The organism is Alistipes sp. DJF_B185 (assembly GCF_964250025.1).
In the GTDB taxonomy this organism is placed as follows: domain Bacteria; phylum Bacteroidota; class Bacteroidia; order Bacteroidales; family Rikenellaceae; genus Alistipes; species Alistipes finegoldii.
Genome location: NZ_CAXUDY010000003.1, coordinates 197,083 through 253,798 on the forward strand (window position 1 = coordinate 197,083; position 56,716 = coordinate 253,798).

Genomic DNA, 56,716 nt, shown 5'->3' on the forward strand with positions numbered 1-56,716 from the left:
CCGTGCGTAACAACTACCTTGTAGAGCACGCCGCACTGCTGGTCGCGTGGTACGACGGTTCCCCCGGCGGCACACACTACACCGTTCGCCGCGCTTTGGGCCGGGGTCTCGAATTCATCAATCTCCATCCGCATCCCGCCGCACTCCGGCAGGCCGAACCTACGCTGTTCTGATACTCTCCCGACCCGCGGAGGAAACGCACTGTACGGCGGCGGTGTTCCGGCCTGTACTTTCTGCTGTCACCGTTCGACTTTTCTGCCCTCGCTGTCCGGCCTTTTGCCGTTGCCTTCTTCCTTTATGCTGCCTAGCCCTCCCCGGCCTTTTCTTTCAGCGCCGCTCAGCCTTCCCGCAGTTGCTGCCCGTACTCTCGCCGTCGGCATACGCTTTCCCGATGGTCTTGCCCGCATTGCCTTCCGCTTCCTTTAATAAAAAAGGACGGCACTTTCGGTGCCGTCCTTATCCGTTTTCGCAGTATCCGCGCAGTTATTCCAACTCGATGCCTTTCAGCAGGCTTTCGATCCGCAGGCGGGTTTCCCGCTTGCCGTAATCCTTTTTCTCGTACCTGAATGTCGCCGTAACGAGCGATCCTTCGTAAAGCATGTCGTAAACGGCATAAACCAACTCCGGATTCTCCGTTATGTATCCTTCGCTGCACAACATTTCGCGGCCGCCGATCTCGGTGCGCTGCGTCGGCGCGATGAATCCGCCCGTGTAGAAAGCCGAATCGCGTTGCGCGCAGTGGTCCGAAATCTCATCGACGGACGTGATCTCTTCCGGAATCATATCCACGACCTTGCCCAGACTGTAACCTATCCGGTCGTTGTAGGTGTCGAAACCGTAGTAGGCGTAGGTTTCGTCCGTTTCGGGCTGCACGGTTTCTTCGAGCAGGGTGTATCCGGCGGGAATCTTCGCCTTGATTCCCTGCGCACCCGTGTAGATTTGTTCGGTATCCACCACCTGCATCTCTTCGCCGCCGGCCAGCCGCACCGACAACTGTCCCAGATAGAGCAGTGCCGCGAGCGAACATGCCGCCAGCGCCGCCGTGCGCCAGAATGCCGTGAAACGTCCCTCCTGATGCTGGATTTTCAGGATGACAACGAGACCTTTGATCGCCTGAATCGCGCCCCAGATAATGGCGCCCGTTGCGACTACGTACCGGCCCCCGGCTGTCGCGAAATAGTAGGATAAGAAACTGAAAGCCAGTCCGCCGACGCACCAAAGCGCTCCTGCAAGCAGGTTCTTCTTTGCTTCGGCCATCTTCTGCGACCGGTTGCCGTCCGCAGAGTTTTCCGCCGTAACCTGTGCGGCAGCCTCTTCCGGCATCGGTTCGAACACATCGTTTTTGTTTTCCGGTGTCTCCATGGATAAAGGTATTTTTAAGGGTTAGGGATCTAATGCGGCAAAGATACGGGTATTTTTCCTTTTCCGTCTGAAAAACGTTGGAAAATCACCGCCCTCAACCGTCCCGGCCCTTCTGCCGTCTCCGCTCGGTTTTCCTGCGATCACCGTCCGTTCTTTTGTCGTTGCCGTCTTCCTCCATTCCTCCTTCTTTGACTTCTCTGCCGTCGCCGGCGGGTCTTGCTGTCATCGCCGTCCGTCCTTTTGTCGTTGCCGTCTTCCTCCATTTCTCCCTCCTCGGCCTTTCTGTCATCATCGCCGGGCTTTCTTCCGTCGCCGCTCCGGTCCTTCCGCCGCTGTCCCGGTACTTCTGCCCTCAACCGTCCGGCCTTTCCGTCCTTGCCGCCAGCTCTCTTTCCCGGCCTGCATGAAAAATCCCCGGAAGCCGCGCTTCCGGGGATTTGCTGAAATCCTGTTTCGGAAAGGATTATTTCCAGTTGAGGATCTTGTGGAAATCGTACTCCTCCGGATTGGGGACATACTGCTTGGCAGCCTCGTAATCCGCGGGCGTGATGGCGTTGAGGATGGTCTCCACCACCGACGAGAACTTGTCCGACTTGATGTCCACCAGACGGGGCGGAATCTTGCCCGTCGTGGGATCCTGCAGGTCCTTGAGGTAGAGCGGACTTACGTTGCCTTCCGAATCCACGTAAACCATGCAGCCGGTCTTGCCTTCGGCGAAGAGCTTGTGCACGCCGATACCCAGCTCCGAGCAGTACGTCAGGTCGTATGCGATCGGGGTCTGGCAGCGGATCTCGTAACCCAGCTCCACGGGGCGGCTCTTGACCTTGATGCCCAGCTCCTTCACCTTCTTCTCGATCATCTCGTTGAAGATGTGCGCCTTCGATACCTTGCCCAGTTCGGGGTGTCCGTGCTCGTCATAGGTGAAGTGGATGCCGCTCTTGCGGATCTCCTCGTCGCTCAGCGCGTGGAATACGCCTTCCGAGATAACGGCAGCTCCGTAGTCCATGCCCATGATCTTGCGTTTGATGATCGACGAAATCACGAGGTTCACGATCTTCTCGACGGTGATTTCCGTCTTGTCGAACATTTCGGGAATGACGATCATCGGGTAGTGGCAAGCCTCGCCGATGCCGAATGCCAAGTGGCCGGCGCTGCGGCCCATGGCAGCCAGTACGAACCAGTTGCCGCTCGTGCGGGCGTCTACATAGACGGCGCGGGCGATGACGGCGCCCTTGTCCTTGGCCGACTCGTAACCGAACGTCGGCGTGCCTTTCGGCAGGGGCAGGTCGTTGTCGATGGTCTTCGGGACGTGGATGTTGGCGATGGGGTATTTCTTGGCCTCCAAGAACTTGGCGATGCGGTTCGCGGTCGAAGCCGTGTCGTCGCCGCCGACCGTCACGAGCAGTTTGATGTTGTTGTCGGTGAAGAACTTGAGGTTGAAGTTGTTTTCGAAATCCGAATCCTTGGGTTTGAAACGGCTCATCTGCAGGAACGAACCTCCCTGATTGAAGATACCGTCGGCCATGGGATAGTCGATGTCCACGGTTCGGGGCGAGGGGTTGAACAGTCCCGTGTAGCCTTCGTGCAGGCCGATTACGCGGTAACCTTTGCGGAGGAAGGTCTTTGCGACGCTGCCCACGACGGTATTCATACCGGGTGCGGGTCCGCCGCCAGTCAGAATTGCGATTGCTTCTTTCATGGTTGTGTTTGGGTTTTTATGTTTGAACCTGAATTAACCTAAAATTGACGCCCAAAAGTACGATTATTTTTTCAAACGGGCAAAAAAATGGACCTTCTGTTGTGTACTGTAATTTTATTTAGTATATTGTTTGATAATTGAAGCATATGCTTTGATAATACTTAATTTACTTTAAAAAAAAATGTTGTTATGGGAGAACTTTCATTATTCCGAAAAGGTTTGTTTGTAGCTCTTGTAGTTGTTGGCGGAGGATTGTTTGTGAGTAGTTGTAATAAGGAGGAGCTGATTTCTGACCGAACAGATCAAAATGAAACACTTGAAACTAGATCATCTTCGGAGTATCATTGGCGGTGTTCAAATCCGACATGTGGCATGCTGAATTCATCATGGCAAACCAAATGTATTTCCTGTAATCATGACTACAGTGAAACTCATGGTATTTTGATATCTGACTTTATTAAAGTTGCTAAATCATATATAAAAATTGGGTCGTATGGAGGAGGAACACTTCCGGAAAAAAAGATTGAGCTGCCGGACGGATCGTTCCTTTTGTCTGAACCTGAAAAGTGGTATGAGACTTCCTGTGCTTTGAAGTACTATAATAACCTTAAAAACTCATCGACTTACAGATTGACTCCGGGCTATGCCGAGGGAGTTGATTTCGCGTGGTTTCGTACGACGCATGTTCTTTTTCCGAAATACCATGATAAAAACAAAGTAGAACAATTGTATGACAGATTCATTTTAAGTGAAGGACGAAATCTGACAGGGTTCAAAGGTCAAGGCATAAAGGATGGAAGCAAGGCCGCAGTAGAAGCCTTCGTGACTTGTCGATAATGCTTTTTCGTTTAAATAGTTCAAAAATATCGAGTTGTATTTTAACAAACTAATCTTAACGTTATGAAGACTATACTGAGAATCCTGCCTGTACTTCTGCTGATTGCCGGTTTGTCGGGCTGTTCGGCGCAAAAGCCGGCGGTCGGTACGGGCCATAGGGGCGCCGGTCCGGACGCGCTGTCCGGGGGCGGGCCGGAAGCCTTGTACGGGCAGGCGCTGAAGGCGTTGGACGAGCGTCGGTTCGTGATCGAGGCCGCTGAGTTTTATTTGCCGAAAGGCGGGTCACCGGTTAAATCGCCTTCGGGCAGTTATATTTCCATGCAGGGAAATAAGGGCATTATCTGTTTTTCCCGGAATGTTTTCCCCTGCGAAACGTGGAAACGGCTGAATATAGAGGACGATACCGCCGAAATAACGGAAATGGAGCCTAAGAAAAACGGGGACCGGCAGTTTTTCATTAAGATCGTAGGTCCTCAGAAAGGTGAGGAGCGGGAGATAATTCTGACGTTGTACAGGAATACGAACAAATGCTTTGCGCGGGTTAATTATTATCGGAGCAGCCACCTCTTCGATTTTATCGGCTATGTCTATCCCGCCGGAGAGTGACGTGTGCTTTCTGGGCGGCGACTGCGGGTTATGCCCGCAGAGGAGAGGGCGGCAGCGGGGCGTGTCCGCAGACCGTTGTCGGTTTCGGCGGTGTTTCTCCCCGACGACTCCGCCGCATGAAAAAACGGTGTTCGGACACGATCCGAACACCGTTGAATACATAAAATTCAGTACTGATGAATATGCTGAGTTTCTGTTGCTCTTATTCCCTGAATTTAGAGAACGCCGTGGGGCTTACTCAATTACCGTAACGTTCACAGCCTGATCGCCTTTGGCGCCGCTGCCGACTTCGAATTCGACTGCCTGACCTTCGTTGAGCGACTTGAATCCGTCCGTTACGATACCGGAGAAGTGAACGAAAATCTCTTTGCCGTTCTCTCCCGTAATGAATCCGTAGCCTTTTTTGCTATCGAACCATTTTACCTTACCTGTCATAAAAATTGAAAATTAAATAGTTTGTACAGGGCAAAGTAAAGTAAAAATCACTGGCTTTCAAAACTTTTTGGCATGTTTTTTTCAGGTTCGGTCGAAATTTTTTTATCTTTGCTCTGTAACAATGACCTTAATGACGATGCGATATGAATAAAAAACTGAAACTCGCTCTGGCTGCGCTGCTTGGCTTTTCGACTGCCTGCTCGACGGTCAAAAACGCTCCGGCGAAGGGTGCAGAGGAACAGAAGCAGGAGACCGGATCGCAGGAGATTCAGGACTCGGTGAAGGTGCCGCCCCGCATTGTCGTCATGTACGGCGTGCGTCCTCCGGGACAGGCCGGACCTGCTACGGGCGTGCATATTCCCGATGCGAAGGTGCAGTCCGCCGAACCGGAGGAGCTGGATCCCGTTGCGGAGAAACCGACCGAGGATACGCCCGTCATGGACACGAAGAAGGGCGCCAAGGCTCCTGAGAAATAATCCATGGCGCGCCGCCGTCCGGGCCTGCGCAAACGGCTGGCCCTCAATATCTTTTCCGATCTCTACGCTTCGACGGTCGCCGAGCACCGGCTCACGACGCTCTTCTGGGAGTGTACGCTGCGCTGCAACCTTTCGTGCCGTCACTGCGGCAGCGACTGCCGCGTGGACCCCGGTGTGCCCGACATGCCGCTCGAAGACTTCCTGAAGGTGCTCGACGAGGAGATCACGCCCCATGTCGATCCCTCCGAGGTGCTGATTATCTTTTCGGGCGGCGAGGTGCTGGTGCGCGACGATCTGGAGCGTGCCGGAGCCGAAGTCACCCGCCGCGGCTATGCGTGGGGCATGGTCACCAACGGCATGGCCCTGACCGAAGCGCGCTTGCGAAGCCTGCTCGACGCCGGACTGCGCAGCGTTTCGGTCAGTCTCGACGGCTTCGAACGCGAACACAACCATATCCGCGGCAATTCCCGCAGTTACGACCGCGCGCTGGCGGCCCTGCGCATGATCGTCCGCGAACCCTCGCTGACCTACGACATGGTGACCTGCGTCACGGGCGCCATGGTGCCGCAGCTCGAAGCGTTCCGCGACATGCTGATTGCCGAGGGCGTTGCACATTGGCGGCTCTTTTCGATTTTCCCCATGGGCCGGGCCAAGAACGATCCGTCGCTGCGCATGACCGACGCGCAGTTCCGCGAAATGCTGGAATTTATCCGCCGCACCCGCAAGGAGGGCAGGATCGGGACCAGCTATGCCTGCGAAGGCTTCCTTGGGGACTACGAGACCGAAGTCCGCGATTACTTCTACCAATGCGCCGCCGGAGTCTCGGTGGCTTCGATCCGTGTCGACGGCGCCATTTCGGGCTGCACGTCGATCCGTGCCAACTTCCATCAGGGCAACATCTACCGGGATAAATTCTGGGACGTGTGGCAAAACCGCTTCGAACCCTTCCGCAACCGCGATTGGGCGCGGCGCGGCGCATGCGCCGACTGCAAGATGTTCCGCTACTGTCTGGGCGGCGGCATGCACCTCCACGGCGACGACGGCGAACTGCTGTACTGCCACTACCACCGACTGTAGATACACCGTATCGGAATTATCATCCTGATATGCTGCTGCGAATCGTTACACGCTCTTTGCCCCACATCTGTCGTGAAAGGCGCTCAAAGCCTGCTTTGGGTTCCGGTTTTTGCCGACTAACTGCACTGCGGCAACACTTCCGGCGGCGGATAGCCGCTTATTGTCTTCGCGTGAATCTGAAATTAAGCCGTTCGGGGCGATGATTTCACGAACCGCCTGCAAGACCGATTTTGGGACAAAAGTTTGCCGGAAAGAAAAAAGCCGCTATCTTTGCATCCCGGAATCGTGACGGTTCCCCCGGCCGGAAGAGTCCGGGATTGACACGAAAAGCCCTGCGGGGCCGATGTAAGGCCAATCACGGGTTGCAGGGCCGGGAACGACGGGGTGTAGCGCAGTCCGGTTAGCGCACCTGCTTTGGGAGCAGGGGGTCGTGGGTTCGAATCCCGCCACCCCGACATGAAGAAAGTTGCTGTGAATTAATATTTGCAGTGACTTTTTTTTTGTTTGGGTATAGTACTGAAACAACGCCGTTTTCAGGCAAATTTCACACAAAAACGGCAATCGGACACCAAGCGCGGTCTGGGGCCGGAAGTTACAGTCTGTCGGAAGTCGTGCGAGGAAACGGGAAGCAGGTACGATCGGATCGGAAAGGGCCTAAGCAGGGCGGAAGATAAAAGAAGCGCATAATTTTGCGGAAATAATTTTGTCTTTTCAGATTTTCGACTTATCTTTGTGCGCTCTTAAAATGATAAGGGTCCCAAATGTTCGGGGTGTAGCGCAGTCCGGTTAGCGCGCCAGCTTCGGGAGTTGGAGGTCGCTGGTTCGAATCCAGTCTCCCCGACAAATTGTAAAAGGTTTAGAATGAGGAATCTCATTTTAAACCTTTTCTGCATATATCCCGCTCTTTATCGGCCGGGGGCCCGTTTTCGCTCTCTATTCGGCCGGAATATACGCATCGGCTCCGGCCACAGGCGGAGTTGCTTCGCCTGTCGAACCGGCTGCTTCCGCAGCTTTTTCCGAAGACTCCGTCCCGTGCGACCGCAATGGGATTTGTGTCCGTCGCCGTATCCGTTGCCTTGCCGGTTCCCGCCGCTTCTCTGCCGGGGCGGATGCGGCCATGTGTCGAATCCGCCTGAACATTCCCGGCGATATCCTGCATCCGTCACGGCATCCGATTCCGTATTCAGTTCTGTATCCGCCCCGGCATCCTACTCTGTATCTGTTCCTGCATGCGTTCCTGCATTCGTCTCGGTATCCGATTCCGTATTTGTCCTTGCATCTGTCTCGGCCTCCGTCCCCGCATCTGTACCAGCCCCTGCGTCAGTTCCTGCTCCCGCGTTGCCGTCGTCCGCTTCGACCTCCACGGTCTCGCCGTCCACTTCGAGGGCGATCGTGTAACGGTCGCGGCCCGCGTAATTCGGCAACGCCAGCGAATCCATCGTCTGCACCCGGAACGCCGGAGCCGTCGCGCCGTGCGTGGACTGCATGTAGTCGGTCAGCGCCTTGTTGCGTGCGGCCATCATGCGGGCCAACTGTCCGGCGGCTTTTTCGCGGTAGAGCGCCAGCGCCTTGTCGTCGGCCGAAAGTCCCTGCGGCGAAATTCCCCGCTGGGCGAGCAGCGAATCGGCAAAGGCCATGATCGCCGGAGTGCGGATGTCGGTCTGCTGGATCTTTTCGTATTCGAGCATCGACATCGGCTGGCGGCCGGTCGTGTCGGCGCTCTTCAGATGCTCGGCATAGGCCATCCGGAGCGCGCCGGCCGCCTGCCGGGGCAGGGCGCGGCGCATGTTGACGCGCTGCGTCAGGACGATGTGCATTTCGGGCTTGTCCTGCAACGCCTGCGCGATCTTGTCCAGCGAAGCGTACTGCTCCGACGTGAAGACGTATTGCAGCGGGTCGATATTGATGTATTCGAGGTTCTCCTTGTTGCCCGACAGGAACGAGAAGGGCGCCGTCACGACTTTCAGCAGTACGTTGCCGATCGCCTTCAGCACGATCTTGCGGTAGGAGAACTCCGGCGAATCGAGACTCCCCTTGACCGGAAGGTCCATCTTCACATGGCCTTTCTTGTCTTTCAGGACGTATAGCCCCTGTTTGAGCGGAATATTCATCTCGGCCTTGATCTCCCTGCGTTTTTTGTCCACCTTCGGTTCGAACATGTCGAGGTGGTTGGTGCCGTCGAGGTAGCGGTTGCGGATTACGTTCTGGCTGCGGAACGTGAGGTTGCCCTTGGTCAGCGGATAGGCCGTGTAATGTTCGCAGTAGGGACCGAAGTCGCGCAGGTCGAGGTTGGTGAGCCAAAGCGTGATGTTCTGGTTGTCCATGTCGTCGAGCGTCCCTTCCCAGCGCAGCTTCGCCGAGCCGGTCTTCTGCATCCGCGCATCGACGGTCATGCTGTTGCGCTTCGATGGGGCGAAATCGCGGCTGCGCATGCGGATTTCCGAGACGGTATATTCGAACGGGCGGTGCATCGTCAGGTCGCGCACCGTGACGCGGCCGTTCGTGATTTCGAGGTCGGCGATCCGGAGCGTCGGACTCGGCGTCGCGCTTCCCGCAGTGTCGGACGTCGTGATTTCAGCCGCCGGGGCGGGATTCGCAGCAGTCGGGGCAGGCACGGCAGACGTCGTGATTTCAGCTGCCGGAGCGGGGGCTGCTTCCGGAGCGGGATTCGTTGCCGCAGAGGCGGAAACGGTGGTCGGCGAAGCGGTTTCTGCCGCCGGGGATTTCATCAGAGCGGCGAGATTATTACCTTCGGGCGTCATTTCGAACAGCGCCGAGAGTCCCGAAACGTAGATGCGGTCGAAGACGAAGCGCATTTTGCCCAGATCGCCCTCGGCGAGTTTTACGCCCAGCGTATCGACGCCCGCCACGGGCCGCTGCTGCCGGTCGCGCAGGGCGAAGCCCGCCAGCGAAGCCGTACCCTCGGTCGTGAGCGAAAGCAGATGTTGCGTATTGCCGCGCAGGCGGCTGTCGGCCGACAGGCGGCCGTCCACGGCCGTGACGTCGAGCGACTGCCGGAAATAGGGCAGCGTGCCCGCCAACGCGAAGTCCTGCAGGCGTATCCCGATGTCGAATTCCGAGCTTTCGATGTTGTAGCCCACGTCGGTCGAGAGCGAACCGCCCTCGGCGAAGTTGAGCACGGCCCCGACGTCGGTTTTCTCGCCGGAGAAATAGACGCCCGGAATGTGCAGGTTTATGTCGTTCATGCCCCACTCGGCATCGAGCGCGAGGTCCTTGTAAAAGACCCTGCCGTTGCGGATCGAGATGTCGTAAATCCCGATTTCCCACGGTTTCGACGGCTTTTCGGGCGTTGCGGCGACGGCTGTCGTGTCGCCCGCGAAGCGGGCTGTGATGTCATCGAAACTGAAGGCGTTGCCCCGCTGGTAGATCTTCACGTCGGGACCTGCGAACGAGATTTTTTTCACGAGCACACGGTTTCCCAGCAGCGGCCATAGCCGCATGCGCATCTCGAAGCTGTCCAGTCGGAAAAACGTCGTCGAATCTTCGCTTCCGCCGATGCGGAGTCCTTCGATGCGCAGGCGTCCGGTGAAAATGTTCATCCGCAGCCGCTCCATGCGGATCGAGCGGCCGATCAGTTCGCGGTCGTGTTTCTCGATGTAGTTCTTGGCTACGGGCGAAACGGCGATCGCAGCTATGACGATCAGCACGGCCAAGACGGCCGCGGCGATCAGCGTAATTTTAATCCATTTCTTCAGGGTTCGTTCTGTTTGTGGTCAGTGCGGCATCCGGGAAATCCTCCGCAGCCGCCTTGTGTCGTATCGTTTTTTTCCGGTCTGCGGTTTATTCCCGCTATTCCGGGTTCCGCGGATCTTCCGCGAAGCCTTTCATCTTACGTCCGGGCGTTCGGAAGCCGACCCGAACGCTGTCGGAGAGCTGTTAGCATGTTGTCGGACCGCTGTCAGACCGTTGTCGGAATGCCGCCCGAATACTGTCTGAACGCTGTCAGAATGTTGCCGGCCCCCTGTCGTATGCTTCCGGGCGGCTTCGGAACCTCCGCCTGAATCCGGCCGTGGGTTTTGCGATCGCGTTCGGGAATTCGCGTCGGAACTCCGGTTGTGGGTTTTGCGGTCCGCATTCCGGAATTTGCAATAGAAATTCCGGCCGTGCGGTTTCTGTCAACGGTTATTGCCGCGTGCGGTTTCGGCCCTGCGGTTCGGCTCCGCGGCCCCTCCCTGCGATCCCTCAGCGCGTTATCTCCTCGAACAGATGCCCGAAATCCTCTCCCGGCGCGGGCATGTAGACGGCGAAGCCCAGCGCCTGCGCGGCGTCAACGTTCTTCCGGCCGTCGTCGATGAAGAGCGTTTCGGAGGGGATCACGCCGCTGTCGGCGATCACCTTGCGGAAAATCGCCTCCGAAGGCTTCAGCTCGTGCAGTTCGTACGAAAGGTATATCTTGTCGAAATAGTCGTCCATCGTATGCCCGTCGGCCTTAAACGCACCGCGGATGGCGACCATCGCCGCCGGGTTGTTGTTCGAAAGCACATAGGTGCGGACGCCCGCCTCGCGCAGACGCATGATCTGCCGCAGTTTGGCGACCGGAATCCCCACCAGAAATGCGCTGTACGCCGCCGCGATTTCGGAATCGGTCACTTCGGGCCGCCTGTCCAGCCGGCGCATCTCGTCGCAGGCTTCGCGGAACGAAATGTCGCCCCGCTCCAGCCGGCCGATCATCTCGGCGGGATAGTAGGGATTGATAAGGTCGGCGACACGGGGCATGCCCAGTGCGCGGAACGCGGCGGTGCAGCGCTCGATGTCGAGGTCCACGAGGACGCCGCCGAGGTCGAATATTACGTTTTTGATCTCATTCATAAGCTGTTGTGATTTTTGTTCTTGCACGGCCTGCCGTTACGGCCGCCGTTTTGCCGGCCGTTGCATCTGCTATTCCGCCAGCCGCTCGGCTGCCGATCGTGGCAGACTGCGGGCCGTGTTATTTCTGGAATCGCATCGTGAACCTGCGGATCGGCCGCAGCACCCACATCGGCAACGCTTTGCAAAGGGGAATCCACGCCCGGTTCCACCAGTCGGGCACAATGCAGCGGCGGCCCCGCCACAAAGCCAGCAATCCCCGCCGCGCGCAGTTGTCGGGCGTGATAAGCACGCCGAGCCGTTTGCCGATGCGCTGCCAGCGGGGCGTCAGCCCGTAGAGGTCGGTCGCCACGCCTGCCGGACAGACCGCCGTGACGCGGATGCCGCGGTCGCGCACCTCCTTGGCGAAAGCCACCGAGAACGACCGCATGTAAGCCTTCGACGCGCTGTACAGCGCCAGTCCCGGAAACGGCATCCACAACGAGTAGGAGGACATGTTGAGAATGTGCCCCCGCACCCCGCGGCGAACCATGTCGGCGGCGTAGAGACGGCATAGCTGCGAGACGGTCAGGTCGTGCAGCAGGATGATGCGTTCGATACGCTCGGCGGGCGTCGTCAGGATGTCGCAGAACGAGAAGATGCCCGCGTTGTTTATCACCACGTCGATTTCGATCCCTTCGGCCGCTGTCCGGTCGTGCAACTCCTGTGCTGCCCCGACCCGCGCGAGGTCCATCGGCATGACCCGGACTTCGGGAAAGGATGCGGAAGCGTTCGCCCCCGCCGCACGGCGTATCTCTCCGGCCACGGCTTCGAGCGGCGCGGCGTTGTTGCCGACGATCACCAGCCGGTAGCCCAGCGCCGCCAGCCGCAGGGCGTAACAGCGTCCGATGCCCGATCCGGCTCCCGTCACCAGCGCCCATGCGCTTCCCGGCCGGACTTCGCCGCGCTTCATCCGCCGGGAATGCCGTGCCGTCTCCTGCCCGGTGCGGATGCCCGGTGCCGTTCCCGTCGTCTCTTGCACGGTGCCGGTGTCCGGCGCGCCTTCGCCGGGCGTATGTCCCGATTGCTTGTCCATCGGGTTTGTGTCGTTCTTATGTTCCATGTTTACGGCAGTTTTGCCAGCTCTTCGCGGATTTTGCGCGGCAGGTCGCCGCAGTGCTTGCAGCACTTCATGTCCACCGAGTACATGCGCGCGATGCAGTAGTTGCGGTGGTCGCACTCGCTGCGGGTCGCGGCGTCGCCCTCCCGAAGCTTGTTGACGAACGCAGGGTCGTTGACCAGCGCCCGCGCCATCTGCACCAGTTCGAATCCCGCGTCCAGCGCTCTGTCAATGCCTTCGCGGCTCACCAGCCCGCCCACATAGACCAGCGGGCACTTCAGCTCGGCGCGGAACTTCTTGGCGTCCTCCAGAAAATAGCACTCCTCGAACGGGAACTGCCGGATCATCCACGGCCCGCACCAGCGGATGAAGTAACGCAGCCACAGCGGCGAGTAGTAGCTCATCGTGTAGATCGGAATCAGCCCCCGCATCACGGCCATCGGGGCCTTCGACACGAATCCGCCCGACAGCACGATGCCGTCCACACCGAAACGCTCGATCTCGCGGGCGATTTCGAGACTTTCGGGGATTTCGATGCCGCCCTTGAATCCGTCGTACATGTTATGCTTCACCAGCACGGCCGTCCCGGTCTGCGCCGCGGCCTCCATGACCTCCTCCAGACACATCCGCATGAAACGCATGCGGTTTTCGAGCGATCCGCCGTACTCGTCGCGGCGGCGGTTGGTGTAGGGCGAAAGGAACTGCGAAATCAGGTAGCCGTGCCCGGCGTGTACCTCCACCGAGTCGAATCCCGCGTCGTGGGCCGTATGGACGGCCCGCCCGAAGTCGCGGGCCACCTGCTCGATCTCGCCGGCCCGCATACCCCGGACCGGCGTGTAGGCGTAGAGGTTGAAGCCCGTGGACGCGCCGATCGGAATCTGCCCCGCCGTGGTCAGGTGGGTCATGTTGCCGCAGTGGCCGATCTGAATTCCCGCCGCCGCGCCTTCGCGGTGCACGGCGTCGGTGATGTCGCGCAACCCCGGCACGATTTCGGGCCGCAGCCACAGCTGCTTGTCGAACGAAAGCCCGCTGCGGCAGACCGCCGCATAGGCCAGCGTGGTCATGCCCACGCCGCCGCGGGCCACCGATACGTGGTACTCCTTCAACTGCTGCGTCGGGCCGAAATGGCGGCCCATCGACTCGAACGCCGCCGAGCGTATCGTGCGGTTGCGCAGCGTTACGGGGCCTAACTTATAGGGGGTGAAAAGCGATGACATGATAGGGTCAGTAAATGAAAGGTATGATTTTTTTGCGTCCGAGCGACGTGAATTCGTCGCCGAACTCCTTGGCGTAGCGTTTGTTGAGCGATGCGGCGCGGGGCGCGAGGTTGGCGAAGGTCCACCACGCGAACACCGCTCCGGCCCACGACCACGAAGCCACGGCGAAGCCCGTCCATTCGAGCAGTTCGCCGAAGTAGTTGGCCGACGAGACGTAGCGGAACATGCCGCCGCGCGGAATGTAGTGGCGCGTGTCGCCCGGCCGGCGCAGGTTGCGGATGATGTGGTCCGAATGGAGATTCACGGCCATTCCCGCGAGGAACATCGCCCCGCCGATATAAATATAAGGTTGCGCGAACCAGTCGGCGTAGTAGCCTTCGGGCGAGACGTAGAAGATCCACCCGCCCTGCATCAGGGCGTTGAGCGTGTTGAAGCACATGCCCATCACGACGATGCCGAGCGGCATTTTCGACGCGCCGCGCATGAGCAGCGGAAAGATGAACGCCCGTTGCAGGTAGTGGGCCTGAAAGAGCGCGAAGAGCGTCAGCGGCCCGGCTTCCCACGTCCTTTCGGAGAGCAGCCACAGCACGCACATCGCCACGAATACGGGCGACTCCATCAGCACCCAGCCGATCTTGTTGGGCACGGGCGGCCCGTATTTGGGGTTGAAGAGATAGCCGTATCCGGCTTCAAAAAAATGCAGGGCAGCGAAGACCACCAAGGCCAGCAGCGCCATGACGATCAGGAATATATCGAATGTTTGGGCCATATCGGAACGGTTTCGGTAAAACGACATAAAGATAATAAAACTTTCCCGCTCCGACAAGTCCCCGAAAGGGCCGTTTTTGTTCTTTTTGACAGTTGGGAAACGGGTTTCCTCCTGCTTTTTTTTGCACTCTTTTCGCGGCCCATGACGGCTCTGCCTTCTCACCTGCCGGTTTTCTCGTTTTTCGGCGGTTCTCTTTTTTTCTCCGGTGGCCTTTTTTGTCCCGTTGCTGTTTCCTCCTCTTCCCACCAGCAAACTTTCTTTTTCTTCTGCGGTTCTCTTTTTTTTCTCCGATGGCCTTTTTTGTCCCGTTGCTGTTTCCTCCTCTTCCCGCCAGCAAACTTTCTTTTTTCTTCGGCGGTTCTCTTTTCCCCTCCGGCGGCCTTTCTCGTTCCGTTGTTGTTTCCTCCTCTTCCCGCCAGCAAACTTTCTTTTTCTTCGGCGGTTCTCTTTTTCTCTCTGCAGTCTTTCTTGTCCCGCAACGGTTTTCCTTGGTGTTTTTCAGGGTAGGGGGGGCTGCATTTCGCCCGCCTCTTTTTCGCGGCTTGAAATATTGCAAGAGGCCTGATAAAAAAGGCGGCCGCCGCTGTATGCGGAAGCCGCCTGTCAAGTTCCCGTGGCGCCCGGAAAGTGTGCGTGTCGCGGTCGTGCCCGCCGATCCCCCGAAATCGGACCGAAGCCGGAAGTGTGCTCTTTCGACCGCCGTGACGGGACGCAGAATCGTGAAAACGAGTTGCCTGCGAGAAAGCGCTGCCTCAGGGCACACGAAAGTTTGATGTGGTAGCCGAAACCCTGGTCTTGCCTGCCGCGGAATGGGCTGGATCGACCTTTTCCGCAATCTCTGCGACGGACTCCGGGGCGTGTCGGCGCACCGGGACAAAAACCCCTGCCGAAGCAGGGGCGCCGGAAGCGACGGCCAGCCGGCGGCGTCCCGCCGTTGACTGGACCTCAATAAATGGGAGTCTTTCCGCCTTCCGGCTGTAATGTCGGTCCGGAAACCGGCCGGAAGTCCGGGGCGAACCCCCGACCGCCGGTCCGAATCCCCGATTCTAGTGCGTGAATACCTTGCCTTTCTGGTGTTCCATGTTGTCGTACTTGATGCGCGACGTAGTGGGGTATTCGAGCTGTTCGAACTCTGCGACGGCGTTGCGGATGTCGCCCATCAGCATGTCGGCCATGTCGCGCGACATGCCCTGACGTACCACGATGCGCATCACGACCACGTTCTCGATGTTCTTGGGCATGGTGTATGCGGGAACCATCCATCCGCTCTGCTGCAGTTTGGCCTTCTTGTCGTATTCGGGATCCATCATCCAGATGAAGAGCGGATTGACGACCTCCTTCGAGTAGTTCTTGAAGCACTTCATCGTGCCGATCTGCTGGTGGCAGTACTTGGCGACGTCCATCGAGTTCTGCTGAATCTCCTTGTAGCCCTCGAATCCCAGCCGGATGAAATTGTAGTACTGTCCCAGAATCTGCGCCGCGGGACGCGAGAAGTTCAGACCCACCTGCGTGATGTTGGCTCCGAGGTAATTGACCGAGAACGACATTTCGTCGGGCAGGTATTTCTTGTCCTTCCAGACCACCCAGCCCAGACCCGGATATACCAGACCGTATTTGTGGCCCGACGTGGAGATCGACAGCACCCATTTGAGGCGGAAGTCCCATTTCTTTTCGGGTTTGAGGAACGGCAGGATGAAACCGCCCGACGCGGCGTCCACGTGGATCGGAATCTCATACCCCGTCTTGGCGTTGTACTCGTCGAGCGCCTTGTCCAGCCCCTCGATGTCGTCGTCCAGACCCGTCCACGTCACACCGGCTATGGGCACGATGCAGATGGTGTTTTCATCGCACATCTCCAGCGCCTGCTTGGGATCGAGCGTGATGTGATCCAGCGTCAGGGGCACGGTGCGCAGTTCGATCTGCCACAGCTGGCAGAATTTCTCCCATACGACCTGAAATCCGGCGCTCATCACCAGATTCGGCTTGTCGAAGGGTTTGCCTGCGGCCTTGCGGCGGTTGCGCCAGCGCAGCCATGCGGCCACGCCGCCCAGCATGCAGGCTTCCGACGAACCGATGCCCAGCGCTCCGGTCTTCCACTCGGCCTTTTCGGGGGTGTTCCACAGATTGGCGACGATATTCAGACAGCGGCCGCACATCACCGCGACACGCGGATACTCCGTCTCGTCGATATAGTTGACGTTGATCGCCTCGTTCATCAGGCGCGTGGCGTAATCATCCATGTAGGTCGTCACGAACGTCGCCAGATTGAGCCGCGGCTGCGTCTGCGGATAGGTTTCGTCCTTGACTAACTGGTAGGCGATTTCGGGCGATGTCTTGCCTTTGGGGATAAACTCCGTGGGCGCGGGATTGCGCATCTCTTCCGAACCGAAAATATCGGTCAGCGTGTCCTCGTTGGTGTGTCTTTGCTGATTCATAACGTAAATTTATTTTTGGTTTACGAGCATACGACCTTGCATGAACCGTGCCGCGTCGGAGTTGCCCGGACCTGAAATCCGGCGCATTTTTTTCGCTCTGCAGCCTCCGGTGGCGGCCTCGAAACCCTTTCCGCTTCGTACTCAACCTGCTGCCGGGCCGGCTTCCCGCAAATGCTGCCGCTTTTTGCGTCTCTCCTGCGTCTCTCCTGCGTCTCTCCTGTTCTTCTTATTCTCCCCGTTCTCTCTTGCCTTCCGATCCTGCCCCCCCCCCTGAAAAAAGCGGGGGAATATTTGGAATCCCGGAAAAATTCGATATATTTGTGATATCAAAATAATATCACCTAAAACTTACGGATATGGAGAATGGAAATTTTGTCTACAAGGGCTGGAAATGCAATGGTTTTCTGGCTTTGACGCTGATCTTCGTCGGGTTGGCGCTGGGTGTGTGCGCGATCGTGTTCGGCGCGCAGCGTATCGACGCAGGGCTGGCGTTCGGCGTCGGGCCGGTCGTGATCGGCTCGGTCTGGTGTCTCTGCATGCTGATCTGCATGGCGGGCTTCATGCTGCTCGAACCCAACGAAGCCCGCGTCATGGTCTTCTTCGGCAAATACAAGGGCACCTTCTACGAAACGGGCTACTGGTGGGTCAATCCATTTATGTCGGCCAAGCAGATTTCGATCCGCGCCCGCAACCTGAACGTCGATCCGATCAAGGTGAACGACAAGACGGGCAATCCGATTATGATCGGTCTGGTGCTGGTGTGGAAGATCAAGCGCGACGATATCTATAAGGCGGTCTTCGAGATCGACGCTCCGACGACTGCCGGACAAACCGGGGTTTCGGCTTCGGCCCGCATGAACATCCTCGAAAATTTCGTGGGTGTGCAGAGCGACGCTGCGCTGCGTCAGGTCGCCGGTTGCTATGCTTATGACAATAACGGGGTTAAGGACGATGAATTGACGCTGCGCTCGAATAGCGAGGCGATCAACGACCAGCTCGAACACACGCTCAACGAACGCTTGGCGATGGCCGGCATCGAGGTGGTCGAAGCCCGCATCAACTATCTGGCCTATGCTCCCGAAATCGCCGCCGTGATGCTGCGCCGTCAGCAGGCCGACGCCATTATTTCGGCCCGCGAAAAGATCGTCGAGGGCGCCGTGTCGATGGTCCACATGGCCTTGGAGCGTCTGGGCAGCGAACATATCGTCGAACTGGACGAGGAGCGCAAGGCGGCGATGGTCACCAACCTGCTCGTCGTGCTCTGCGCCGACGAAGCCGCGCAGCCGGTAGTCAATGCCGGAACCCTTCACCATTGATTTAACTGCCGATGGCTAAAGAGAACAATAACAAGAGTTTCGTGCTTCGCATCGACGCCGCGACCATGGAGGCGCTCGAAGGGTGGGCGGCCGACGAGTTCCGCTCGATCAACGGGCAGCTGCAGTGGATCATCGCCGACGCCCTGCGCCGCAGCGGCCGCCTGAAAAAGCCCCGTCCCGCCGGACCGGAGTCCGGCGATTCGACGGGGCTTCCGTCGGGCGATGCCGCTTCTGCAAAACCCCCGGTTCCGCCCCGGAGCGATTATCCCGACGATATTTAACCGATACGCTAATTGATATGTGCAATCTATTGAGCAAAAATCGAATAGGATTGTGTGGAAAACTCCGTGGCTCGCAATCAGACGGGGGCATGTCCGCTTTGTGTCCGGTTCGGAGCGTGTCCGGTGTGCGTCCGGGTCGGGGTGTGTCCGGTTTGCGTCCGGGGCAGGGCATTTCCGCTTTGCGTCCGGTTCGGAGCGTGTCCGGTGTGCGTCCGGGGCGGGGTGTGTCCGGTTTGCGTCCGGGGCAGGGCATTTCCGCTTTGCGTCCGGTTCGGAGCGTGTCCGGTTTACGTCCGGTTCTGGGTGTGTCCGGTTTGCGTCCGGGACGGAATATGTCCGGTCTGCGGTATGGGCGGATTGTCTCCGGTTTGCAGGTCGTGGGCGGACTGCTGGTCTTTTTTCTCCTGCTTCGGCCCGACTGGCTGCCCCGCTGGGTCTATTGGGGTGTGCTGGCGCTGGGCGCCGCCCTCGCCCTCGGCGAAATGGCGCTCGATTACCGCCGCCGTCGTCCGCGCCGGCGGTGGCGCGATGCGGGGCTGGTGCTGTTGTCGCTTTCGGTGGTCTGGATTGTCATTTTGCCGCCGTTCTTTTTCTGGGGAGTCTCCGGCGAGAAGGAGTTGACCCGCGCCACGCTGGGATTGGGTGTCGCTGCGCTCGTCGCATGCGTCGTCTGCCTGCTGCGCTGGCGGCGTTTGCGCGCCGAGGCTGAAATGCGCCTTTGGAAGCTGAAAGCCGAACGCCGAAGACGCGACATGCTTTGCGCCCGTGCCGCGGCGGAAGGAGGTGGGCGATGAGACTCCGGAGATGGTTTTATGCGATTGCTTCGGTGTTTGCGGTCGCGCTGGTGATGTTCCCGCTCAATTTTTTGTGGGTGGGGCAGTCGCCGCTGCATGCGGCGGTAAGTTCCCTGCTGTTCGGCCTGCCCGCATTGCTCTCGGCATGGACGCCCAAGGAGCGGCGTACCGGCAGGCGCAACGAATCCCGTGGGACTGCCGTGTGTGCGCAATCCCGCAGATGTGCCGGAGCCGGCATCCATGCCGCACCTGCCGGGCGTATTGACTCCGCCGCGAATGCCGGGGCCGCCATGCCAGCCGGGGTCGCAAGGTGCAGCGAATCCGCCGGTCGTGCCGGCGCTGAAAGGTTCGGCGAATCCGCTGCGCATCCGGAATCCTGCGGCCGCACTGCGTCCGCGGACGGCACCGAACCCGCCCGGCGGAAATCCCTGTTGTCGAAAGCCGCGCTGGGGATCGCTTTTTGTGTGCTGGCGGCGATGCTGGCGTACGATATTGTGACCGAAGGCGTGGCCGTCGGTGTTACGAAATCGGTCGGATTCGTCCTGTTGATATTGGTTGCCGCATTGGGAAGTAGATTGGGTTACCTAAAGTTTTAGTTTATGAAAAGAATAGTCGTTTTTACGGGCGCCGGGGTGAGCGCCGACAGCGGCCTTGCCACGTTCCGCGATTCGGACGGCCTGTGGGCCGACTACCGTATCGAGGATGTCTGCACGCCCGAAGCCTTGGCGCACAACCGCGCCACCGTGATCGAATTTTACAACAAACGCCGCCGCGAGATGCTTGCCGCCGAGCCGAACGCCGGGCATCGGGCCATCGCGGAGCTGGAGCGGGATTTCGAGGTCGAGGTGCTGACGCAGAATGTCGATAACCTCCACGAGCGCGCCGGATCGTCGCGGGTGACGCATCTGCACGGCGAGCTGATTCGCCTGCGTTCGTCGCGCGATTCCGGGCTGATCGTCCCGATCGAAGGGTGGGAGCAGCGGCTCGACGCCACGGCTCCCGACGGGTCGCTGCTGCGGCCGCATATCGTCTTTTTCGGCGAGTCGGTGCCGATGTTCGAACGTGCGGCGGAGATCGCGCAGACGGCGGATATCATGGTCGTCGTGGGCACTTCGCTGGCGGTCTATCCTGCGGCGTCGCTGGTGCGTTACGTGCGGCCCGACATTCCGATTTACGTCGTCGATCCCGGCAATCCCGATACGGCGGGCATCCGCAATCCGCTGACCCTGATCCGCAAACGCGCCGCCGAGGGCATGCCCGAACTGGCTGCCCTGCTACGGGAACGCTATGCCGGATAGATAGGGTGTTGCTATGAAAGAGGGTGTCTGCCGCAGTGCAGACACCCTCTTTTTTGTTCGTATTTTTCCCAGAAGTTTCCGCAATCCGCAGTTCGCGCGGCGTGCGTCGGCCGGAGGACTATTTCAGGTCCTTGAAATAGATGTCCAGCAGCTCTTTGGCGGCGATGAACGACGAGATCTTGTCGTCCAGCACGCGCTGTTCGTATTCGGCGATGCGCGATTCGACCGCGGGATCGTGGTAGAACGAGTTGCGCAGCACTTCGTTGATCGACTCGTACATCCAGTATTTGTTCTGGCGGTTGCGGTTGTGTCGGAAGTAGCCGTTGGCCTCGATGTGGTCGAGGAACTCTTCGACGCCTTTCCATACCTCTTCCAGTCCCGTTCCGGCTACGGCCGAGCAGGTGTAGACTTTGGGCCGCCAGCCCGATTCCGGCAGAGGGAAGAGCCGCAGCGCCCCCTGAAACTGGGTTTTGGCGAGTTCGGCCTTGTGGATGTTTTCGCCGTCGGCCTTGGTGATTACCATGATGTCGGCCATCTCCATGATGCCGCGCTTGATGCCCTGCAGCTCGTCGCCCGCGCCCGAAATCTGCAGCAGCATGAACATGTCGACCATCGAATGTACGGCCGTTTCGGACTGTCCGACGCCCACCGTCTCGATGAAGATCACGTCGAATCCCGCGGCTTCGCACAGCACGATCGTCTCGCGCGTCTTGCGGGCCACGCCGCCCAGCGATCCCGCCGAGGGCGAAGGGCGGATGAAGACGTCGGGATTGCCCGAAATGCTCTCCATGCGGGTTTTGTCGCCGAGAATCGAGCCGCCGCTGCGTTCCGACGAAGGGTCGATGGCCAGCACGGCGAGCTTGTGCCGCAGCGAGGTGACCATGTTGCCGACGGCTTCGATGAAGGTCGATTTTCCGGCTCCGGGGACGCCCGTGATGCCGATGCGGACCGATTTCCCGGCGTGCGGCAGGCAGCGCTCGATGATCTCCTGCGCCTGCGCGTAGTGCGCAGGGTTGTTGGACTCGATGAGCGTGATGGCCTGCGAAAGGGTGGTGATGTTGCCGGCGAGAATGCCCTCGACGTATTGGTCGGTCGAGAGCTTCGGCTTCTTGCGGCGCGTGAAGTAAGGGTTTACGATCGGCTGATCTTCAACGCCTTCGGTGACGTTCAGAGCCGTGTCGTGGTGCATGTCGGCGTACTCTTTTTCGTAATGGTTTATCTTGGTGAAAGACATGTTGTTATTTGCTTGATTTATCGATGATTTCGGGTGTCAGGTGAAGTGAATTTCCCTGCCAGAGCGCCCTGTTTTTGGAATCGACCAGCACCCCGAACGGAACGTACTGCACGCCGAACGCCGTGAAGATCTTGCCTCCGGCGTCTATCGCCACGGAGATTTGCGGCGATAGGTAGGGTCTGAGCAGGGGGCCTATTTTGTCCTCTTTTTCCTGCGTTATGACAACCACGCGCAGTTTGGTACCCAATTTGTCCGTCATCGCCCGGAGCTGTTTGAGCGACGTGATGCAGGCCGCGTTCGACGACTGGAAGAACTCGACGTAGGTCAGCCGCGGCGTGGCTGCGGGTTTCTGTCCGTCGAGCCATGCCGGGACTTTCAGTTCGGGCACACGCTCGCCCAGAGCGATATTCTGCGCGTCGGCCGCCGCAAAAGGCAGCAGGGCCGCGAAGAGTAAAATAAGCAGTACTTTCTTCATAAGAGCGGACTTATTTTTAGCGAAGATAACAATTATTTGCCACATAGACGAAATTTTTTACTTGGACTTATGAAAATCGGATTCGACGACACCCCGGCCGCACCTGCCGGAACCTATTCCCAACACCTTGCCAGACTTTTGGCCGAGTATGCCCCGGAGCATGAATATATTATTGACGGAAAGCGCTGTAAGGAGTTCGACCTCTACCACGGCTTCCGGCCCGGACTTCCCTTTCCGGTGCTGCTGCGCCGCATACCGTGCGTCATGACGGTCCACAACCTCAATTTCCTGCGCTACCCGCATCTCTATTCGCTGGGCGAGCGGCTGGTGCTGCTGCGCCTGTACCGGCGGATGCTGCGTTCGGCCAGCCGGGTGATTACGGTCAACCGCGACGCGCGGGAGGAGCTTTCGGACCGGCTGCGGATCGACCCCGGCAGGATCGAGGTCGTGATGCCGCTCGCGGCGCGTATGCCGCAGAATCCGCCCGACGGCGCCGAGCTGGAAGGCGTGCGGCGCAAATATGCGCTGCCGCGCGATTTCGTGCTGATGCTGGGGACGGTCGAGCCGCGCCACAATCAGGAGGTGCTGTTCGAGGCGCTGGCCCTGCTCCGGGAGCGGGAGCGCGAGATGCTCGAAACGAGAGGGGCGGAGATGCCGACGGCAGCGGAACGGACTGAGGTGCAGGCTGCGGAGCGAACCGGGTCGCAAGCCGGGATGGAAACCGGGGCGCGGACCGGGGAACAACCTGCAGGAGATGCTGCGGAGCGAACCGGGGAGCGGGCAGCCGGACGGAATGTGGAATCGGTTGCGGAAGCGGGGGCTTTTGCGGAGACTGTTGCGCGATCCGTGCGGGAGCCGGACGGCGGCGGGGACCTGAATCCTGAAAATGCAGGCTGGCGCGACGATACGGCGTCGGATGGCGTCGGAGGGTACGGCGACGTGGAAGCCGGGGCCGGGTTGGCGATGCGCGGCGTCGGTGAGGACACTCCGGATGCGAACCGGAATACGGTCGCGGAGTTCGCCGCCGCCGGTCGGGAGCGTCTCCGGCCCGCGGACGGAACCGCACGGAGTGGCGCTGCCGGAACCGACGGCCGACCTCCGCTGCCGCAGCGCATCGGAGTGGTGGTGTGCGGCCGCCGCACGGCGTATGCCGACTTCCTGCTGGGCTATGCACGTGAGCGGCATATGGCGGCGCGGGTGGATTTCATCTACGAACTTTCGCCCGAAGACCTGCCGGCGCTGTTCCGGCTGGCCCGGACTTTCGTCTACCTGCCCGACGCCGAAATCGAGGCTTCGATCGTACCCGTGGTCGAAGCGCTGAGGGCCGGGCTGCCGATGGTGCTGAGCGATACGCGGCTCAACCGCGAAGCGGCCGGAGACGCCGCCGTTTACGTCGATCCCGAAGCGGTGGGGGAGGTCGCCGCGGCATTGGAAAACGTGCTCTGGGACGAGACTTTCCGCAGCGAAATGCGCCGGCGCGAAGGCCGCCGCGCCGAGCTTTTTTCGGAATACGCCGTCGCCCGCCGTCTGATCGACATTTACAGTTCGTTGTGAAGCGCGCGGCCGGTCCGAAAAGAGACAGATATTCCGAAAAAAATACGATAAAAGGCTTGGGTATTTCGAATTTAATGCCCTATCTTTGTGTTCGTTTTATAACAGTGCCTTGAAATGACACGGAACATCCACTAACTTAAATTAATATTTTGCTATGAAAGTTTCTCATATCGAGCATCTTGGCATCGCGGTGAAGAGCCTCGATGAAGCAATTCCCTATTGGGAGAACGTTTTGGGCCTGAAGTGCTATGCCGTCGAAGAGGTCGCAGACCAGAAGGTCCGCACGGCGTTCTTCATGCTCGGTCAGACCAAGATCGAACTGCTGGAGCCCACTTCGGAGGAGTCTACCATCGCCAAGTACATCGAAAACCGCGGTGTCGGCATTCATCACATGGCGCTTGCCTGCGAGAATATCGAGGAGCAGCTCGCCGACGCCGAGGCCAAGGGCATCCGCCTGATCGACAAAACCCCGCGCAAGGGCGCCGAGGGCATGACCATCGCCTTCCTGCACCCCAAATCGACGCAGGGCATCCTCACCGAGCTTTGCGAGAATAAGAACAAATAGGAACAACGAGCGTTCGTATCGCTCCCTCGGCCCCGTTTTTTACGCCGCCGCCGGCGGCGAAGAAGTCCCCGCCGCGGCGGGGATTTAGGGGTGGGGCAGACCAGTAAACGCGGCCGACGGCCGCGGGGCGGGACAGTCCGGAGCGAACGTGCATGAAACTATACTAACAAGCATACTTATGAGTGAAATTCAAAACAAAATCAACCAGCTCATCGAGAACCGTGCCACCGCACGTCTCGGAGGTGGTCAGAAGCGTATCGACGCCCAGCATGCCAAGGGCAAGTTCACGGCCCGCGAGCGTATCCAGATGCTGCTCGACGAAGGCTCCTTCGAGGAGTTCGACATGTTCGTGACGCACCGCTGCTATGATTTCGGCATGGACAAGAGCCACACTTTCGGCGACGGCGTCGTGACGGGGTACGGTACGATCGACGGACGTCTGGTCTATGTCTTCGCACAGGACTTTACGGTAACGGCCGGTTCGCTGTCACTGTCGATGTCGGACAAGATCTGCAAGGTGATGGACATGGCGCTGCGCAACGGCGCGCCCTGCATCGGCATCAACGATTCGGGCGGCGCCCGAATTCAGGAGGGTGTCAACGCGCTGGCCGGCTACGCCAACATTTTCCAGCGCAACGTGATGTCGTCGGGCGTGATTCCGCAGATTTCGGCCATCTTCGGCCCCTGCGCCGGCGGCGCCGTCTATTCGCCCGCGCTGACCGACTTCATCATCATGAAGAAGGAGACGTCGAACATGTTCCTCACGGGTCCGAAGGTCGTGAAGACCGTGACGGGCGAGGACGTGACGCAGGAGCAGCTGGGCGGCGCTACGATGCACACCACCAAATCGGGCGTGGCGCAGTTCGCCGTAGATACCGAGGAGGAGGGCATCGCGCTGATCCGCAAGCTCATTTCCTATATGCCGCAGAACAACATGGAGGACGCTCCGCTGGCGGTCTGCACCGACAAGATCACCCGTCTGGAGGATTCGCTCAACGAGATCGTTCCTGACAGCGCCAACAAGCCCTACGACATGTCGGAGGTCATCAAGGCGATCGTCGATAACGGCGAGTATCTGGAGTCGGCTCCCGGCTATGCCAAGAACATCATCACCTGCTTCGCCCGTTTCAACGGCCAGAGCGTGGGCATCGTCGCCAACCAGCCCAAGTTCATGGCCGGCGTGCTCGATATCAATGCCAGCCGCAAGGCCGCGCGCTTCATCCGCTTCTGCGATGCGTTCAACATTCCGATCGTGACCCTCGTGGACGTTCCGGGCTTCCTGCCGGGTACGACGCAGGAGTACGGCGGCGTGATCACCCACGGCGCGAAACTGCTCTTCGCATACTGCGAGGCGACGGTGCCCAAGGTTACCGTTACGCTGCGCAAGGCTTACGGCGGCGCCTATATCGTGATGTCGTCGAAGCACATCCGCGGTGACATCAACTACGCATGGCCGACGGCCGAGATCGCCGTGATGGGTGCCAGCGGCGCCGTCGAGGTGCTCTACGGCAAGGAGGTCGCAGCGATCGAATCGCCCGAAGAGAAAGCCAAGTTCGTGGCCGAAAAGGAGAAGGAGTACAACGACAAGTTCTCGAACCCCTACAACGCCGCCCGCTACGGCTATATCGACGACGTGATCGAGCCGCGCAACACGCGCTTCCGCATCATCCGCGCCCTGCAGTCGCTCTCTACCAAACGCCTGCAGAACCCGGCCAAGAAACACTCTAACATTCCGTTGTAGTATGAAGCGTGCGATTTTAACAGCAGGATTGCTCTTCGCGGCTCTGGCTGCTTCGGCCAAAGGCGCCGATACGATCCTCGACAAGGACCCCGTCGGCATCTACGTTACGATCGTTTCGGTGGTGACGGTGCTTTCGGCGCTGATCGTCCTCTTTCTGCTGATCCAGCTTTTCGCCAAAGTCATGGTGAAGAGCGCGCAGAAGAAGGCCGCCAAGTCGAAGACCCGCGGCATGCTGGTCGACGACATGAAGGTCTCGGTGCCTGCGGGCTGCGACAGCGTGGTCAACGGCGAGATCATCGCCGCCATCGCGCTGGCCGTGAAGCTCAACAAGGCCGAGATGCACGACCGTGAGAGCGACGTGATTACTATCAACAAGGTGGCGCGCGTCTACTCGCCGTGGAGCTCGAAAATCCACGGTCTGACCCCGATGCCCGAACGAATCAGAAAATAAATTTAGAGAGCGCTCCGCAAGCCGTCCGAAATCCGCTTTCCGCCGCGGGCATGCCGGCCCCGCCGGGGCGGTCCCGATCGGTGCGAACGCCGGAACCGGGACTGCGGTCCGGAACCGGAAGACGGCGCGGAATTAAACAAACGAATTTTATGAAAGAATACAATTTCAAGATCAACGGTAACGACTACACCGTCGGCATCGAGATTCTCAACGACACCGAGGCCGATGTGATCGTCAACGGCGCCTCCTATTCGGTCGAGGTGCTCGACACGACCGTGAAACCCAGCGTGGCGGCCAAACCTCAGGTGGCGGCCGTTCCCGCTTCGCATCCCGTGCAGCCTTCGACCGTTCCGGTTACGAAGCCTGCCGCGGCGGCTCCTGCGGCTGCGGGCGAGTCGCCCGTGAAAAGCCCGCTGCCGGGCGTCATCCTCGACATCCGGATCAAGGAGGGCGACACGGTGGCCGTCGGCCAGACGCTGGTGGTGCTCGAAGCCATGAAGATGGAGAACAATATCGACAGCGACCGCGCCGGCGTTGTCAAGTCGATCAAAGTCAACCGCGGCGACTCCGTGCTGGAGGGCGACGTGCTCATAACTCTCGGATAGGCTTATGTTAGACTTCCTTTCATCGTCGTTCCTCGGCGAAAGCGTATCCAAGTTCGTGCACGAGACGGGATTTGCGCAGCTCTTCCTGCAGGAGGGCGGCTACAAGTACCTCATCATGATCGCCGTGGGGTGCTTCTTCCTCTATCTTGCCATCAAACACAAGTTCGAGCCCATGCTGCTGGTGCCGATCGGTTTCGGTATCATCATCGGCAATATCCCGATGGTGACCGGCCACGGAATCGGCATCTATGAGGAAGGCTCGGTGCTCAACTACCTCTATTTCGGCGTCCGTTACGGCGTCTACCCGCCGCTGATCTTCCTCGGCGTGGGCGCCATGACCGACTTCTCGTCGCTGATTTCGAACCCCAAGCTGATGCTTATCGGCGCTGCGGCGCAGATCGGTATCTTCGCGGCCTACATGGGCGCTCTGGCGCTCGGATTCCCGGCCAACGAGGCCGGTTCGATCGCCATCATCGGCGGTGCCGACGGTCCTACGGCCATCTTCCTGACGAGCCGTCTGGCTCCGGAGTACATGGGCGCCATCGCTATCTGCGCCTATTCGTACATGGCTCTCGTACCGGTGATCCAGCCGCCCGTGATGCGTCTGCTGACCTCGCAGCGCGAACGCCTTATCAAGATGCGTCCGCCGCGCGCCGTCTCCTCCACCGAGAAGATTCTCTTCCCGATCATCGGTTTCCTGCTGACGACGTTCGTCGTACCCGACGCGATCCCGCTGCTGGGTATGCTCTTCTTGGGCAACCTTCTGAAGGAGTCGGGCGTGGTAAAGCGTCTGGCCACTACGGCCAGCAACCAGCTGATCGACATCATGACGATCCTGATCGGCATCACGGTGGGAGCTTCGACGCAGGCGTCGGTTTTCCTGACCCCCAAGACGCTGGGTATCTTCGTGCTGGGCGCATGCTCGTTCTTCATCGCCACGATGGGCGGCGTGCTGTTCGTCAAGTTGATGAACCTCTTCCTGAAGGAGGGCAACAAGATCAACCCGCTGATCGGCAATGCTGGCGTTTCGGCCGTTCCGGCCGCCGCGCGCGTGTCGCAGGATATGGGTATCCGCTACGACCGTTCGAATTACCTGCTGATGCACGCCATGGGTCCCAATGTGGCTGGTGTGGTCGGCTCGGCAGTCGCCGCAGGTATTCTGCTCTCGTTCCTCGGATAGGGGATTTCGATATTGACAGGGACGGCTTCGGGGCCGTCCGGTGTAAAGAGGGTTTCGGGTTGCCGAAACCCTCTTTTCGTGTGACAAGGCGGAGTCGGAGTTTCGGTGTGCGTGGCCGGAGTTTCGGTGTTCGTGGCCGGAGTTTTCGGTGTTCGTGGCCGGAGTTTTCGGTGTGCGGGCCGGGGGTACGGGACGGAGTTCGCAGATGCCGGGGGAGGCGGGTGCGGTTGGAGTTGGAGTTAGGGTTGCAGTTGTGGTTGCGGTTGCGGTTGCGGGGGAGGTGCGGGCGACGGGTTTGCAAATTCTCCTTTGTATGTTTTCGCTGTTTTTCGTATTTTTGCAAACTGAAAAAACGTTTTTATGAACCGGGTGAAGTGGATATTGCTGGGGGTATGTCTCTTCGGGATGCTGATCGGGGCGGCCGTGGCGTATTCCGGCTATGTGAAAAAGCGGCTGGATGCCGATGGGGCGGAGACCCGTGCGGTGCTCACCGCGAGTTTTTCGCGGACCGAATGCGTCGGATACCGGCCCGGATACCGGGGACGGATGCACCGCAATTTCCGTGAAAAGCGCACCGTCTATTATTTCAGATACCGGTTCAGGGTGGGCGGGACCGATTATACCGGCAAGGTCCGCAAAACGGAAAATCTCATGACGGCCCGCATCGGCGATTCGGTCGTCGTGCGTTATCTGCCGGACGATCCCGACGTACATCGCTTGGTCCGCAGCGAGGGCGGCAAATACAGGGTGATACGGCCCCGGCCGCGCAGCCGCGCCCGTCGTTCGGCATCCTGATTCCTCCTGTCTCCGTGGCCGTGCCCGCCGTTCGGCGTCCTGACCCGTCCTGATCCGTCCCCGTCTCCATTGTCGTGTCTGCCGTGCGGCGGCATGCCCCGTCCCGTTTCCGCAGCCGTGCCCGCCGTGCGGCGGCGTGACCCGCCCTGTCTCCATTGCCGTGCCCGCTGCTCCGGCCTTCGGTGCGTTCGCGGCATGCTTTTTTAGCTGTTGCTGGGACTTTAATTGCCTTAAAATAAGAATTTTTCGGCGATTGTTCAAGTTTTTTGTTTTTCGGATTTATTTGTTTTTGCAGTTCGGAAACTTTTTCGTACCTTTGCGCACCCGCTTTCGTGCGGGAAACGGATTACAATAAGTTAAATTAAACGTAAAACAAAGTGGATTCATTAAGCTACAAGACTATCTCGGCCAATGCATCGACGGTGACCAAGGAATGGATCGTCATCGACGCTACGAACGAGGTATTGGGACGTCTTGCATCGCAGATCGCGAAGATCCTCCGAGGCAAGAACAAGCCCAGCTACACGCCCCACGTGGATTGCGGTGACTACGTCATCGTCATCAATGCGGAGAAGGTGAAGCTCACGGGCAACAAGATGACCGAGAAGGTCTACACGCGTCACACCGGATATCCCGGCGGCCAGCGTTTCGCTACCCCGGCCGACTATCTGGCAAAGAAACCGACGTTCATCGTCGAAAAAGCAGTCAAGGGCATGCTGCCCCGCACCCGTCTGGGCGCCGCCCTGCTCAAAAACCTGAAGGTATACGCCGGCTCGGAGCATCCGCACGCCGCGCAGAACCCGAAGACCATTAAATTAAACGAGATTAAGTAAGAGTTATGGAAGTTGTAAACACCGTAGGTCGTCGTAAGGCCGCTGTGGCTCGCGTATACGTGAAGCCGGGTAAGGGTCAGATTACAATCAACCGCAAAGCGCTTGAAGTTTACTTCCCGCTCGAAATTCTCCAGTATCAGGTGAAGCAGCCGCTGCTGGCTACCAACACCGTGGAGAATTACGACATCGCCATCAACCTCGATGGCGGAGGTATCACGGGACAGGCTTCGGCCGCTCGCTTGGGCATCGCACGCGCATTGTGCGAAATCGACGCCGAGATGCGTCCGGTACTGAAGAAGGCCGGATTCCTCACGCGCGATCCCCGCGAGGTTGAGCGTAAGAAGCCCGGTCAGCCCGGAGCACGCCGCAAGTTCCAGTTCAGCAAGCGTTAATCCGAACGACCTATTTTCGGCAGGCACGGCGAGGGTTACAAACCGGAACGACTACCTATATATTATATATATCGCGTATTACCTTCAGGTTGCCCCGCCGCGGAAAATCCGCGGGACCGGCAAGGCCGCTACCCGCCGGATTGAAGAAAAGAGAATTAAAATTATTAAACACATTGAATTAAAATGTCACGTACAGATTTTAATACATTACTGGAAGCCGGTGCGCACTTCGGTCACCTGAAGCGCAAATGGAACCCTAAAATGGCTCCTTACATCTTCATGGAGAAGAACGGCATCCACATCATCGACCTGCACAAGACCGTGCTGAAGATCGATGAGGCCGCTGCAGCCATCAAGCAGATCGCCAAGAGCGGTCGCCGCGTGCTGTTCGTAGCCACCAAGAAACAAGCTAAGGAGATCGTTGCCGAAAAGGTGGCAGCCGTCGGTATGCCTTACGTTACGGAACGTTGGGCCGGCGGTATGCTGACAAACTTCCCCACCATACGTAAAGCCGTCAAGAAAATGTCGACCATCGACAAGATGAACAGCGACGGCACGTTCGATAATTTTTCCAAGCGCGAGAAACTCCAGATCGCACGCCAGCGCGCGAAACTTGAGAAGAACCTCGGTTCCATCGCCGACCTGACGCGCCTTCCGGCCGCCCTGTTCGTCGTTGACGTACAGAAGGAGTCGAATGCGGTAAAAGAGGCCAAGCGCCTGAGCATCCCCGTATTTGCAATGGTAGACACTTGTTGTGATCCGACCGACATTGATTACGTTATCCCTGCAAATGACGATGCCACCAAATCGATTGCCGTAGTGCTCGATGCCATGTGCAGCGCTATCGCCGAAGGTACCGAAGAGCGCAAGCTCGAAAAGGAGAAGGAGGCGCAGGAGGCTGAGGCCGGTGCCGACGCTCCCGTGAAGAAGGAGGGCAAACCCCGCATCAAGAAAGCCGTGAAGGCCGCTATCGATGCCGAGGAGGCCGCCGTAGCCGACGTCGTAGCCGCTGTCGAGACTCCGTTCGAGGAGCCTGCTGAGGTTGCGGCCGAAGAAGCTGCCGTTGTTGCCGAGGAGGCCGCTGCGGTTGCAGCCGAGGAGGTTGCCGAGGCCAAGGCCGAGTAATTCGGGCCTTTGGGAAAAGAAATTAATCACCTAAAAGAAAGGAAAAGTATTATGGAAATCAAAGCTGCTGATGTAATGAAGCTCCGCAAGATGACCGGTGCCGGTATGATGGACTGCAAGAAAGCCCTGATCGAAGCCGAAGGTGACTTTGCACGCGCTCAGGACATTATCCGCGAGAAAGGTAAGCTCGTCGTTGCCAAGCGTGCCGACCGCACCGCTACCGAGGGTGTCGTCGTTACGAAGATCGTAGGTCAGAAGGCCTATATCCTCTGCTTGGCGTGCGAGACCGACTTCGTGGCTCAGAATGCAGAATATACCGCTTCGGCCGAGGCGATGCTGGAGGTTGCCGTAAACAGCGACGCCGCAGACCGCGACGCCCTGATGGCTGCCAAGAACGCCGAAGGCCACACCGTCGAGGAGATGGTGACCGAGAAATCGGGGCAGACGGGTGAGAAGATCGAGCTGGCATACTATGCCCGCATCGAGGCTCCCTACTGCGCTGCTTACGTACACTTCAACAAGAAGCTCGGTACGATCCTCGGCTTCAACAAGGAGGTTCCGGCAGAGGTTGCCCACACCGTCGCCATGCAGGCCACGGCTATGGCTCCCGTGTCGATCTCGGAGGCCGACTGCCCCGCAGAGGTTGTGGAGCATGAGCGCAAGATCGCCGTCGAGGCGATGAAGCAGGACCCCAAGAACGCCAACAAGCCCGAAGCCATCCTTGAGAAGATCGCCGAAGGCAAGATGCGCAAGTTCTTCGAGGAGAACACGCTGCTGGCTCAGGCCGTAGTGGGCGAGAAAGAGTCGATCGCCGACTTCATCCACAAGGCAGACAAAGAGGCGACGGTTATCGCTTACAAGCGTTTCGCACTGGGCGAATAATCCGACCGAAGGACGGCAAGAAGACCGTTCGTATATTGTGAAAGACCGGAACTCTCCGATGAGTTCCGGTCTTTTCGTGTGTATGGTCTTGTGGGAGCCTTTTATAGGATGTTTCATAGGATGTTTCATAGGAGGCCGGCTTCTGTGCGGAGTATGCCTGACGTATAGTCGGCAGCGGCCGGAAAGAAGCCGAATGGCGATTGCCGAAGGGTGTCGGCTTGGCGGTTTCTTGTGTCCTTATGCCGAACGAACGTACGGCGCTTTGCGCTTGCCGGAAATAACGCTGTCCGGATTTTCCCGGAGCGTTTTCCGGTTGTTCTCGATTGTCTGTTTTGCCCGGCTGTATTATGTCGTCGGCTGTTTTTGCGTCGTCTCCGGTTGCGCCCGATCTTTTCGGCCAATCGGTCGGAAACGACCGAAAGGCGCTTTCCCGGTTATTCACGCTCTGTTTTCAAGACTTTTTCGGATGCCGCAAATCCCGGTTCTATCTGATCCCCAGCCGCCAGAGCGCCCGCAGGATGAAGCGTCTGACGGCGGCGGGCAGCGTCAGCCAACAGCGGGACTGTCGTCGCCACCGGCGGGAAGCGGTGGAGACGATGCGGCCGGAAGGGCGGATGACAGCCGTCATAACGGCCGCTATGTCTGTCGCTGCGCAATGTTCGGTCATCCGGTGGTTGCCGTCGCCTGCGAGGGTGAAACGAAGCCGGGGCGGGGCAGGTGCCGTTTCTGCGGGTGTTTGGCCGGGATTGCTGGTCGCTTGGGGATTTTCGGAATTTTCGGGGCGTGCCGGAAGCGGAGGGGTCGCCTTGCCGGTTTCCCGGAGCGCGGGGAGCGGAGCGGGAGTATCTCCGGCGTTGGAGGCCGTTGCCGACGCAGCTGTTGTCGCCGCTTCCGTTGTTGCGGCCGTTGGTATTGCCGACGCTTCCGGTGTCTTTGTTATTGTCTCTACCGTCGTGTTTGCCGATTGCGGGGGCATCTCCCCGCTCTCCGGTTCGATGCGGAGAATGCGGTGGAGGATATGGCGTCCTTCGCAGCGGAACAGCACCACGTCGCCCGGTTGCAGGGCCTGACTTCCGGAGGGAAGACGGTCGGGGTGGGAATTTGCGGCGGTGTCGGGGGCGGTTTCGTTTCGCGCGAGCCTGTTTTGCTTTCGGGCGGCTGCCGCCGTTTCGGAATTTCCGGTGTATCGGGCGATCGGAGTCAGTACTGCGATGTCGCGTTCGCTGCGCAGCAGGGGCCGCATGCTGTGGCCCTTCATGCGGATCTGGACTTCGTGTCCTTCGGCGAGCATCGCTTCGACCTGCTCGAAAAACAGACGGTTCGAAAGCTGCATCACGGGCGGGGATTTGCGGATTCGCCGCCGAAAATCGTGCGGCAGGCCAGTTCGGCGGCCGCGGCGTCGGGCAGGCATTCGAGGTGGTAGACCGGGACCTGCGCCACCACGGCCGAGACGGTTGCGCATACGGCGTCTTCCAGCGTTTCGTCGTGGGCGAACGACGGCGGGCACGAGGGCAGCAGCGCGCCGATGGCCTCGATTGCCCGCAGGCGGCGAATCCGGTTGTGCGGAGCCTGTGACAGCCGTACGATGGCCCGGATCGGCTGGCATACGTTGCGGTAGCAGGGCGTTTTCCCGCTCCACGGCGCACCGAAGACCATGGCCTGCGGTTTTGGGGCGCCGGTTGTCGCTGCGCTTGCGTCCGGAGTTTCAGCCGCAGCTGCGGGGGCGTTCGCCGGATTTTGGACGGCTCCGCAAATCGGGTCTGCATCTGCGGTCTGCACGATGCGGACGATCGGACTGTCGTCGTTGAGCAGCTCCGCGCCGGGGATATGTTCACGCCACAGACGGGTGTGGGTGCTTTTGCCGGTGCCCGATTCGCCGAGGAACAGCACGGCCCCGCCGTTCAGGCTGATGACCGACGAATGGATGGCTATGGCCTGCCGCGCCACGGCGGCGATGTTGAACATCGACCATAATCCGAAGCGGAACAGCGCCGGGTTGTGCCGCAGTGTGACGTCGGTCGTGACGAGCGGTGCGCCGAACGCCTTGCGGAAACGGGCGGCGGCGCAGCCGTCGCGCGGCGTCATGGTGAGCAGGTAACCTTCCGAGTCGCGGCCGAAACGGCAGTCGGCGTCGGCATCGGCGAAGTCGAATTCGTCGAGTTCGCGGTAGCCGTCCGCTTGGCGGATTTCGCCGCGGGTTTCGACGCTCAGGTCGGCCGGGCCTTCGTCTGCGGCGGCGAAGGGCGCCAGCGCCGTGCCGAAAGACCCTGCGGTGAATTCCTGCGGGACGGCGATGCGTATGCCTGCTATGATGTATTCCATAATTATTCTCCTATTGTGATGATTCGGGTGCAGTATTCGAGCGAGCTTTCGCGGTGGGCGATAACCACCAGCGTCAGCCCCTTGTCGCGCGCCGCCAGCTCGGCGACCGAACGGTTGATCTCCTCCTCGGTGCGGCTGTCGAGCGCCGAGGTCGCCTCGTCGAAGAAGAGCACGTCGGCCCGACGGTAGAGCGCGCGGGCGATGCCGATGCGCTGGCGCTGTCCGCCCGAAAGGCGGCAGCCGCATTCGCCGACATGGGTGTCCATGCCTTTGGAAAGTCCCGCGACGAACTCTCCGAGCCGGGCGGCTTCCAGCGCTTCGGCTACGCGGCCGCGGTCGATTTCGTCGTCGGGAACGCCCAGCGCGACGTTGGCCGCGAAGCTTCCGTCGGCGATGAAAAGGTTTTGCGAGACGTAGCCGATGCGGTTTTGCCATGCGCGGCGGTTGGCGGCGGTGAGGGGCGTGCCGTCGATCGTTATTTCGCCCCCGGTCGGTTCGTAAAGTCCCAGCAGCAGGTTGAAAAGCGTCGTTTTCCCTGCGCCCGATGCGCCGCGGATGCCGATGCGTTCGCCCTTGCGGATCGAGAGCGTAAGGCCGCGGAAAAGCTCGTGACCGTCGTCCGCGAAGCGGAAGCCGAGGTTGCGGACGGCGATTTCATGTTCGAAAGACAGTATTTCGGACGCGCATGCTCTGGATGTGTCGCCGGCCGAAACGGATTTCGTTGATTTTGCGGTGCAGGGCTGTTTGGCCGGGGCTGTTTGGCCGTAAGGAGCCGTTTGTCTGCCGGATGCGGTTCGTTTGTCCGGAGCCGTTCGCCTGCCGCGGGCGGTCTCGCCGCTCTCCGCCGCGGAGTATTCCGACGGCGGGATAGCGGCGGCATCGGTATGGGGGCCTTTCCCGGCTCTCTCGGCGGCTCCGGAGAGCGTGTCCGGCGATGCGGAGGAAGGTTCGTCCCCGGCCGTTGCGTCGCGCAGGACGGCGATCGTGTAGCGGTTGTACTTGATCGAGGTCCAGCCCGCCATGATGCTGCGCACCGAAGGCATCAGGCGCAGCGCGGCTACGGCGAAGACGCCGAAAAGCAGCTGTGCGCGTCCTTCTTCCGCGCCCAGACTCAGCGCGACCAGCAGGGCCATGCCCAGCGCCAGCCCGATTTCGGTAAAGGCCTGCGGAAGCATGCCGATCGCCGTTTCGCGCAGGCGCGTGCGAATCACCTGATCCATCGCCCGGTCGAACGAACGGAGCATCATCGGGAAGGCGTTGTTGATCTCGATGTCGGCATAGCCGCGGAAGGTTTCGGCCACGAGCCGCGCCTTTTCGCGCTGGGCCTTGTTTTCCAGCTCGCCGTAGCGGTTGATGCGGTTGCGCACCAAGCCGTAATAGATCCAGATCGAAGGCAGGAAGACCGCAACGGTCAGAACCGCCGCAACGGGCGCGTACCAGAGCAGCGCCCCGAAAAGCAGCGCCAGCAGCAGCGCTTCGGCGGCGATGGCGGCGGCGGGTTTCAGCACGCCGGCCGTGAAGGCCAGACAGACGACATTGACGTTGCGGGCCAGCACGGCCGAGTTCGACGACTTGACGAACGGCAGTCCCCGGTCGTGGTAGGTGACGTAGAGCCGCCGCGAAAGGGTGCGGTAGAGGTCGTAGATGTAGTTGCGCTCGATGCGCGCCAGCCAGAGATTTGTCAGGCATTTGAGGACGATAACGGCCACCACGGCGGCGCAGACCGTCAGCGCGAAACTGCGCGGCGACGTGAAGCCCAGCGCCGTGTAGATGCGGGCCAGCTGCCCGCCGCCGTCGAGACTCCGGGCGTCGAGCGCCAGCGCCAGCACGGGCAGCAGCACGGCCAGTCCGAGGAAGTTCAGCCCTGCGCGCAGCAGCAGCGTGCAGGCCACGCCGAAGCCCCTGCGGCGGAATTTGTGCGGTATGATGCCGATGATTTCGTTCATGTCATTCCTCCACCTTTTCGATTCTTCCCAGTTTCACGTACCACAAATACCCCTCGGTTTCGGTGTAGCCCATCTGCCGCAGCAGGGCGAGGTATTCGCGCACCTGACGGCGGTAGCGTTCGGGTTCGCGGCCGCCGAACTTGTAGTCCACGACCACGGCCCGCGTGCCGCGGATCATTACGCGGTCGGGACGCCGCGCGGAGGAGCCGCCGGGAATGATGATTTCGTTTTCGTTGCGCACGCGCTCCCAGCCCCCGGCGAACCATTCGCGGGCCGCGGGGTGTGCCAGCGCGCGGGCGATCATCCGCCGCAGGGCGGCGGCTTCGGCGGCGGAAAGCGTGCCGTCGGCCTGCATCCGCTCCACGGCGAGGCGTATCTGCTCCTCGTCGTCGGCGTTTTCGAAGGCCTTGTGCATCAGGATGCCGAAATTGCGGGGCGAGAGTTCCACCTCTTCCTCCTGCTCGAAATAACGCTGCGAGGGGAGCCGCAGGCGCAGGTCGGCGCGTGCCGTGGGGTAGTTTTCCAGCACGACGTGCTCGGCGCCGGACGTTTTGCCGCCGTCGGCGACCGGGCCGCGGAACTGGCCGAATTCGAACCGCTCGCCCGTTTCGGTGACGGTGTAACGCCCTTCGGCGCTGCCCGCGAGGGCTTTGTCGCCGTCGGTGAGGATGCTTTGGAGGAGCAGTCCGCCGACGGTTTTGCCGCCTTTCTGCGGGATGAAGACATGCAGCGATTCGGCGGCGCGCGTCAGCGCCACGTACAGCAGATTGACGTTGTCGACGTGCGAGTAGACCAGTTCCCGGTAGTACTCCGCCGAGAATCCCGATTCGGCCATCGACTTCTTGTATTTCACCGGAAAGCGTCCCACGGCTTCGGCGTCGCCGTGCGCCTCGGCCCAGACGATGTTGGTCACGTTGCCGCCCGACTTGGGGTCCAGCTGCCACGAGCAGTAGGGGATCAGCACCACGCGCTTTTCGAGTCCCTTGGCCTTGTGTATCGTGGTGATCTCGACGGTCGTTTCGCTCTCCTCGACGCTCAGCGAACGGTTCTGTCCCTGCTGCTCCCACCAGTCGAGGAACAGCGCGATGTCGGCGATCTTGCTGGAACAGAAGCCGATGATCTGTTCGTGGATCGCCTGCAGGTAGGCCGTCTGCTGTTTGTCGTCCTGCAGACCGTGCCGCATGACGATGCGTTCGAACGCCTCTTCGGGCGACAGCAGGCGGATCGAGCGGAAGAACGTCCGTTCGTCGTCGGACAGCGGGCGGGCGAAGCCGCGGCCGAGGTAGTGGTTGTAGACGGCGCGGCTCAGCGAGTCGTCGGGGTTGAGCGACAGCCGCAGGGACGCGGCGATGAACGAACTGACGGGGGCGTTGCCCACGATCAGCGCCTCCTGCGTCATCACGTCGAAACGGTAGCGGGGATCGGTGTTGCGGCGTTTGAAGTCGAGCAGCTCGGCGGCGACCTTGGCGCCGTCGGTGGCCCCGCGCACCAGTATCATGATGTCGCGCGGCCGGAATCCCTTGTCCAGCACCTCGCAGATGCGCTCCACGACGGGCGGCTGCTCGGCGAAGGTCGAGACCGAGACGTAGCCCGGCCGGTCGCTCCGGCGGCGGGGTGTCTGCGCGTGTCCGCGGTAGGCGTCGCGCAGGGTGTCGTGCAGTGCGGCCGCCGCCGCGGGGTCGATGCCGCCCTTTGCGGCCGCTTCGTCGAGCGTCTCGTTCAGCGCCCGGTTGTCGGTCTCGACCACGCGGCCGATGATCTCGTTGTTGAACTCCACCACGGCGGGCAGGCTGCGGTAATTCTCCCTGAGTATCTCCACCTCGGTGCTGGCCGGGTCGAGCTGCGCCTGTGCCTGCGAGTGGAGGATTTTCCAGTCGCCGCCCCGCCAGCGGTAGATCGACTGCTTGATGTCGCCCACGATCAGCACCGAGGTCGCCTCGCTCTGCGACATGGCGTTTTGCAGCAGGGGCAGGAAGTTCTCCCACTCCTTGACGGAGGTATCCTGAAACTCGTCGATCATGAAGTGTTCGAAGCGGTTGCCGACCTTCTCGTAGATGAACGGCGCGTCGTTGTGGCCGATGAATTCCGAGAGGATGTATTTGGTCTCCGAGAGGAGCATCATGTTCTGCTCGTCGCACAACTGCTGCACTTTGGCGTAGAGGTCCGACAGCAGCGCGAAGCTGCGGTAGTTCTCGCGCAGCAGGTCGCAGGTGTTCCACGAGCGGACGTTGGCGTCGTACAGATCGCACATTTCGCGCAGCAGGGGTTGCAGCCGGGCGGCGAGCGGCGCGGCGGGCGATCCCTTGGGCGCCCAGCCTTCGGTCGTCAGGCTCATTTTGCCGACCGTGGCGGTGTAGGGTTTCAGCTCTCCGGCCGCGACCGTGAGGAAATAGTGGGCGAAACTGCGGCTCTTGCCCGTGAAGTCCGCCGGGCCGACGCCCGCATCGGCCATGATCCGTACGGCCTCGGCCGCACGCTCCCGCATCTGCTGTTTGGTCGCCGCGGCGCGCGCCGTCGCTTCGCCGACGATGCGGCCCAGCTCCTCGCGCGAGCGGGCGAGGGATAGGGCCTCCTTGTTCTTCTCCTTGAACAGTTCGCCGCCGAGCGTCAGGATGCCGTCGCGGACGTCCCACTTCTTGCCCTCGTCGATGCGCTCCTGCACGAAGTCCGTGAGCCAGCGCTGCAGGTCGCGGTCGGTGGTTATCTGCTCGATGAGCGTGTCGGCGCTCTTGGTCAGCACCGAGGCGGTCTCGATCTCGACGTTGTAATTGAGGTCGATGCCCAGCTCCTTGATGAAGGCGCGCAGGATGCGCTGGAAAAAGGTGTCGATGGTCAGCACCGTGAAGCGCGAGTAGTCGTGCAGGATTTTCGAACGCACCTCCGCGGCCCGCCTGCGCACCGTGGCGGCGTCCATGTCCAGTTCGCGGCAGAGGTTTTCGAGGTAGGAGCTTTCGCCGCCCGAAGCCAGCAGGTGTATCTCCTTGAGGATGCGCGACTTCATCTCCTCGGTGGCCTTGTTGGTGAAGGTCACGGCGAGGATGTGGCGGTAGATGGAGGGCTGTTCGACCACGTCGCGCACGTATTTGTATGCCAACTGGTAGGTCTTGCCCGATCCGGCGCTCGCGTTCAGAATTTTCGCTCTCACTGTCCGAAATGTCGTTTTAGGTAGTAAAAGTACAAAACAAATCCCGAACGGCAAACCGGGGTTTGCAATAATTTCGTAAATTAGCGACGTATTAAAACCGAAAAGTATGAAGAAGATGATTCTGAGCGCGGTGATGCTGGTTTTGGCCGCATCGGGTTATGCGCAGGAAACGGGCGCTGCGGGCGCCGGAGAGCGCAACGAGTGGCTGCCCACCTTCGAGGCGGTTGCGGTCGATGCCGATCTGGACGTCAAATTCGTCCGGGTTCCCGACACCGAGGCCCCGAAAATCGTATACGACACCAAAGGCTCCTATACCACCAAGTTCCGCGCCGAGGTCAAGGACAAGACCCTGCGCATCAGCGAGAAGCCCGATTCGCGCCGTCCCGAACGCACCGAGGTGACGGTCTATTACAACGCGCTGCGGGCCGTTTCGCTGTCAGGTGCGGCCGCGACGTTCGAGGGGACGCTCGCCGCCGCGGTGCTCGACGTGACGGTCAACCGCAAGGCTTCGCTGACGGCGAAGCTGGAGGTCAAGGACCTCAAGATGGAGCAGACGGGATACAGCACGGCGAACCTTTCGGGTTCGGTGCGTTACCTGTCGCTGTATGTGTCGACGGGCAAGGTGGCCGCATCCGATCTGGAGGTGATGTCGGCCGAGGTCAATGCCCAGAGCAAGGCCGAGGTGTCGTTGTGGATCACCGACCGTTTCGTGGGCAAGACGACGACCAATGCGCGGATCAGCTACAAGGGCGATCCTAAGATCGTACGCGGCGGCGCGAAGTTCATGGGCGGCGAAATCAACCGCGTGGAGTAGCGGATGAAGGGTTTTCGCATATCGGTCCGCCGGAGCGCTCCTGCGGCGGGGCCTGCCGGCTTCTCCGGGCGGGGTGGAACGGGTATTCCTGCGGCGGACGGCGGAGCTGTCTGGCTTTGCCGGTGTAACCGGCGCACCTGCCGGGATACGGAGACGATTCGGCGGGGGCCGGTGGGGATGCCATTGTTTTACGGGACTGAAAACACTGTAGGGCGGCTATGAAAGGATTTCTGGAAGAGGTCGCCGGGGACCTGTATGCCCGATACGGCGAGGGACTGTCCGAGAGGGCCGTGCTCTTTCCGTCGCGGCGTGCGCGGCTGTTTTTCGTCGATGCCCTGACGCGCATCGCCGGGCGGCCCATGTGGCAGCCGGAGTGGGTGACCGTTGACGACCTGATGAGCGAAATATCGGGCCTGCATGCGGGCGACCGCGTGCGGCTCATCACCGAACTCTATAAGGTCTATTCGGAATTCCACACCGAGCCGTTCGACAAGTTCTATTTCTGGGGCGACATGCTCCTCACGGACTTCGACACGATCGACAAGTACCGGATTGACGCGCAGATGCTCTTCCGCAACATCTCCGAAATAAAGGAGATCGAAGCCGACATCTCCTACCTGACGCCCGCCCAGCTGCAGATTCTGTCGTTCTGGTCTTCGCTGGGCGAGGAGGCCGATCTTTCGGAGGAGAAACGCCGCTTTCTGGCGATCTGGAAGACGCTCGGCCCCGTTTACCGCAAATTCCGCCGGCGGCTCGTGTCGCTCGGCATCGCCTACAACGGCATGGTCCAGCGGGCCGCCGCCGACCGCATCGCCGAAGGCGCGTTCGCCTTTCCCGAACCGCGGAGGTATGTAGTGGCGGGATTCAACGCCCTGTCGGAGTGCGAAAAGCAGCTCTTCAAATTCCTTGCTGTTGCCGCCGAAACCGATTTCTACTGGGATTACGACGCTTATTATAAGGACAACCCCGAACAGGAGGCCGGGATGTTCGTGCGCTCGAACGTCGCGCTGTTTCCGCCCCGGACCGAATTCGCGCACGACAACATGCGGGGCGAAAAGGAGGTCGTCTCCGTGGCCGCCGTGTCGAACGCCGTGCAGTGCAAATACGCCGCGGCGATTCTCGCGGACCTCGCACGCCGCCGCGCGCAGGAGGACCCCGAAGTCGCCGCCGGGCTGAAGCCCGCCTTGGGCAAGGAGACCGCCGTGGTGCTGACCGACGAAAACCTGCTGCTGCCGCTGCTGTACGCCCTGCCCGCCGATATAGGCCGTGTGAACGTCACGATGGGTTTTCCCCTGCGGCAGAGCCTTGCCTACACCTTCGTCGAACGCCTTGTGGAGCTGCAGAACCACCGCCGCAAAAAGGGCGGCGGCTGGACCTTCTACCATGCCGACGTGGCGGGTATTTTGGCGCATCCCTATGTCGCCGAGTGCGACGCCGCGCTGACCCGCACGATGCACGAGGAGATCGTCCGCGACCGGCGGATTTCGGTCGATGCCGCATGGCTGGGCCGCAACGAACTGCTGAAACGGATCTTTTCGCCCGCGGCGGAGTGGCGCGAGCTGTCCGATTACCTGCTGGGCGTGATCGCCGCCGTGGCGCGCCAGCCCTACGAGGGCGACGACGCCAGACAGCGGGTCGAATTTCTGGCCGTCATCGCCGAGCAGGTGACCAAACTGCGCAACTCGCTCGACGAATGCGACATCGAGCTTGCGACCGAGGTGTATACCTCGCTGCTGCGCCGCCATTTGCAGACGCTGCGCATCCCCTTCGAGGGCGAACCGCTGGAGGGGATTCAGATCATGGGTATTCTGGAGACCCGCAATGTCGATTTCGAGAACGTCATCCTTCTCTCGATGAACGACGACAATTTTCCGGGCAACCACGTCGCGCAGTCGTCGTTCATTCCCTACAACCTGCGTGCGGCCTACGAACTGCCCACGCCGGAACACCACGAAGGGGTCTATGCCTACTATTTCTACCGCCTGATCCAGCGCGCGAAGAGCGTGCATATGCTCTACTGTTCGCATGCCGACGACAAATCGACGGGCGAGCCGAGCCGCTATATCTACCAGCTGGATTACGAGAGCGGCTTCGACGTGCGCAAGATCGAGGTGGGGGTGGACGTGAACCTCGCCGAGACGGCTCCGATCGAGGTGGCGAAGGACGGGGAGGTGATGCGGCGGCTGGAACGCTTCGTCGATGCCGAAAGTCCCGCCGCGCTTTCGCCGACGGCGTTTTTCCGCTACGTGGCCTGCCCGCTGCGCTTCTATTTCCACTCCGTGGCCCGGCTCGAAGCCGACGACGAGATTTCGGAGGAGGTCGATGCGCCGATGTTCGGCACGATCCTTCACGCCGCCGTGCAGACGCTCTACGCCCGGATCGTGGGCGAGGAGCATCCCGGCCAGACCCTGCGGGCGATGATCCGTTCGGGCGAGGTCGCCGCGGCGGTCGAGCGGGCGATCAACGAAAATTATTTGCAGGACGAACGCGCTTCGGCCGAAGATTATACGGGCAACCTGCTGCTGGTGAAGGATATCGTCACGCGTTATCTGCGTGGCGGGGTGATGCCTTACGATGCGGCGCACGATGCGTTCGCCGTGTCGGGACTGGAGGAGCGGGTGGCTTATTCCTTCCCGTTCCGCGCCGGGGAGCGCGAGCTGGAGATGAAGTTCGGGGGCATCGCCGACCGTATCGACATGCTCGGCGACGGCGCGCTGCGGGTCGTGGACTACAAGACCGGGGCGCCGCATCTGGAGTTCGACGGCGTGGAGAGCCTTTTCACCGGAACCGGCAAACAGCGGCTGTCCAATATCCTGCAGACGCTGCTCTATTCGATGATCCTGCACCATACGCGGGGCTGCGACGCCGAACCCGCGCTCTACTACGTCCGCAGCATGAACCGCCCCGACTATTCGCCGCAGCTGGACGACAAGCAGCTGGGCGTCAGGGGGGCGCGCTATACGCTTTACCGCGAACGTTTCGAGGAGCTGCTGCGTGCGCAGCTGGCCGAAATGTACGACCCTGCGGTGCCGTTCCGCCAGTGCGAGGACGCCGATACGTGCAAGTTCTGCGATTTCCGGATAATCTGCAAACGGGGCTGAGACGGCTCAGAGTTTCACCCTGAAATACGACGCTCCGCTGCGGCGGGCCGCTTCGAGACCGATCTCGGAATCCTCGAAAATCAGGGTCTCGCGCGGCGTGCAGCCCTCGCGGCGCATGGCTTCCAGAAAACAGTCCGGGGCGGGTTTGCTGCGCGCGACGTCGGCGCCCGAAAGAATCCCGTCCACCGCGTTTTCCTCCGGCAGTCTCTCTCCTTTGCGTGACGTGTCTTCGTCCGGCGTTTCGAGACGCCGGACGGCTTGCGGTCCGGCGATTCCCAGATGCCGCATGGCGTTGTCGATATTGGCGCGGCTGCCCGTCGAGACGATCCACACGCGGCCGCCCTGCGCACGGAACTGCCGGCAGAAATCCCATAACGGCCTATTGAGCCGCACGGTGTCGAAAAACGTGGGGTAGAGCGCGATCTTGCGCAGCCGCAGCCGTTCGCGTTCGGCCGGGTCGGCGATGCCGATCCGGGTCAGGAACTCGTCGCACCGCATGCCGAAATAGCGGGCCGCATACTCCTCTTCGGTGAGCGTATAACCCGCTTCGCGCAGCGTGGCGACATAGGCGAGCGTGTTGGCACGCCGGGTGTCGGCCAGCGTGCCGTCGAAATCCAGAAGGATCAGTTTTATTTCGGAGCCGGGGTGTGTCATGTCGTGGCGGAAAATAGGGAACGCCGCAGAAGGCGCGGTTTTTTGAGTTTCGGTGCAGGCTGTCAATCGAACGACTGCATGCCCGACTGGGCGATGCGCATCAGACGCTGGTATTCGGTGGGCGAAAGCTCCATGAAGAAGTAGTGGATCGGGTCCACGCGCATGCCGTTGTAGCGGACTTCGTAATGGAGGTGGGGCGCCAGCGAAAGGCCCGTGTCGCCCGAAAGGGCGATGATGTCGCCGCGGCGCACCTGCTGGCCCTTGCGGACGTTGATCTTCGAGAGGTGGTTGTACGAAGTCTCGTAGCCGTTGCCGTGGTCGATGACGACGGTCTGTCCCGACGTCGAGTTGCGCTGGGCCACCTCGCGCACCGTTCCGTCGGCCGTGGCGAAGACGCGCGACCCTTCGGGAATGGTGTAGTCCACGCCCTGATGCGATTGCAGCGTCTTGTAGAAGGGGTGGATGCGCATGCCGTACGAAGCCGTGAGCAGCGTCAGCTGCTTGTTGATCACGGGCTGGATCGACGGGATGTTGTCGCACCGGCTGCCGGCCGAGTCGATGCGCGCCTGCAGGTCGAGGTAGGTGTCGTTCAGCTCGTCGAGCCGCGTCTCCATTTCGGCCACGCGTTCGCGCAGCTCGCGTTTGAGACGGCGCGACGAACGGTTGAAGATGTTTTCGTAGGTGGCGGCCTGCTTGCGCTCGTACTCCGAGTCGAAGTCGTAGGGGTCCGACTCGAAGAGGATGCGGAAGACGTTGCGGTCGCGCTCCGAGAGGTTGCGCATCACCGTCGTCAGCGTGTCGTATCGCTGGACGAGGGCCGTGTATTCGCGGCGCAGGCGGTCGGTCGAGTGCTTGAGCTCGTACTCGACGGGCGTGTCGAAGAACACCGAGAAACCGATGTAGTAGAGCACGGCGACGCCCGCCCATACGAAGAAATGGATCGTGGCGCGTATGATGTTCTGTTTGCGGCGCTTACGCTTGCGAAGCCGTATCAGGTCCTTTTTTCCGGCCATACGTTACATTTCGAAATTGGTTTCACGCATCCGCGCCATCAGGTCGTCGTATTCGGCGGCGGTCATGTCGCGGTTGAAATAGTTGACCGGATTCACGGGCGTACCCTTGTGAATCACTTCGTAGTGGAGGTGGGGCCCCGTCGAGCGTCCCGTGTTGCCCGTTTCGGCGATCACCTGACCGCGGGTCACGCGTTCGCCCGGTTTGACCAGCACCTTGCTCAGGTGGGCGTAGCGGGTCTTGTAGCCGAAACCGTGGTTTACGAGCACCTGATAGCCGTAGCCGCCGTTGTAGCCGCTGCCGACGGCCAGTTCAACCTCGCCGTCGCCGGTGGCGTATACCGGCGTACCCCGGTCGCAGCCGAAATCGACGCCCGTGTGGGCCTGCACGCGGTGGAGTACGGGGTGGTAGCGGCGCGGCGAAAATGCGCCGATGTGGTTGTTGTGCAGCGCCGAACGGTCGATGGGCCAGATGGCCGGAACCGCCGCCGACATCTTCTCCTTGTCCTGCGAGAAGGCCTGCAGTTCGTCGAACGACACCGATTCGAGGTAGAGCGTGCGGGCCAGCGCGTCGAGCTGCCGCCACGTGCCGACCATCAGCGGGGCGTAGTCGTCGTCGAGCAGCGCGGCGTATTTGGTGTCGGGGTAGGGCTGCCAGACGCCTTCGATCGACATCGTGTCGGTCGAGAAGAGCGAACGGTAGACGTAGTTGTCGCGGTGGCGTATTTCGTCCACGTGGCGCTGCGCCGTGCGGATGCGGTCCTGCAGGATGCGGTATTTGATCACCAGATCGCGGTTCTCGCGGATGATGCGGTACATCTTCGGGGTGTAGAAGAAGTAGGAGAAGAGTACGTTGGCGATCGAGACGAGAATGAAGCCGATGAGTATCTTGCGGATCAGACGGTAGGTGCGCAGGCGGAACGGGGCGGTGACCACGTCGCGCGTCAGTGTCTGCGCCTCGTGCGTCAGCGTGTGTGTATCCGATCTTTGCCCTTTTTGCCCCATCGTGGAAAAAACTCCTGTTAATAGGATGCAAATTTAACTTTAATTGTGTAATTTTGCAACCCGAAATCACAAACGAAAGAATCGGATAAAATCTTATATATGGAATCGAATAAAATTCGCCGCGCCTTTCTCGACTTCTTCGAGAGCAAGGGCCATGTGATCGTGCCTTCGGCGCCGATGGTCGTGAAGGGCGACCCCACGCTGATGTTCACCAATGCGGGCATGAACCAGTTCAAGGACATCTTTCTGGGCAACGCGCCCCGCAAATATCCGCGTGCGGCCGATACCCAGAAGTGCCTGCGCGTGTCGGGCAAGCACAACGACCTCGAAGAGGTGGGCCACGACACCTATCACCACACGATGTTCGAGATGCTGGGCAACTGGTCTTACGGCGACTACTTCAAGAAGGAGGCGATCGAGTGGGCGTGGGAGCTGCTGGGCGGCGTCTACAAACTGCCGGCCGACCGCATGTACGCCACGGTTTTCGAAGGCTCGGAGGAGGACGGCGTGCCCTTCGATCAGGAGGCTTACGACTACTGGAAGCAATTCCTGCCCGAAGACCACATCATCCGCGGCAACAAGCACGACAACTTCTGGGAGATGGGCGAGACGGGTCCCTGCGGTCCCTGCTCGGAGATTCATTTCGACCTGCGCGACGAGGCGGAGATCGCCGCCAAGCCGGGCCGCGAGATGGTCAATGCGGGCCATCCGCAGGTGATCGAGATCTGGAACCTCGTCTTCATGCAGTTCAACCGCAAGGCCAACGGCTCGCTGGAGCCGCTGCCGGCCCGCAACGTCGATACGGGCATGGGCTTCGAGCGTCTGTGCATGATTCTGCAGGGCAAGAAGTCCAATTACGACACCGATGTCTTCCAGCCTACGATCCAGCGTATTTCGCAGCTGTCGGGCAAGGTTTACGGCGCCGACGCCAAGTGCGACGTGGCGATGCGCGTCATCGCCGACCACCTGCGCGCCATCGCCTTTTCGATCGCCGACGGCCAGCTGCCGTCGAACGTCAAGGCCGGTTACGTCATCCGCCGCATCCTGCGCCGCGCCGTGCGTTACGGCTATACCTACCTCGGCTTTACGGAGCCGACGATCTGCAAGCTCGTTCCCGGACTGGTGGAGCAGATGGGGGAGCAGTTCCCCGAACTGAAGGCCCAGCAGTCGCTGATCGAAAAGGTGATCGAGGAGGAGGAGGCTTCGTTCCTGCGTACGCTGGCCACGGGCATCAACCTGCTGGACGGCGTGATCGAAAAGACCAAGGGCGAGGGCCGGGAGCTGATTTCGGGCAAGGACGCCTTCGAACTCTACGATACGTTCGGCTTCCCGATCGACCTGACGGAGCTGATCGCCCGCGAGCAGGGCGTCGGCGTGGACCTCGCGGCCTTCGAAACCGAACTGCAGGCCCAGAAGGAGCGTTCGCGCAACGCTGCGGCCGTCGATACCGACGACTGGGTGGAGCTGTTCCCCATCAGGGAGAGCCTCTTCACGGGGTACGATACGCTGACCGAGCAGGTCCGGATCGCCCGCTACCGCCGCGTGACCTCCAAAGGCAAGACCTCTTACCAGCTGGTCTTCGACCGCACGCCGTTCTACGGCAATTCGGGCGGTCAGATCGGCGACATCGGCTATATCGAGAACGCCGACGAGCGCATCGCGGTCGTGGCCACCGAGAAGGAAAACGGACTGATTATCCATATCGTCAGGGAGCTGCCCGAAAATCCCGCGGCCGGGTTCACGGCCGTCGTGGACGCCGCGAAGCGTCAGTCCGCGGCCAACAACCATACGGCCACGCACCTCATGCACGAGGCGCTGCGCAAGGTCCTCGGACAGCATGTCGAGCAGAAAGGTTCGATGGTGACGCCCGAAATCCTGCGTTTCGACTTCTCTCATTTCCAGAAAATGACCCCGCAGGAGCTGCGCGAGGTCGAGATGCTTGTAAACCGCGCCGTGCGGGCCAACTATCCGTTCGAAGAGAACCGCGAAGCCACCAAGGAGGAGGCTGAGAAATGCGGTGCGATGATGCTCTTCGGCGAGAAGTACGGCGACAAGGTGCGCATGGTCCGCTTCGGCTCGTCGGTCGAGTTGTGCGGCGGTACGCATACCAGCGCCACGGGCAACATCGGCTTCTTCAAGATCCTGAACGAAAGCGCCATTTCGGCCGGCGTGCGCCGTATCGAGGCCGTGACGGGCGAGCGCGCCGAGCAGATCATCTATGCCGCCGAGGATACGATGCGCGACATCAGCGACTATCTGCATAACCCGCAGGTGCTGCAGGCCGTCAAGAAGATGTTCGAAAGCAACGAAGCGCTGTCGAAGGAGGTCGAGACCATGCGCCGCGAGCAGGTTGCGCAGTGGGCCGATAAGATCATCGCCTCGACGCCCGAACGCCGCGGCGTGCAGCTGATCGCCACGCAGACCGACCGTACGCCCGAATTCGTCAAGGATCTGGCCTATTGTCTGCGTGCGCGTGCTCCGAAACTGGTGCTCGTGCAGGGTTCGGTCAACGACGGCAAGCCGATGCTGACGGTGATGCTCGGCGAAGAGATCACGGCGCAGGGCGTAAATGCCGGAGCCGTGGTGCGCGAAGCTGCGAAACTGATGCAGGGCGGCGGCGGCGGTCAGGCGTTCTTCGCCACGGCCGGCGGCAAGAACCCCGACGGGTTGCAGGCGGCCATCGACAAGGCCGTGGAGCTGATAATGGCGCAGCTGCATTAGGCCGTCCGATTCCGGCGGCGAACCGCCTTTTGGCAAGTTGCCGGCTGATGAATTTGCGGCGGGGCGGTTGTGATTTTCCGGCGATAATTTCCGGCGGCGAATTCCCGGTCGCAATGTCTGGCGGTGGTTCCGACACGGTTCCCGGTCGCGCTGCGACGGATATTTGCCGGGTGCGGAATCGGCGGTGCATAGGCCAAACGGTGCGACGGCATGGGCCGGAGCGAAACAGATGAGATAATTACTAAAAACAAACGATTATGAATAACAAGGTATTATTGATGATCCTCGACGGCTGGGGCAACGGCCATCACGACAAGGCCGATGTGATTTCGACCGTGCATCCCGAATATATCTCGGCCATGACGGAGAAATATCCCCACGCCCAGCTGCGCACCGACGGCGAGAACGTCGGCCTGCCCGAAGGACAGATGGGCAACTCGGAGGTCGGACACCTCAATATCGGCGCCGGCCGCGTGGTTTATCAGGATCTCGTGAAGATCAACCGCGCCTGCCGCGACAACTCGATCATGGAGAATCCTGAGGTGAAGGCGGCGTTCGAATACGCCAAAAAGAACGGTGTGAACATGCACTTCATGGGGCTGGTGTCGGACGGCGGCGTACACTCGTCGCTGGAGCACCTCTTCAAGTTGTGCGACATTTCGGCGGCCTACGGCCTCGACAATACCTACGTGCATTGCTTTATGGACGGCCGCGACACCGACCCGCGCAGCGGCAAGGGTTTCGTCGCCGACCTCGAAAAGCACCTCGCCGCCACGACGGGCAGGATCGCTACGGTGATCGGCCGTTATTACGCCATGGACCGCGACAAGCGCTGGGAGCGTGTGAAGATCGCATACGACGCGCTGGTCAACGGCATCGGCGAACGTTCGTCGGACATGGTCGAAGCCGTCCAGAAGTCCTATGACGAGGGCGTGACGGACGAGTTCATCAAGCCTTTCGTGCGCATCGACGAGAACGGACAGCCCGTCGGCATGATCCGCCCGAACGACGTGGTGATCTTTTTCAACTACCGTAACGACCGCGCCAAGGAGCTGACCGTCGTGCTGACGCAGGAGGACATGCCGGCCGAAGGGATGCACACCATGCCGCTCTACTACTGCTGCATGACGCCCTATGACGCCAAGTTCACGGGCCTGCACATCCTCTTCGACAAGGAGAACGTACCCAACACCATCGGCGAGTACGTCTCGAAGCTGGGCCTGCGGCAGCTGCGCATCGCCGAGACCGAGAAATACGCCCACGTCACGTTCTTCCTGAACGGCGGCCGCGAAGCGGAGTTCGAAGGCGAAGAGCGTATCCTCGTGGCGTCGCCCAAGGTCGCCACGTACGACCTCCAGCCCGAAATGAGCGCTCCGGAAGTGGCTGACAAGCTGGCCGCCGCGCTCGGTGAGCGGAAGTTCGACTTCATCTGCCTGAACTTCGCCAACGGCGACATGGTGGGCCATACGGGCGTTTACGAGGCCATCGTCAAAGCGGTAAAGGCCGTAGACGGATGCGTCGCCAAGGTCGTCGAAGCGGCCAAGGCCAACGGTTACGAGGTCGTGATGATCGCCGACCACGGCAATGCCGACAATGCCGTCAATGCCGACGGTACGCCCAATACGGCGCACTCGCTCAATCCGGTGCCCATCGTGGTCGTTTCGGACCGCGTGAAGTCGGTGCACGACGGCATCTTGGCCGACGTGGCTCCCACGGTGCTCCGCCTGATGGGCCTCGAACAGCCTGCCGAAATGACCGGCAAGGCGCTCGTGGAGCTGAAATAGCCCGCTTGCTGACACAAAAAATCCCGCACCGTAAAGTGCGGGATTTTTGTTTCGGGGCGGAATTCGGTTCCGGGTGCGGAACGGTTTCCGGTCGGATGCTTCGCGCTGCTCTTAGTCGAGCTCCTCCTTGAACTTCTCGATCCAGCCGGGTAGGAGACGCAGGGCGTGCGCCATCTGGTATTCGGTATTCGTCCGGTTGTTTGTGATGAATTCCATGGCGACCTTGAAGCAGTTGTCCTCTCCGTCTCGCTCCGCCGAACACTTGCAAACGAATTTGTCCCGGTTCTGATCGTTGGAAATCGCCAGCAGTTTGTCATAAGGGACGTCGGCAGTGAAATTCGCCGATACCTCCACGTAGGCGTAATCCATGTCCGCCACTTCTTTTATGATGGCGTAGTAGTTGATTCCCTGTACTTTGAACAGAATGTCCCTGTCTTCGTCGAACGTCGGGACATAGCCTTCGCGCTTCAGAAAAGCGAAGATATCCTCCCGGACGCTCTGCTGGGCGAAGAGCGCGGAAACCGTGCCGAAAATCAGGAGCAGGGTGAGCGTAAATTTCTTCATGCCGATTCTTTTTTTAGGTTTTGCAATAGTCAAAGATAATGAATTCCTGCGCATGGTGGAGCGGAACCGGACGAAATTTGTGCGGGTGTGGGTTCCTCCGAACAACGTCTGCTGTTTCGGCAATCGTACCGCCTTCTGCAGAAGCTTCGCGCCGCGGACCTCCGGGGCTGCCTTGGGTGATGGCGCGGACCGGAAGTTTTTCGTCTGCGGCGATCGCTGCTGCGCATGACGGAGTCAGTAGAGTTCGATGAATTCGTATGTATTGCCTACGGCGGCGAGGTAGCGCAGGAACTCGCTGCGGGAGACGACCACCGTGGCGCGGTTGTCGTTGGGGTGGAACGAATAGGCCGGGAATCTCTCCAGATTCCGGTCCAGAAACAGGTGTACGTGGCGCTCCGGGTCGTTGATCAGCCCGAAGGGCGACACCGAGCCGGGACGCAGTCCGAGCCAGCGCTCCATGCGCTGCTCCGATGCGAACGAGAGCTTGCCCTGCCGCAGGCGGCGTTCGAGGTCGTGGATGGCGAGGTTCTGCTCGCAGTCGAACGCCACGAGGTAGTGGCGGTTGCCCTTGTGGTTGCGGAAAAAGAGGTTCTTGCAGTGCTTCGAGCCGTCGTCGCGCCAGTATCGGCGTGCGATTTCGATGGTCGGGGCTTCGGGGTGTTCGTACCACGTGTAGGCGATGCCGTGGCTGTCGAGCCAGTCGAAGACTTTTTGGCGTCGGTCGGTCGTTTCCATCGTTTTTGAAACTGTTTTTCAGTAATATATGGGCCGTCCCTTGATTCTCCGGATGAAATGGCGGAACCGGACGATCCAATGGGGCAGCAGGTGAAGCGATTCGGGAAGGGTGAGGTACATCCACAGGATTTTCTTTCCGACGATGGGATGATGCATCGAATCGGCGTCGAAATATTGCCTGAACAGCTCCCGGTTGCGGATGATTTCGCGCTGCAAAGCGCGGTTGCCGGCCGCATCTGTCGTACTGATCGACCTTGCGAGGTTTGTCAGTCCGTGTTCCGAATAGGCTTCGGCCAGATATTCGGGATCGGTGATCCCGAACCGTTCGGTCAGCGCCTGCTGTTTGGCCAGTATCGACACTCCGGCGCGAAATGTTTCGGCGGCGGGCTGCCGCCGCTGCGAAAGCGACGTTCCGTCGGGGCAGACCTGATAATGGTAATAGGTACCCGAACGCAGAATGATCTGCCGGACGTGGCTCAGGTATCCGAGTACGAAGACGAGATCCTCGCAAATGGAGAGCCCGGTGTCGAACCGGAGCGCTTCCCGGCGGATCAGCGGGAGGGAGAACAGTTTGCAGTAGGTCCATCCGTCGCGCAGCAGGCGGTTTTCGACGATTATTTTCCCCAGCTCGCCTTGCGTGCCGGTGGTGTCGGGGTAGTCGTAAAGCTCCGTGCGGTTTTGGGCGATGTATTCGATGGCGACGCCTTGGCTGACCAGCAGGTCGCCGTCGGGCAGCGGGGTGCGGAAAAATGCAGCCAGATATTGGTGATCGACCCGGTCGTCGCAGTCCATGAATGCGACGTAACGGCTTTCGGCCAGCTCCAGTCCCCGGTTCCGGGCCGCGGAGACTCCGCCGTGCGGCAGACGCATGACCCGGATGCGCGGATCGCGTCTGGCGTATTGCTCGCCGATGTCGGCCGTCCGGTCGGTGGAGCCGTCGTCCATCACCAGCACTTCGAAATCCCGGAACGTCTGGGCCAGCAGGTCGTCGAGACAGTTCGGGAGATAATTTGCGGCGTTATAGGCGGGAACGATAAGGGTCAGCAGAGGTCTCCCGGTCATTATCCTATGTGATAAAATGTTTTGATATTCTCTTCGATGCATCCTACCAGCACGTCCACGGCTTCGCGGGGCGACCATGCGTTGTGGGGCGAGAGCAGCAGGCGGTCGGGTTCGCGGATGCCGAGCAGCGGACTGTCGGCGGCGAAGGGTTCGCGCGAGAAGACGTCGAGGGCCGCGCCGGCGATCGAACCCCGGTCGAGTGCTTCGGCCAGCGCCGCTTCATCGACGATGCCGCCGCGGGCGACGTTTATGAGGAGGGCCGAGCGTTTCATGACCGACAGTTCCGGCGCGCCGATCAGTCCGCGGGTGCGGTCGTTCAGCGGGGCGTGGATCGAGACGATGTCGGAGCGGCCCAGCAGTTCGGTGAGCGGAAGCGCGGGGTAAGGCTCTTCGCGTACGACGCCCGACGTCGAGGTGTAGCACACTTCGCAGCCGAATGCCGCTGCCAGCCGTGCTACCTCGCGGCCGATGGCGCCGAGTCCGACGATGCCCCATTTCGAGCCGTAGAGCTGGTGGGTGGGCAGTGCGAAATGGAACTGCTGTCCGGCGGCGGAGTAGGCGCCGCTCTTGACGTAACGGTCGTAATAGACGATGTTGCGACGCAGTGCGATGGCCGCTCCGAGGGTGGTTTCGGCCACGGAGTGCGTCGAGTAGCCTGCGGCGTTCTTTACCTCGATCCCCAGCTCGGCCGCGGCTTCGAGGTCGATGTTGTTGGTGCCGGTGGCGGCTACGCAGATCAGCCGCAGCCGGGGCAGGGACTGAAGCGTTTCGTGGCGCAGGACCACCTTGTTGGTGATTATCACGTCGGCTTCGCGGCAGCGGTCGGGAAGCTCTTCCGGCGTCGTGCGGGCGTAACCCTTGTATTCGCCCAAGGCTTGGAGCCGGCCGAGGTCGGCGCCTCCGAGTGTGTACTCGTCCAGAAATACGATGTTCGGTTTCATAAGGATATGCGTTTTTAGTTCATTTCTCCGATCAGGCCGCGGATTACGACCGACGCGCAGCCGATGCCGAACAGCGCGGGGATGTAGGATATGGTGCCGACGTTCGACTTCTTGTTCTGCTCCTCGCAGAGGATCAGCGCCCCTTTGCGCATCGGTTCGGGCGAGTAGACGGCCCTGAAACCGCTGCGGACGCCGATTTTGTGGAGCCGCTTGCGCAGCATGTGGGCCAGCGGACAGTGGTGGGTCTTGGAGATGTCGGCGATCTCCATCTTCGTCGGGTCGGTCTTGGCCCCTGCGCCCATCGAGCTGACCAGCGGCAGCGAACGGTCCAAAGCACCCTTTATCAGCGCCAGTTTGGGCGAGAGGGTGTCGATGGCGTCCACTGTGTAGTCGTATTTCGCGGCGTCGAGCAGCAGGTCGGTCTCCTCGTCCTTGATATAGCGGCTGACCACCGTGAGTTCTATCTCCGGGTTGATGTCGCGCAGGCGTTCGGCCAGAATTTCGGCTTTCTGGCGGCCGACGGTCGAGTGGAGGGCGACCAGCTGGCGGTTGATGTTGCTCGGCGCCACGGCGTCGGCATCGGCGATGGTCATGCGGCCCACGCCGGCCCGGACGATCATCTCGGCGGCATAGGCTCCCACGCCGCCCAGCCCGACGACCAGTACGTGGGCCTTTCGGAGCAGATCGAGTTTCTCTTTGCCGAGCAGCAGCTCGGTGCGTTCAAGCCAATTATCCGTATTCATTTTCAATTGCTGTGTTCGTTTTATCGGGCCGGGAGCGGCGGCGTTCCGGCCGCCTTGTCCTGCCCTTGCGGCCCGGTCGTAAATATCCGTCCGTAGTTTTCCAGCGTCGCCCGTTGCAGTTCCTCCGGCGTGACGCCTTTTACTTTCGCGGCGCGCGCGTAGATCTCTTCGATCGGGACATCGCTGTCGTCGGTTTCGAGAAAAAGCTGCGAGAGGGGTATTTCGCGCAGGGATTCCAGCGTTTTGGGCGATGCGAAGGCGCGCAGGCCGAACGAGAGGTAATAGCCTTTTAAGACGGCCCGGCGGGCCTGTTCGGGCGATCCGATGAAGCCGTGAAAAATCACTGCGCGGGGCCGGCAGGCGTCCAGTTCGCGCATGACCGGCTCGAAAGCCCTGACGCAGTGCAGAACCACGGGCAGCCGCCGTTCGCGCGCCAGCGCGAGCTGCGCCCTGAACGCCGCCAGCTGTACCGCACGGTCGGCGCCGCGTACGAAATCGAGTCCCGTTTCGCCGACGGCCTGCACCTCGCCGAGCAACGGCGCGATCGTGCTAACGTCTTCTTTGTCAGCATTCCACGGATGAATTCCGGCTGTCCGCAGTTCGATGCCGCGGCCGGTCGGGCGGTGGGTGTGTATGTTGACGAATCGATCGGTCATCGCGACAAATGTACGAATTTTAAGTAAATTAAAAAATAATAGATATTGCATACCGGATTCTCGGAAAAAATTCGTATTTTCGCCCGCGAATTATGGCTGTTAGCACACTAACAACGCACGACGAACCCAAAATATATCCAAACATAACAATCAAAATCTTTAACCATGTCGAAAATCATTACACTACGCAAGGGTCTCGACATCAATCTCCGGGGAAAGGCTCAGGAGTCTCTGGCCGACGCGCCGCTGGCTTCGGAGTATGCCCTCTCGCCTCTCGATTTCGAGGGCGTGACTCCCAAGTTGCTGGTTAAGGTGGGCGATGAGGTGAAAGCCGGTACGCCGCTGTTCTTCAACAAGTACAGCGAGCGCATCCTCTTCACGTCGCCCGTCAGCGGTACGGTTGCGGCCGTCAACCGCGGCGAGAAGCGCAAGATTCTCTCCGTGACCGTGACGCCCGCCTCCGTACAGAGCTACGAGGAGTTCGCGAAGCCCGATCTGCAGAAGGCTTCCCGCGAGGAGATTGTCGAGCTGCTGCTCAAGTCGGGTCTCTGGCCCATGATCGTGCAGCGACCCTACGGCGTTATCGCCGACCCGAACGACACGCCGAAAGCGGTCTTCATCTCCGCCTTCGATTCCGCGCCGCTGGCTCCGGACTACAACTACGTCCTGCGCGCCGAGCAGAAGAACCTCCAGACCGGTATCGACGTAATGCGCAAACTCACTTCGGGCAAGGTGCATCTTTCGGTGCGCGCCAAGGCCGAGGGGCAGATGACTGCGCTCAAGGGCGCCGAGACGCATGCCTTCGCGGGCAAGCACCCCGTCGGCAACGTCGGCGTGCAGATCCACCACATCGACCCCGTGAACAAGGGCGAAGTCGTGTGGACGGTCAACATTCAGGATCTGGCGATCATCGGCCGTCTGTTCAACGAGGGCCGCGTCGATATGACGAAGATCATCGCCGTGGCCGGCTCGGAGATCGAAAAGCCGCAGTACTGCCGCATCATCGCGGGCGCCAAGGTCGATTCGATCCTCAAGGGCAACGTGAAGCCTCAGAAGGAGGGCGACCATGTGCGCATCATTTCGGGCAACGTGCTCACGGGTACGAAAACCGCGGCCGACGGCTTCATCGGTTTCTATGCCAACCAGCTGACGG

Annotated in this window: 50 protein-coding genes, 2 tRNA genes and 1 pseudogene (2 of these 53 running past the window's edge); 28 read left to right on the forward strand and 25 right to left on the reverse strand. The window is 60.4% G+C overall.

Going from position 1 to position 56,716, the window contains the following annotated elements:
• A protein-coding gene (locus ACESTR_RS05980) for an SLOG family protein (RefSeq protein WP_373178991.1) crosses the window boundary here: on the forward strand, positions 1–173 show its final stretch. The gene continues 487 nt to the left of window position 1, outside the view; the window shows 173 of its 660 coding nt (coding positions 488–660); its start codon lies off the left edge, out of view; its stop codon occupies positions 171–173.
• A gap of 310 nt (positions 174–483) precedes the next feature.
• Here the strand turns inward: ACESTR_RS05980 and ACESTR_RS05985 are convergent, their stop codons facing one another.
• Together ACESTR_RS05985 and ACESTR_RS05990 are read right to left on the reverse strand one after the other, a co-directional pair.
• The gene (locus ACESTR_RS05985) at positions 484–1,362 is read right to left on the reverse strand and encodes a hypothetical protein (protein ID WP_227042367.1); all 879 of its coding nucleotides are present in this window, start codon (positions 1,360–1,362) and stop codon (positions 484–486) included.
• 463 nt (positions 1,363–1,825) lie between these two features.
• Complete coding sequence (locus ACESTR_RS05990; protein WP_009598504.1) at positions 1,826–3,061, reverse strand: 6-phosphofructokinase; 1,236 nt, start codon at positions 3,059–3,061, stop codon at positions 1,826–1,828.
• Between the two features lie 189 nt (positions 3,062–3,250).
• Between ACESTR_RS05990 and ACESTR_RS05995 the strand changes: the two genes are divergently transcribed.
• Together ACESTR_RS05995 and ACESTR_RS06000 are read left to right on the forward strand one after the other, a co-directional pair.
• Positions 3,251–3,898: a hypothetical protein gene (locus ACESTR_RS05995; RefSeq protein WP_279064162.1), complete on the forward strand. Its 648-nt coding sequence runs from the start codon at positions 3,251–3,253 to the stop codon at positions 3,896–3,898.
• Positions 3,899–3,961: 63 nt separating this feature from the next.
• Complete coding sequence (locus tag ACESTR_RS06000) at positions 3,962–4,504, forward strand: DUF4251 domain-containing protein (RefSeq protein WP_279064164.1); 543 nt, start codon at positions 3,962–3,964, stop codon at positions 4,502–4,504.
• 234 nt (positions 4,505–4,738) lie between these two features.
• On the opposite strand, the gene ACESTR_RS06005 is transcribed toward ACESTR_RS06000, so the two are convergent.
• Positions 4,739–4,939 carry a cold-shock protein gene (locus ACESTR_RS06005; protein ID WP_009598476.1) on the reverse strand — a complete coding sequence of 67 codons (201 nt, stop codon included), beginning with the start codon at positions 4,937–4,939 and terminating at the stop codon, positions 4,739–4,741.
• Between the two features lie 143 nt (positions 4,940–5,082).
• Here ACESTR_RS06005 and ACESTR_RS06010 point away from each other — a divergent pair, with 143 nt between their 5' ends.
• The 4 genes from ACESTR_RS06010 (at position 5,083) to ACESTR_RS06025 (ending at position 7,333) form a co-directional block, all read left to right on the forward strand.
• Positions 5,083–5,415 carry a hypothetical protein gene (locus tag ACESTR_RS06010; protein WP_014776322.1) on the forward strand — a complete coding sequence of 111 codons (333 nt, stop codon included), beginning with the start codon at positions 5,083–5,085 and terminating at the stop codon, positions 5,413–5,415.
• A gap of 3 nt (positions 5,416–5,418) precedes the next feature.
• Positions 5,419–6,492, forward strand: a complete 1,074-nt coding sequence (locus ACESTR_RS06015; protein WP_373178994.1) for a TIGR04133 family radical SAM/SPASM protein — start codon at positions 5,419–5,421, stop codon at positions 6,490–6,492.
• A 380-nt stretch (positions 6,493–6,872) separates the two neighbouring features.
• A tRNA-Pro gene (locus tag ACESTR_RS06020) sits at positions 6,873–6,947 on the forward strand.
• Positions 6,948–7,258: 311 nt separating this feature from the next.
• A tRNA-Pro gene (locus ACESTR_RS06025) sits at positions 7,259–7,333 on the forward strand.
• Between the two features lie 367 nt (positions 7,334–7,700).
• Here the strand turns inward: ACESTR_RS06025 and ACESTR_RS06030 are convergent.
• The 7 genes from ACESTR_RS06030 to ACESTR_RS06060 form a co-directional block, all read right to left on the reverse strand.
• Positions 7,701–10,208, reverse strand: coding sequence for a DUF748 domain-containing protein (locus tag ACESTR_RS06030; RefSeq protein WP_373179025.1), 2,508 nt, complete (start codon positions 10,206–10,208; stop codon positions 7,701–7,703).
• Positions 10,209–10,695: 487 nt separating this feature from the next.
• Complete coding sequence (locus ACESTR_RS06035; protein WP_373178996.1) at positions 10,696–11,322, reverse strand: HAD family hydrolase; 627 nt, start codon at positions 11,320–11,322, stop codon at positions 10,696–10,698.
• 118 nt (positions 11,323–11,440) lie between these two features.
• A complete protein-coding gene (locus ACESTR_RS06040) occupies positions 11,441–12,421 on the reverse strand; it encodes an SDR family NAD(P)-dependent oxidoreductase (RefSeq protein WP_302297452.1) in 981 nt (326 codons plus the stop codon).
• A gap of 2 nt (positions 12,422–12,423) precedes the next feature.
• Positions 12,424–13,635, reverse strand: coding sequence for an NADH:flavin oxidoreductase (locus tag ACESTR_RS06045; RefSeq protein WP_009598505.1), 1,212 nt, complete (start codon positions 13,633–13,635; stop codon positions 12,424–12,426).
• Positions 13,636–13,642: 7 nt separating this feature from the next.
• Positions 13,643–14,404, reverse strand: a complete 762-nt coding sequence (locus tag ACESTR_RS06050; RefSeq protein ID WP_009598502.1) for a DUF1295 domain-containing protein — start codon at positions 14,402–14,404, stop codon at positions 13,643–13,645.
• Between the two features lie 158 nt (positions 14,405–14,562).
• Entirely contained in the window at positions 14,563–14,883 is a 321-nt protein-coding gene (locus ACESTR_RS06055) for a hypothetical protein (protein WP_302270281.1), read from the reverse strand.
• 567 nt (positions 14,884–15,450) lie between these two features.
• Positions 15,451–16,839, reverse strand: a complete 1,389-nt coding sequence (locus ACESTR_RS06060; protein ID WP_373178999.1) for a glutamate decarboxylase — start codon at positions 16,837–16,839, stop codon at positions 15,451–15,453.
• Positions 16,840–17,195: 356 nt separating this feature from the next.
• Here ACESTR_RS06060 and ACESTR_RS06065 point away from each other — a divergent pair, with 356 nt between their 5' ends.
• From ACESTR_RS06065 to ACESTR_RS06085, 5 genes and pseudogenes are all read left to right on the forward strand, one after another.
• A complete protein-coding gene (locus ACESTR_RS06065; RefSeq protein WP_014776330.1) occupies positions 17,196–18,155 on the forward strand; it encodes an SPFH domain-containing protein in 960 nt (319 codons plus the stop codon).
• Between the two features lie 11 nt (positions 18,156–18,166).
• Positions 18,167–18,346, forward strand: a pseudogene (locus ACESTR_RS06070) (hypothetical protein); the annotation flags it as partial.
• Positions 18,347–18,741: 395 nt separating this feature from the next.
• Positions 18,742–19,230 (forward strand): hypothetical protein, encoded by a 489-nt coding sequence (locus ACESTR_RS06075; RefSeq protein WP_227042362.1) that lies wholly within the window; start codon positions 18,742–18,744, stop codon positions 19,228–19,230.
• Positions 19,227–19,826 carry a hypothetical protein gene (locus ACESTR_RS06080; RefSeq protein ID WP_014776332.1) on the forward strand — a complete coding sequence of 200 codons (600 nt, stop codon included), beginning with the start codon at positions 19,227–19,229 and terminating at the stop codon, positions 19,824–19,826. The genes ACESTR_RS06075 and ACESTR_RS06080 overlap by 4 nt, the downstream gene beginning before the upstream one ends.
• A 3-nt stretch (positions 19,827–19,829) precedes the next feature.
• Complete coding sequence (locus ACESTR_RS06085) at positions 19,830–20,528, forward strand: SIR2 family NAD-dependent protein deacylase (RefSeq protein ID WP_009598508.1); 699 nt, start codon at positions 19,830–19,832, stop codon at positions 20,526–20,528.
• A gap of 118 nt (positions 20,529–20,646) precedes the next feature.
• On the opposite strand, the gene meaB is transcribed toward ACESTR_RS06085, so the two are convergent.
• The gene (meaB, locus tag ACESTR_RS06090; protein WP_009598497.1) at positions 20,647–21,762 is read right to left on the reverse strand and encodes a methylmalonyl Co-A mutase-associated GTPase MeaB; all 1,116 of its coding nucleotides are present in this window, start codon (positions 21,760–21,762) and stop codon (positions 20,647–20,649) included.
• 4 nt (positions 21,763–21,766) lie between these two features.
• Complete coding sequence (locus tag ACESTR_RS06095) at positions 21,767–22,237, reverse strand: TlpA family protein disulfide reductase (protein ID WP_039940556.1); 471 nt, start codon at positions 22,235–22,237, stop codon at positions 21,767–21,769.
• A gap of 69 nt (positions 22,238–22,306) precedes the next feature.
• On the opposite strand from ACESTR_RS06095, the gene ACESTR_RS06100 reads away from it, so the two are divergent.
• The 11 genes from ACESTR_RS06100 (at position 22,307) to tsf (ending at position 32,360) form a co-directional block, all read left to right on the forward strand.
• The gene (locus tag ACESTR_RS06100) at positions 22,307–23,791 is read left to right on the forward strand and encodes a glycosyltransferase (protein ID WP_373179002.1); all 1,485 of its coding nucleotides are present in this window, start codon (positions 22,307–22,309) and stop codon (positions 23,789–23,791) included.
• Positions 23,792–23,945: 154 nt separating this feature from the next.
• The gene (gene mce, locus ACESTR_RS06105) at positions 23,946–24,356 is read left to right on the forward strand and encodes a methylmalonyl-CoA epimerase (protein ID WP_009598511.1); all 411 of its coding nucleotides are present in this window, start codon (positions 23,946–23,948) and stop codon (positions 24,354–24,356) included.
• 178 nt (positions 24,357–24,534) lie between these two features.
• Positions 24,535–26,097, forward strand: a complete 1,563-nt coding sequence (locus tag ACESTR_RS06110; RefSeq protein ID WP_009598470.1) for an acyl-CoA carboxylase subunit beta — start codon at positions 24,535–24,537, stop codon at positions 26,095–26,097.
• A 1-nt stretch (position 26,098) separates the two neighbouring features.
• Entirely contained in the window at positions 26,099–26,548 is a 450-nt protein-coding gene (locus ACESTR_RS06115; protein ID WP_009598471.1) for an OadG family protein, read from the forward strand.
• Positions 26,549–26,697: 149 nt separating this feature from the next.
• Positions 26,698–27,153, forward strand: coding sequence for a biotin/lipoyl-containing protein (locus ACESTR_RS06120; RefSeq protein WP_009598478.1), 456 nt, complete (start codon positions 26,698–26,700; stop codon positions 27,151–27,153).
• Positions 27,154–27,157: 4 nt separating this feature from the next.
• Entirely contained in the window at positions 27,158–28,333 is a 1,176-nt protein-coding gene (locus ACESTR_RS06125) for a sodium ion-translocating decarboxylase subunit beta (protein WP_302297456.1), read from the forward strand.
• A gap of 360 nt (positions 28,334–28,693) precedes the next feature.
• On the forward strand, positions 28,694–29,128 hold the full coding sequence (locus ACESTR_RS06130) for a DUF3592 domain-containing protein (protein WP_014776336.1): 435 nt from the start codon (positions 28,694–28,696) through the stop codon (positions 29,126–29,128).
• Between the two features lie 377 nt (positions 29,129–29,505).
• Positions 29,506–29,961 (forward strand): 50S ribosomal protein L13, encoded by a 456-nt coding sequence (rplM, locus tag ACESTR_RS06135; protein WP_009598490.1) that lies wholly within the window; start codon positions 29,506–29,508, stop codon positions 29,959–29,961.
• A 5-nt stretch (positions 29,962–29,966) separates the two neighbouring features.
• Positions 29,967–30,353: a 30S ribosomal protein S9 gene (gene rpsI, locus ACESTR_RS06140; protein WP_009598525.1), complete on the forward strand. Its 387-nt coding sequence runs from the start codon at positions 29,967–29,969 to the stop codon at positions 30,351–30,353.
• Positions 30,354–30,536: 183 nt separating this feature from the next.
• Positions 30,537–31,478, forward strand: coding sequence for a 30S ribosomal protein S2 (gene rpsB / locus ACESTR_RS06145; protein ID WP_009598479.1), 942 nt, complete (start codon positions 30,537–30,539; stop codon positions 31,476–31,478).
• A 51-nt stretch (positions 31,479–31,529) separates the two neighbouring features.
• Positions 31,530–32,360, forward strand: a complete 831-nt coding sequence (gene tsf / locus ACESTR_RS06150) for a translation elongation factor Ts (protein WP_014776337.1) — start codon at positions 31,530–31,532, stop codon at positions 32,358–32,360.
• Positions 32,361–32,844: 484 nt separating this feature from the next.
• Here tsf and ACESTR_RS06155 read toward each other — a convergent pair whose 3' ends face one another.
• Genes ACESTR_RS06155 through ACESTR_RS06170 form a run of 4 tightly spaced genes read right to left on the reverse strand, consistent with a single transcriptional unit; the run spans position 32,845 to position 39,773 of the window.
• Positions 32,845–33,693 (reverse strand): hypothetical protein, encoded by an 849-nt coding sequence (locus ACESTR_RS06155; protein WP_014776338.1) that lies wholly within the window; start codon positions 33,691–33,693, stop codon positions 32,845–32,847.
• The gene (locus ACESTR_RS06160; protein WP_227042361.1) at positions 33,693–34,682 is read right to left on the reverse strand and encodes a hypothetical protein; all 990 of its coding nucleotides are present in this window, start codon (positions 34,680–34,682) and stop codon (positions 33,693–33,695) included. The genes ACESTR_RS06155 and ACESTR_RS06160 overlap by 1 nt, the downstream gene beginning before the upstream one ends.
• Before the next feature lie 2 nt (positions 34,683–34,684).
• Positions 34,685–36,628, reverse strand: coding sequence for an ABC transporter ATP-binding protein (locus ACESTR_RS06165; RefSeq protein WP_315976146.1), 1,944 nt, complete (start codon positions 36,626–36,628; stop codon positions 34,685–34,687).
• Position 36,629: 1 nt separating this feature from the next.
• Positions 36,630–39,773 carry a UvrD-helicase domain-containing protein gene (locus ACESTR_RS06170; RefSeq protein ID WP_373179005.1) on the reverse strand — a complete coding sequence of 1,048 codons (3,144 nt, stop codon included), beginning with the start codon at positions 39,771–39,773 and terminating at the stop codon, positions 36,630–36,632.
• Between the two features lie 106 nt (positions 39,774–39,879).
• Here ACESTR_RS06170 and ACESTR_RS06175 point away from each other — a divergent pair, with 106 nt between their 5' ends.
• Both ACESTR_RS06175 and ACESTR_RS06180 read left to right on the forward strand, forming a co-directional pair.
• Positions 39,880–40,587 carry a GIN domain-containing protein gene (locus ACESTR_RS06175; RefSeq protein ID WP_278686230.1) on the forward strand — a complete coding sequence of 236 codons (708 nt, stop codon included), beginning with the start codon at positions 39,880–39,882 and terminating at the stop codon, positions 40,585–40,587.
• Positions 40,588–40,805: 218 nt separating this feature from the next.
• Entirely contained in the window at positions 40,806–43,688 is a 2,883-nt protein-coding gene (locus tag ACESTR_RS06180; protein ID WP_014776343.1) for a PD-(D/E)XK nuclease family protein, read from the forward strand.
• Positions 43,689–43,694: 6 nt separating this feature from the next.
• On the opposite strand, the gene ACESTR_RS06185 is transcribed toward ACESTR_RS06180, so the two are convergent.
• The 3 genes from ACESTR_RS06185 to ACESTR_RS06195 all read right to left on the reverse strand — a co-directional run bounded on the left by ACESTR_RS06185 (position 43,695) and on the right by ACESTR_RS06195 (position 46,357).
• Positions 43,695–44,342, reverse strand: coding sequence for an HAD family hydrolase (locus ACESTR_RS06185; protein WP_227042357.1), 648 nt, complete (start codon positions 44,340–44,342; stop codon positions 43,695–43,697).
• 62 nt (positions 44,343–44,404) lie between these two features.
• The gene (locus tag ACESTR_RS06190; RefSeq protein WP_014776345.1) at positions 44,405–45,355 is read right to left on the reverse strand and encodes a M23 family metallopeptidase; all 951 of its coding nucleotides are present in this window, start codon (positions 45,353–45,355) and stop codon (positions 44,405–44,407) included.
• A 3-nt stretch (positions 45,356–45,358) separates the two neighbouring features.
• Positions 45,359–46,357 carry a M23 family metallopeptidase gene (locus ACESTR_RS06195; RefSeq protein ID WP_009598512.1) on the reverse strand — a complete coding sequence of 333 codons (999 nt, stop codon included), beginning with the start codon at positions 46,355–46,357 and terminating at the stop codon, positions 45,359–45,361.
• 99 nt (positions 46,358–46,456) lie between these two features.
• On the opposite strand from ACESTR_RS06195, the gene alaS reads away from it, so the two are divergent.
• Together alaS and gpmI are read left to right on the forward strand one after the other, a co-directional pair.
• Positions 46,457–49,078, forward strand: a complete 2,622-nt coding sequence (alaS, locus tag ACESTR_RS06200) for an alanine--tRNA ligase (RefSeq protein WP_373179008.1) — start codon at positions 46,457–46,459, stop codon at positions 49,076–49,078.
• 257 nt (positions 49,079–49,335) lie between these two features.
• The gene (gpmI, locus tag ACESTR_RS06205; protein WP_014776347.1) at positions 49,336–50,862 is read left to right on the forward strand and encodes a 2,3-bisphosphoglycerate-independent phosphoglycerate mutase; all 1,527 of its coding nucleotides are present in this window, start codon (positions 49,336–49,338) and stop codon (positions 50,860–50,862) included.
• Between the two features lie 111 nt (positions 50,863–50,973).
• Here gpmI and ACESTR_RS06210 read toward each other — a convergent pair whose 3' ends face one another.
• The 6 genes from ACESTR_RS06210 to ACESTR_RS06235 all read right to left on the reverse strand — a co-directional run bounded on the left by ACESTR_RS06210 (position 50,974) and on the right by ACESTR_RS06235 (position 55,563).
• Entirely contained in the window at positions 50,974–51,426 is a 453-nt protein-coding gene (locus ACESTR_RS06210) for a hypothetical protein (protein ID WP_022044019.1), read from the reverse strand.
• 234 nt (positions 51,427–51,660) lie between these two features.
• Positions 51,661–52,161 (reverse strand): prolyl-tRNA synthetase associated domain-containing protein, encoded by a 501-nt coding sequence (locus tag ACESTR_RS06215; protein WP_009598491.1) that lies wholly within the window; start codon positions 52,159–52,161, stop codon positions 51,661–51,663.
• 18 nt (positions 52,162–52,179) lie between these two features.
• A complete protein-coding gene (locus ACESTR_RS06220) occupies positions 52,180–53,223 on the reverse strand; it encodes a glycosyltransferase (RefSeq protein WP_278686235.1) in 1,044 nt (347 codons plus the stop codon).
• Positions 53,223–54,164 carry an NAD(P)-dependent oxidoreductase gene (locus ACESTR_RS06225; protein WP_302574517.1) on the reverse strand — a complete coding sequence of 314 codons (942 nt, stop codon included), beginning with the start codon at positions 54,162–54,164 and terminating at the stop codon, positions 53,223–53,225. Before ACESTR_RS06225 ends, ACESTR_RS06220 begins: the two co-directional genes overlap by 1 nt.
• A gap of 14 nt (positions 54,165–54,178) precedes the next feature.
• On the reverse strand, positions 54,179–54,907 hold the full coding sequence (locus ACESTR_RS06230) for a tRNA threonylcarbamoyladenosine dehydratase (protein ID WP_302574520.1): 729 nt from the start codon (positions 54,905–54,907) through the stop codon (positions 54,179–54,181).
• 20 nt (positions 54,908–54,927) lie between these two features.
• Positions 54,928–55,563: a TatD family hydrolase gene (locus tag ACESTR_RS06235; protein ID WP_302269339.1), complete on the reverse strand. Its 636-nt coding sequence runs from the start codon at positions 55,561–55,563 to the stop codon at positions 54,928–54,930.
• 165 nt (positions 55,564–55,728) lie between these two features.
• On the opposite strand from ACESTR_RS06235, the gene ACESTR_RS06240 reads away from it, so the two are divergent.
• A protein-coding gene (locus ACESTR_RS06240) for a Na(+)-translocating NADH-quinone reductase subunit A (RefSeq protein WP_022044015.1) crosses the window boundary here: on the forward strand, positions 55,729–56,716 show its 5' portion. Its footprint extends 368 nt past the window's final position; 988 of the gene's 1,356 nt are visible here — the first part of the coding sequence; it begins with the start codon at positions 55,729–55,731; its stop codon lies off the right edge, out of view.

Bases quoted from the DNA above. Each gene is read 5' to 3' on its own strand.
- ACESTR_RS06045 (WP_009598505.1), bottom strand. From the start codon at position 13,635: ATGTCATCGCTTTTCACCCCCTATAAGTTAGGCCCCGTAACGCTGCGC.
- rpsB (WP_009598479.1), top strand. From the start codon at position 30,537: ATGTCACGTACAGATTTTAATACATTACTGGAAGCCGGTGCGCACTTC.
- ACESTR_RS06005 (WP_009598476.1), bottom strand. From the start codon at position 4,939: ATGACAGGTAAGGTAAAATGGTTCGATAGCAAAAAAGGCTACGGATTC.
- ACESTR_RS06180 (WP_014776343.1), top strand. From the start codon at position 40,806: ATGAAAGGATTTCTGGAAGAGGTCGCCGGGGACCTGTATGCCCGATAC.
- ACESTR_RS06040 (WP_302297452.1), bottom strand. From the start codon at position 12,421: ATGGAACATAAGAACGACACAAACCCGATGGACAAGCAATCGGGACAT.
- ACESTR_RS06080 (WP_014776332.1), top strand. From the start codon at position 19,227: ATGAGACTCCGGAGATGGTTTTATGCGATTGCTTCGGTGTTTGCGGTC.
- ACESTR_RS06130 (WP_014776336.1), top strand. From the start codon at position 28,694: ATGAACCGGGTGAAGTGGATATTGCTGGGGGTATGTCTCTTCGGGATG.
- ACESTR_RS06155 (WP_014776338.1), bottom strand. From the start codon at position 33,693: ATGCAGCTTTCGAACCGTCTGTTTTTCGAGCAGGTCGAAGCGATGCTC.
- ACESTR_RS06035 (WP_373178996.1), bottom strand. From the start codon at position 11,322: ATGAATGAGATCAAAAACGTAATATTCGACCTCGGCGGCGTCCTCGTG.
- ACESTR_RS06235 (WP_302269339.1), bottom strand. From the start codon at position 55,563: ATGACCGATCGATTCGTCAACATACACACCCACCGCCCGACCGGCCGC.
- ACESTR_RS06225 (WP_302574517.1), bottom strand. From the start codon at position 54,164: ATGAAACCGAACATCGTATTTCTGGACGAGTACACACTCGGAGGCGCC.
- ACESTR_RS06125 (WP_302297456.1), top strand. From the start codon at position 27,158: ATGTTAGACTTCCTTTCATCGTCGTTCCTCGGCGAAAGCGTATCCAAG.
- ACESTR_RS06010 (WP_014776322.1), top strand. From the start codon at position 5,083: ATGAATAAAAAACTGAAACTCGCTCTGGCTGCGCTGCTTGGCTTTTCG.
- ACESTR_RS06160 (WP_227042361.1), bottom strand. From the start codon at position 34,682: ATGGAATACATCATAGCAGGCATACGCATCGCCGTCCCGCAGGAATTC.
- ACESTR_RS06120 (WP_009598478.1), top strand. From the start codon at position 26,698: ATGAAAGAATACAATTTCAAGATCAACGGTAACGACTACACCGTCGGC.
- ACESTR_RS06100 (WP_373179002.1), top strand. From the start codon at position 22,307: ATGAAAATCGGATTCGACGACACCCCGGCCGCACCTGCCGGAACCTAT.
- ACESTR_RS06220 (WP_278686235.1), bottom strand. From the start codon at position 53,223: ATGACCGGGAGACCTCTGCTGACCCTTATCGTTCCCGCCTATAACGCC.
- rpsI (WP_009598525.1), top strand. From the start codon at position 29,967: ATGGAAGTTGTAAACACCGTAGGTCGTCGTAAGGCCGCTGTGGCTCGC.
- ACESTR_RS06095 (WP_039940556.1), bottom strand. From the start codon at position 22,237: ATGAAGAAAGTACTGCTTATTTTACTCTTCGCGGCCCTGCTGCCTTTT.
- ACESTR_RS06115 (WP_009598471.1), top strand. From the start codon at position 26,099: ATGAAGCGTGCGATTTTAACAGCAGGATTGCTCTTCGCGGCTCTGGCT.
- gpmI (WP_014776347.1), top strand. From the start codon at position 49,336: ATGAATAACAAGGTATTATTGATGATCCTCGACGGCTGGGGCAACGGC.
- alaS (WP_373179008.1), top strand. From the start codon at position 46,457: ATGGAATCGAATAAAATTCGCCGCGCCTTTCTCGACTTCTTCGAGAGC.
- ACESTR_RS05990 (WP_009598504.1), bottom strand. From the start codon at position 3,061: ATGAAAGAAGCAATCGCAATTCTGACTGGCGGCGGACCCGCACCCGGT.
- ACESTR_RS06015 (WP_373178994.1), top strand. From the start codon at position 5,419: ATGGCGCGCCGCCGTCCGGGCCTGCGCAAACGGCTGGCCCTCAATATC.
- ACESTR_RS06215 (WP_009598491.1), bottom strand. From the start codon at position 52,161: ATGGAAACGACCGACCGACGCCAAAAAGTCTTCGACTGGCTCGACAGC.
- ACESTR_RS06190 (WP_014776345.1), bottom strand. From the start codon at position 45,355: ATGGCCGGAAAAAAGGACCTGATACGGCTTCGCAAGCGTAAGCGCCGC.
- tsf (WP_014776337.1), top strand. From the start codon at position 31,530: ATGGAAATCAAAGCTGCTGATGTAATGAAGCTCCGCAAGATGACCGGT.
- ACESTR_RS06230 (WP_302574520.1), bottom strand. From the start codon at position 54,907: ATGAATACGGATAATTGGCTTGAACGCACCGAGCTGCTGCTCGGCAAA.
- ACESTR_RS06050 (WP_009598502.1), bottom strand. From the start codon at position 14,404: ATGGCCCAAACATTCGATATATTCCTGATCGTCATGGCGCTGCTGGCC.
- ACESTR_RS06165 (WP_315976146.1), bottom strand. From the start codon at position 36,628: ATGAACGAAATCATCGGCATCATACCGCACAAATTCCGCCGCAGGGGC.
- ACESTR_RS06195 (WP_009598512.1), bottom strand. From the start codon at position 46,357: ATGGGGCAAAAAGGGCAAAGATCGGATACACACACGCTGACGCACGAG.
- ACESTR_RS06085 (WP_009598508.1), top strand. From the start codon at position 19,830: ATGAAAAGAATAGTCGTTTTTACGGGCGCCGGGGTGAGCGCCGACAGC.
- ACESTR_RS06065 (WP_014776330.1), top strand. From the start codon at position 17,196: ATGGAGAATGGAAATTTTGTCTACAAGGGCTGGAAATGCAATGGTTTT.
- ACESTR_RS06210 (WP_022044019.1), bottom strand. From the start codon at position 51,426: ATGAAGAAATTTACGCTCACCCTGCTCCTGATTTTCGGCACGGTTTCC.
- ACESTR_RS05985 (WP_227042367.1), bottom strand. From the start codon at position 1,362: ATGGAGACACCGGAAAACAAAAACGATGTGTTCGAACCGATGCCGGAA.
- ACESTR_RS06000 (WP_279064164.1), top strand. From the start codon at position 3,962: ATGAAGACTATACTGAGAATCCTGCCTGTACTTCTGCTGATTGCCGGT.
- ACESTR_RS06110 (WP_009598470.1), top strand. From the start codon at position 24,535: ATGAGTGAAATTCAAAACAAAATCAACCAGCTCATCGAGAACCGTGCC.
- ACESTR_RS06175 (WP_278686230.1), top strand. From the start codon at position 39,880: ATGAAGAAGATGATTCTGAGCGCGGTGATGCTGGTTTTGGCCGCATCG.
- meaB (WP_009598497.1), bottom strand. From the start codon at position 21,762: ATGTCTTTCACCAAGATAAACCATTACGAAAAAGAGTACGCCGACATG.
- ACESTR_RS06185 (WP_227042357.1), bottom strand. From the start codon at position 44,342: ATGACACACCCCGGCTCCGAAATAAAACTGATCCTTCTGGATTTCGAC.
- ACESTR_RS06060 (WP_373178999.1), bottom strand. From the start codon at position 16,839: ATGAATCAGCAAAGACACACCAACGAGGACACGCTGACCGATATTTTC.
- mce (WP_009598511.1), top strand. From the start codon at position 23,946: ATGAAAGTTTCTCATATCGAGCATCTTGGCATCGCGGTGAAGAGCCTC.
- ACESTR_RS05995 (WP_279064162.1), top strand. From the start codon at position 3,251: ATGGGAGAACTTTCATTATTCCGAAAAGGTTTGTTTGTAGCTCTTGTA.